General features: G+C 44.3%; 57 protein-coding genes (2 of these 57 cut by a window edge). 25 read left to right on the top strand and 32 right to left on the bottom strand.

Annotated elements, in window-relative coordinates:
• Positions 1–610: the 3' portion of a glutamine synthetase family protein gene (locus QH73_RS19445; RefSeq protein ID WP_236147084.1), read on the top strand. It extends 764 nt beyond the left edge of the window; the window shows 610 of its 1,374 coding nt (coding positions 765–1,374); its start codon lies off the left edge, out of view; it ends in the stop codon at positions 608–610.
• 127 nt (positions 611–737) lie between these two features.
• Here QH73_RS19445 and QH73_RS19440 read toward each other — a convergent pair whose 3' ends face one another.
• Positions 738–1,421 carry a hypothetical protein gene (locus tag QH73_RS19440; RefSeq protein WP_052290082.1) on the bottom strand — a complete coding sequence of 228 codons (684 nt, stop codon included), beginning with the start codon at positions 1,419–1,421 and terminating at the stop codon, positions 738–740.
• Positions 1,422–1,687: 266 nt separating this feature from the next.
• On the opposite strand from QH73_RS19440, the gene QH73_RS19435 reads away from it, so the two are divergent.
• On the top strand, positions 1,688–2,197 hold the full coding sequence (locus QH73_RS19435) for an allophycocyanin subunit beta (protein WP_039715828.1): 510 nt from the start codon (positions 1,688–1,690) through the stop codon (positions 2,195–2,197).
• Positions 2,198–2,221: 24 nt separating this feature from the next.
• Here the strand turns inward: QH73_RS19435 and QH73_RS19430 are convergent, their stop codons facing one another.
• Together QH73_RS19430 and ubiE are read right to left on the bottom strand one after the other, a co-directional pair.
• Positions 2,222–3,460, bottom strand: a complete 1,239-nt coding sequence (locus tag QH73_RS19430; protein ID WP_039715829.1) for a DUF445 domain-containing protein — start codon at positions 3,458–3,460, stop codon at positions 2,222–2,224.
• A gap of 127 nt (positions 3,461–3,587) precedes the next feature.
• On the bottom strand, positions 3,588–4,274 hold the full coding sequence (gene ubiE / locus QH73_RS19425) for a bifunctional demethylmenaquinone methyltransferase/2-methoxy-6-polyprenyl-1,4-benzoquinol methylase UbiE (RefSeq protein ID WP_039715830.1): 687 nt from the start codon (positions 4,272–4,274) through the stop codon (positions 3,588–3,590).
• Positions 4,275–4,591: 317 nt separating this feature from the next.
• Between ubiE and QH73_RS19420 the strand changes: the two genes are divergently transcribed.
• Complete coding sequence (locus QH73_RS19420) at positions 4,592–5,653, top strand: RuBisCO accumulation factor 1 (protein ID WP_039715831.1); 1,062 nt, start codon at positions 4,592–4,594, stop codon at positions 5,651–5,653.
• 184 nt (positions 5,654–5,837) lie between these two features.
• Here QH73_RS19420 and thrS read toward each other — a convergent pair whose 3' ends face one another.
• Positions 5,838–7,694, bottom strand: coding sequence for a threonine--tRNA ligase (gene thrS / locus QH73_RS19415; RefSeq protein ID WP_052290083.1), 1,857 nt, complete (start codon positions 7,692–7,694; stop codon positions 5,838–5,840).
• Positions 7,695–7,939: 245 nt separating this feature from the next.
• On the opposite strand from thrS, the gene QH73_RS19410 reads away from it, so the two are divergent.
• The 3 genes from QH73_RS19410 to QH73_RS19400 all read left to right on the top strand — a co-directional run bounded on the left by QH73_RS19410 (position 7,940) and on the right by QH73_RS19400 (position 9,933).
• Positions 7,940–8,275, top strand: coding sequence for a DUF2605 domain-containing protein (locus tag QH73_RS19410; protein ID WP_039715832.1), 336 nt, complete (start codon positions 7,940–7,942; stop codon positions 8,273–8,275).
• Positions 8,276–8,465: 190 nt separating this feature from the next.
• The gene (locus tag QH73_RS19405) at positions 8,466–8,792 is read left to right on the top strand and encodes a DUF2973 domain-containing protein (RefSeq protein WP_039715833.1); all 327 of its coding nucleotides are present in this window, start codon (positions 8,466–8,468) and stop codon (positions 8,790–8,792) included.
• Positions 8,793–9,402: 610 nt separating this feature from the next.
• Positions 9,403–9,933, top strand: a complete 531-nt coding sequence (locus QH73_RS19400) for a hypothetical protein (RefSeq protein ID WP_039717527.1) — start codon at positions 9,403–9,405, stop codon at positions 9,931–9,933.
• A 64-nt stretch (positions 9,934–9,997) separates the two neighbouring features.
• Here the strand turns inward: QH73_RS19400 and QH73_RS19395 are convergent, their stop codons facing one another.
• Positions 9,998–10,594 carry a hypothetical protein gene (locus tag QH73_RS19395; protein WP_201278223.1) on the bottom strand — a complete coding sequence of 199 codons (597 nt, stop codon included), beginning with the start codon at positions 10,592–10,594 and terminating at the stop codon, positions 9,998–10,000.
• Between the two features lie 488 nt (positions 10,595–11,082).
• On the opposite strand from QH73_RS19395, the gene QH73_RS19390 reads away from it, so the two are divergent.
• The gene (locus tag QH73_RS19390; RefSeq protein ID WP_039715834.1) at positions 11,083–11,712 is read left to right on the top strand and encodes a DUF1802 family protein; all 630 of its coding nucleotides are present in this window, start codon (positions 11,083–11,085) and stop codon (positions 11,710–11,712) included.
• Here the strand turns inward: QH73_RS19390 and QH73_RS19385 are convergent.
• Together QH73_RS19385 and QH73_RS19380 are read right to left on the bottom strand one after the other, a co-directional pair.
• Positions 11,646–12,713, bottom strand: a complete 1,068-nt coding sequence (locus QH73_RS19385) for a WD40 repeat domain-containing protein (RefSeq protein WP_039717528.1) — start codon at positions 12,711–12,713, stop codon at positions 11,646–11,648. The two genes, QH73_RS19390 and QH73_RS19385, sit on opposite strands and share 67 nt — an antisense overlap.
• Positions 12,714–12,808: 95 nt before the next feature.
• Positions 12,809–13,780, bottom strand: a complete 972-nt coding sequence (locus tag QH73_RS19380; protein ID WP_039715835.1) for a CobW family GTP-binding protein — start codon at positions 13,778–13,780, stop codon at positions 12,809–12,811.
• Between the two features lie 804 nt (positions 13,781–14,584).
• On the opposite strand from QH73_RS19380, the gene QH73_RS19375 reads away from it, so the two are divergent.
• The 3 genes from QH73_RS19375 to QH73_RS19365 are packed head-to-tail and all read left to right on the top strand — an operon-like array spanning position 14,585 to position 17,992.
• Positions 14,585–16,036, top strand: coding sequence for an ATPase domain-containing protein (locus QH73_RS19375; protein ID WP_039715836.1), 1,452 nt, complete (start codon positions 14,585–14,587; stop codon positions 16,034–16,036).
• Positions 16,026–16,397: a response regulator gene (locus QH73_RS19370; RefSeq protein ID WP_039715837.1), complete on the top strand. Its 372-nt coding sequence runs from the start codon at positions 16,026–16,028 to the stop codon at positions 16,395–16,397. The genes QH73_RS19375 and QH73_RS19370 overlap by 11 nt, the downstream gene beginning before the upstream one ends.
• Positions 16,398–16,435: 38 nt before the next feature.
• The gene (locus tag QH73_RS19365) at positions 16,436–17,992 is read left to right on the top strand and encodes a sensor histidine kinase (RefSeq protein WP_039715838.1); all 1,557 of its coding nucleotides are present in this window, start codon (positions 16,436–16,438) and stop codon (positions 17,990–17,992) included.
• Here QH73_RS19365 and QH73_RS19360 read toward each other — a convergent pair.
• Entirely contained in the window at positions 17,989–18,900 is a 912-nt protein-coding gene (locus QH73_RS19360; protein ID WP_039715839.1) for an alpha/beta fold hydrolase, read from the bottom strand. The genes QH73_RS19365 and QH73_RS19360 overlap by 4 nt on opposite strands.
• Before the next feature lie 65 nt (positions 18,901–18,965).
• Between QH73_RS19360 and QH73_RS19355 the strand changes: the two genes are divergently transcribed.
• The gene (locus QH73_RS19355) at positions 18,966–19,205 is read left to right on the top strand and encodes a hypothetical protein (RefSeq protein WP_132867384.1); all 240 of its coding nucleotides are present in this window, start codon (positions 18,966–18,968) and stop codon (positions 19,203–19,205) included.
• 50 nt (positions 19,206–19,255) lie between these two features.
• On the opposite strand, the gene QH73_RS19350 is transcribed toward QH73_RS19355, so the two are convergent.
• Entirely contained in the window at positions 19,256–21,169 is a 1,914-nt protein-coding gene (locus QH73_RS19350) for a thiamine pyrophosphate-binding protein (RefSeq protein ID WP_039715840.1), read from the bottom strand.
• Between QH73_RS19350 and QH73_RS19345 the strand changes: the two genes are divergently transcribed.
• Positions 21,168–21,344: a hypothetical protein gene (locus tag QH73_RS19345; RefSeq protein ID WP_165587739.1), complete on the top strand. Its 177-nt coding sequence runs from the start codon at positions 21,168–21,170 to the stop codon at positions 21,342–21,344. The two genes, QH73_RS19350 and QH73_RS19345, sit on opposite strands and share 2 nt — an antisense overlap.
• 105 nt (positions 21,345–21,449) lie before the next feature.
• On the top strand, positions 21,450–22,214 hold the full coding sequence (locus QH73_RS19340; protein WP_039715841.1) for a DeoR/GlpR family DNA-binding transcription regulator: 765 nt from the start codon (positions 21,450–21,452) through the stop codon (positions 22,212–22,214).
• 128 nt (positions 22,215–22,342) lie between these two features.
• Here QH73_RS19340 and tkt read toward each other — a convergent pair whose 3' ends face one another.
• From tkt to acpP, 4 genes are all read right to left on the bottom strand, one after another.
• Entirely contained in the window at positions 22,343–24,373 is a 2,031-nt protein-coding gene (tkt, locus tag QH73_RS19335) for a transketolase (RefSeq protein WP_039715842.1), read from the bottom strand.
• Between the two features lie 87 nt (positions 24,374–24,460).
• The gene (locus QH73_RS19330) at positions 24,461–24,643 is read right to left on the bottom strand and encodes a hypothetical protein (RefSeq protein ID WP_132867382.1); all 183 of its coding nucleotides are present in this window, start codon (positions 24,641–24,643) and stop codon (positions 24,461–24,463) included.
• Between the two features lie 21 nt (positions 24,644–24,664).
• Positions 24,665–25,915, bottom strand: coding sequence for a beta-ketoacyl-ACP synthase II (gene fabF, locus QH73_RS19325; RefSeq protein WP_039715843.1), 1,251 nt, complete (start codon positions 25,913–25,915; stop codon positions 24,665–24,667).
• Between the two features lie 135 nt (positions 25,916–26,050).
• Positions 26,051–26,302, bottom strand: coding sequence for an acyl carrier protein (gene acpP / locus QH73_RS19320; protein ID WP_015153804.1), 252 nt, complete (start codon positions 26,300–26,302; stop codon positions 26,051–26,053).
• A 395-nt stretch (positions 26,303–26,697) separates the two neighbouring features.
• Here acpP and QH73_RS19315 point away from each other — a divergent pair, with 395 nt between their 5' ends.
• From QH73_RS19315 to glsA, 4 genes are all read left to right on the top strand, one after another.
• Positions 26,698–27,603: a CoB--CoM heterodisulfide reductase iron-sulfur subunit B family protein gene (locus QH73_RS19315; RefSeq protein ID WP_039715844.1), complete on the top strand. Its 906-nt coding sequence runs from the start codon at positions 26,698–26,700 to the stop codon at positions 27,601–27,603.
• Between the two features lie 166 nt (positions 27,604–27,769).
• Complete coding sequence (locus QH73_RS28360; RefSeq protein ID WP_039715845.1) at positions 27,770–28,093, top strand: hypothetical protein; 324 nt, start codon at positions 27,770–27,772, stop codon at positions 28,091–28,093.
• Between the two features lie 74 nt (positions 28,094–28,167).
• Positions 28,168–28,626: a cupin domain-containing protein gene (locus QH73_RS19305; protein ID WP_039715846.1), complete on the top strand. Its 459-nt coding sequence runs from the start codon at positions 28,168–28,170 to the stop codon at positions 28,624–28,626.
• Between the two features lie 50 nt (positions 28,627–28,676).
• Positions 28,677–29,582 carry a glutaminase A gene (glsA, locus tag QH73_RS19300; RefSeq protein ID WP_039715847.1) on the top strand — a complete coding sequence of 302 codons (906 nt, stop codon included), beginning with the start codon at positions 28,677–28,679 and terminating at the stop codon, positions 29,580–29,582.
• Positions 29,583–29,746: 164 nt separating this feature from the next.
• On the opposite strand, the gene xseB is transcribed toward glsA, so the two are convergent.
• The 3 genes from xseB to xseA all read right to left on the bottom strand — a co-directional run bounded on the left by xseB (position 29,747) and on the right by xseA (position 33,513).
• On the bottom strand, positions 29,747–29,995 hold the full coding sequence (gene xseB, locus QH73_RS19295) for an exodeoxyribonuclease VII small subunit (protein ID WP_039715848.1): 249 nt from the start codon (positions 29,993–29,995) through the stop codon (positions 29,747–29,749).
• A 142-nt stretch (positions 29,996–30,137) separates the two neighbouring features.
• Complete coding sequence (locus tag QH73_RS19290) at positions 30,138–32,150, bottom strand: glycoside hydrolase family 55 protein (RefSeq protein ID WP_052290085.1); 2,013 nt, start codon at positions 32,148–32,150, stop codon at positions 30,138–30,140.
• A 124-nt stretch (positions 32,151–32,274) separates the two neighbouring features.
• Complete coding sequence (gene xseA / locus QH73_RS19285; RefSeq protein ID WP_039715849.1) at positions 32,275–33,513, bottom strand: exodeoxyribonuclease VII large subunit; 1,239 nt, start codon at positions 33,511–33,513, stop codon at positions 32,275–32,277.
• A gap of 338 nt (positions 33,514–33,851) precedes the next feature.
• Between xseA and recA the strand changes: the two genes are divergently transcribed.
• Positions 33,852–34,925, top strand: a complete 1,074-nt coding sequence (gene recA, locus QH73_RS19280; protein WP_039715850.1) for a recombinase RecA — start codon at positions 33,852–33,854, stop codon at positions 34,923–34,925.
• Between the two features lie 86 nt (positions 34,926–35,011).
• Here the strand turns inward: recA and gshB are convergent, their stop codons facing one another.
• From gshB to grpE, 8 genes are all read right to left on the bottom strand, one after another.
• On the bottom strand, positions 35,012–35,983 hold the full coding sequence (gene gshB, locus QH73_RS19275; protein ID WP_039715851.1) for a glutathione synthase: 972 nt from the start codon (positions 35,981–35,983) through the stop codon (positions 35,012–35,014).
• A 4-nt stretch (positions 35,984–35,987) separates the two neighbouring features.
• The gene (gene grxC / locus QH73_RS19270; RefSeq protein WP_039715852.1) at positions 35,988–36,260 is read right to left on the bottom strand and encodes a glutaredoxin 3; all 273 of its coding nucleotides are present in this window, start codon (positions 36,258–36,260) and stop codon (positions 35,988–35,990) included.
• Between the two features lie 45 nt (positions 36,261–36,305).
• The gene (gene rsgA, locus QH73_RS19265; RefSeq protein ID WP_039715853.1) at positions 36,306–37,412 is read right to left on the bottom strand and encodes a small ribosomal subunit biogenesis GTPase RsgA; all 1,107 of its coding nucleotides are present in this window, start codon (positions 37,410–37,412) and stop codon (positions 36,306–36,308) included.
• Positions 37,413–37,509: 97 nt separating this feature from the next.
• Positions 37,510–37,761, bottom strand: a complete 252-nt coding sequence (locus QH73_RS19260) for a sulfurtransferase TusA family protein (protein ID WP_039715854.1) — start codon at positions 37,759–37,761, stop codon at positions 37,510–37,512.
• Positions 37,758–38,891, bottom strand: a complete 1,134-nt coding sequence (gene dnaJ / locus QH73_RS19255) for a molecular chaperone DnaJ (RefSeq protein WP_015153790.1) — start codon at positions 38,889–38,891, stop codon at positions 37,758–37,760. The genes QH73_RS19260 and dnaJ overlap by 4 nt, the downstream gene beginning before the upstream one ends.
• 223 nt (positions 38,892–39,114) lie before the next feature.
• On the bottom strand, positions 39,115–41,028 hold the full coding sequence (dnaK, locus tag QH73_RS19250) for a molecular chaperone DnaK (RefSeq protein ID WP_039715855.1): 1,914 nt from the start codon (positions 41,026–41,028) through the stop codon (positions 39,115–39,117).
• Positions 41,006–41,155: a hypothetical protein gene (locus tag QH73_RS19245; RefSeq protein ID WP_165587738.1), complete on the bottom strand. Its 150-nt coding sequence runs from the start codon at positions 41,153–41,155 to the stop codon at positions 41,006–41,008. The genes dnaK and QH73_RS19245 overlap by 23 nt, the downstream gene beginning before the upstream one ends.
• Positions 41,156–41,920, bottom strand: a complete 765-nt coding sequence (gene grpE, locus QH73_RS19240; protein ID WP_039715856.1) for a nucleotide exchange factor GrpE — start codon at positions 41,918–41,920, stop codon at positions 41,156–41,158. It lies immediately after the preceding gene.
• A gap of 326 nt (positions 41,921–42,246) precedes the next feature.
• Here grpE and QH73_RS19235 point away from each other — a divergent pair, with 326 nt between their 5' ends.
• The 4 genes from QH73_RS19235 to QH73_RS19220 all read left to right on the top strand — a co-directional run bounded on the left by QH73_RS19235 (position 42,247) and on the right by QH73_RS19220 (position 47,443).
• A complete protein-coding gene (locus QH73_RS19235) occupies positions 42,247–44,256 on the top strand; it encodes a GspE/PulE family protein (protein WP_039715857.1) in 2,010 nt (669 codons plus the stop codon).
• 105 nt (positions 44,257–44,361) lie between these two features.
• Positions 44,362–45,486, top strand: coding sequence for a type IV pilus twitching motility protein PilT (locus tag QH73_RS19230; RefSeq protein ID WP_039715858.1), 1,125 nt, complete (start codon positions 44,362–44,364; stop codon positions 45,484–45,486).
• Positions 45,487–45,571: 85 nt separating this feature from the next.
• Entirely contained in the window at positions 45,572–46,801 is a 1,230-nt protein-coding gene (locus QH73_RS19225) for a type II secretion system F family protein (protein WP_039715859.1), read from the top strand.
• A 66-nt stretch (positions 46,802–46,867) separates the two neighbouring features.
• Complete coding sequence (locus QH73_RS19220) at positions 46,868–47,443, top strand: hypothetical protein (RefSeq protein WP_039715860.1); 576 nt, start codon at positions 46,868–46,870, stop codon at positions 47,441–47,443.
• Between the two features lie 82 nt (positions 47,444–47,525).
• Here the strand turns inward: QH73_RS19220 and QH73_RS19215 are convergent, their stop codons facing one another.
• Entirely contained in the window at positions 47,526–48,134 is a 609-nt protein-coding gene (locus tag QH73_RS19215) for a GNAT family N-acetyltransferase (protein ID WP_052290086.1), read from the bottom strand.
• A 317-nt stretch (positions 48,135–48,451) separates the two neighbouring features.
• On the opposite strand from QH73_RS19215, the gene uppS reads away from it, so the two are divergent.
• The gene (uppS, locus tag QH73_RS19210) at positions 48,452–49,189 is read left to right on the top strand and encodes an undecaprenyl pyrophosphate synthase (protein WP_039715861.1); all 738 of its coding nucleotides are present in this window, start codon (positions 48,452–48,454) and stop codon (positions 49,187–49,189) included.
• A gap of 68 nt (positions 49,190–49,257) precedes the next feature.
• Here the strand turns inward: uppS and QH73_RS19205 are convergent, their stop codons facing one another.
• Complete coding sequence (locus tag QH73_RS19205; protein ID WP_039715862.1) at positions 49,258–51,387, bottom strand: TonB-dependent receptor plug domain-containing protein; 2,130 nt, start codon at positions 51,385–51,387, stop codon at positions 49,258–49,260.
• A gap of 545 nt (positions 51,388–51,932) precedes the next feature.
• Between QH73_RS19205 and QH73_RS19200 the strand changes: the two genes are divergently transcribed.
• Positions 51,933–52,391: a DUF3574 domain-containing protein gene (locus QH73_RS19200; protein ID WP_039715863.1), complete on the top strand. Its 459-nt coding sequence runs from the start codon at positions 51,933–51,935 to the stop codon at positions 52,389–52,391.
• A gap of 44 nt (positions 52,392–52,435) precedes the next feature.
• Here QH73_RS19200 and QH73_RS19195 read toward each other — a convergent pair whose 3' ends face one another.
• Positions 52,436–52,837, bottom strand: a complete 402-nt coding sequence (locus tag QH73_RS19195) for an ExbD/TolR family protein (RefSeq protein ID WP_039715864.1) — start codon at positions 52,835–52,837, stop codon at positions 52,436–52,438.
• Entirely contained in the window at positions 52,821–53,471 is a 651-nt protein-coding gene (locus QH73_RS19190; protein ID WP_015153778.1) for a MotA/TolQ/ExbB proton channel family protein, read from the bottom strand. Before QH73_RS19190 ends, QH73_RS19195 begins: the two co-directional genes overlap by 17 nt.
• 265 nt (positions 53,472–53,736) lie before the next feature.
• Between QH73_RS19190 and QH73_RS19185 the strand changes: the two genes are divergently transcribed.
• Entirely contained in the window at positions 53,737–54,081 is a 345-nt protein-coding gene (locus tag QH73_RS19185; protein ID WP_039715865.1) for a VOC family protein, read from the top strand.
• On the opposite strand, the gene QH73_RS19180 is transcribed toward QH73_RS19185, so the two are convergent.
• The 4 genes from QH73_RS19180 to hypB all read right to left on the bottom strand — a co-directional run.
• The gene (locus QH73_RS19180; protein WP_039715866.1) at positions 54,078–54,854 is read right to left on the bottom strand and encodes an ABC transporter ATP-binding protein; all 777 of its coding nucleotides are present in this window, start codon (positions 54,852–54,854) and stop codon (positions 54,078–54,080) included. The genes QH73_RS19185 and QH73_RS19180 overlap by 4 nt on opposite strands.
• Positions 54,855–54,958: 104 nt before the next feature.
• The gene (locus tag QH73_RS19175; protein ID WP_039715867.1) at positions 54,959–55,798 is read right to left on the bottom strand and encodes an ABC transporter permease; all 840 of its coding nucleotides are present in this window, start codon (positions 55,796–55,798) and stop codon (positions 54,959–54,961) included.
• A gap of 86 nt (positions 55,799–55,884) precedes the next feature.
• A complete protein-coding gene (locus QH73_RS19170) occupies positions 55,885–56,925 on the bottom strand; it encodes an ABC transporter substrate-binding protein (RefSeq protein ID WP_039715868.1) in 1,041 nt (346 codons plus the stop codon).
• A 252-nt stretch (positions 56,926–57,177) separates the two neighbouring features.
• On the bottom strand, positions 57,178–57,671 hold the 3' portion of the coding sequence (gene hypB / locus QH73_RS19165) for a hydrogenase nickel incorporation protein HypB (RefSeq protein WP_039715869.1). The gene runs 208 nt beyond the window's last position; 494 of the gene's 702 nt are visible here — the last part of the coding sequence; the start codon falls outside the window, past its right edge; the stop codon is at positions 57,178–57,180.

Below are 57,671 nucleotides of genomic sequence, written 5' to 3'. Positions count from 1 at the left end.
TCACCTGCACCTGAGTCTCTGGCAAGATGGTAAAAATCTTATTTCCGAGACTGGGAACGTGCCTGGAATCTCAAAAATTGCCCGTGCTTTTATTGCTGGCATTTTGGAGCATTTACCCGCCTTGATGGCACTGACTACCCCTAGTATCAACTCCTATCGTCGCATTCGCCCTCACTCCTGGAGTGGGGCTTTTCGCGCTTGGGGATACGACAACCGCGAAGCCGCGATCCGAGTCCCTAGCAATCCCGCAAGTCCCAGTCCGACGCAGATTGAAATCAAAACTGTTGATGCTTCTGCCAATCCCTACATCGCTCTAGGCGCAGTCATCACCGCTGGATTGGACGGTGTGCGTCGTCAACTCGAACCAAAAGAGGCGATCGCAGTTGACCCAGGATCTCTACCCCAATCGGAACGAGAAGCGAAGGGAATTGATGCTCTACCAACAAATTTAGGTGAGGCGATCGCGCATCTCCAAACCGATAAAGTTCTCCTCAATGCTTTAGGTAAAGAACTCGCTCAAGCATACATTGCCGTCCGTCTAGCTGAGTGGGAAGCCATGAAAGATTGGACGTTAAAAGAAGAAGTAAAGTTGTTATTGGAAAGATATTAAGTTATTTGTAGGGGCGGGTTTAGCCAGGAAATCTCGTAGTGACGACGTTTTTTTTGCCAAACCCGCCCGTGCGATGGATTTGTAGGGGCGGGTTTATGTAAAAGTAGGGTGGGCAATGCCCACTTTACTAACTTTGAAATATGCTTTTATCAATATTTGAAAAGACTTCGTGCTGAAAATTTTTGGGAATATCTTCTGTAGCAATTTGAGTCGAGCTAAGAATTGATAGAGCTTCTTGCATCAACTCGTTCTGCTCTTGATTAAGCAGGGCTAACTTAGTAGAAATTTCTAATAGCCGCTGGTGTTGCTCGGTATAATTTGTTTGCACGTCTGATGTCGATATGACGCGCATTTGATGCATGTTTCTTCGAGTAGGTTTTAAGGTAAATCGAGCGAATAATTTATGCAGCGATCGCCAACTAGCTCGAATTAAAAAATAGCCCAACTTTAATGGTACTTGTAAAACTGACAAACAGAACCTTTCAAACAAGCGTCCGATAGATTTAATGAAACTCCAAGCGATCGCGAGGAGAAATAACAGTATAATTACACTTATGATGGGGCGATCTATTGCCCAATTCAAAACTTGTAGCGATCGCTCTACGGTTGGATGCGCTTCTAACCAACTCTGAAATAATGTCGCCTGCGTGGAGGCAATCGGTGCGATCGCCTTATCTGCTAGACTGCCAGCAGCATCTTGAGTTGTAGTAGTTATCCGCGCGATCGTATGGCTAAAAGTATCGCCAGCCGTAGCTACCCAATCTTTTGTCCGCTCCAGAATTGAAGTGCCATTTTCTGCTTGAGATCTCATGCTCAACAATCTCCTGCGATCGTGCTACCTCAAGCCTATCTCTGCCAACTCGTTTTGAGCATCTGGCATAAATTTGTAGAGCTACTATGCAACTGCGCGATAGATGATACCAATAATCTCATTATAGTTAGAGCAAAATAGCTAGATCGGATCGTTATGGTAGACTCAATCCTAAGACCCTATTTGTAGAACGATACATAACTCTTTTAGCTTCAGGTTTCCGGCGGAATAGTTGTTTTAATATAAACGTTTCGGAGAGGAATCTAATGCAAGATAAATTAACAAGCGTAGCCAAGAATTGCGATCTAACAGGCAGTTCTTTAAATCGTGAGGTTGTTGAAACTCTGAAAACGTTTCTGGCTGATGGTGAGAAACGGGTACAAGTAGCAGGCGTTATTGGTTCCAATGCAGCTGAGATTGTCAAAACAGCAGTCAGTTTATTATTCCAAGAATACCCAGAGCTAGTTAGTCCAGGTGGCAATGCCTATACAACACGCCGCTACAATATGTACGTGCGAGATATGAACTACTTCTTGCGATATTGTAGCTATGCGATCGTGGCGGGAGATGCTAGCGTCTTAGACGAACGGTTGCTGGCTGGTTTGCGAGATACTTTCAACTCTCTAGGAATTCCTTTAGGTCCCACTGCTCGAAGCATCCAGCTGATGAAAAATATAGTCAAAGAAAAGTTAGTGACGGCTGGAATGATCAACGCTACGTTTGTCGATGAACCATTCGATTACGTCGTGCGTGAGATTAGCGAAACGGAGATTTAGCAAAGTGTGGTGGGCATTGCCCACCTAATGAATTTGTTGGAAAAATAACAATCCGGCTTGAAATAGTCCCACGACAAAACCGAGAACACCACCTAAGTTAACAATTGCCTGTAACTCATTTTTGACAATTCCTTCGATCGCAGCTTCTAAATCGGCGGGAGAGGTAGATTTGACGCGATCGATAATAACCTGGTCGATCGATAAAATTGGAATTGCCTGTGCCACCAAATTTTCTAAATCTTGCTCTAAATAACGCTCCAAAATTAAAGATAACTCTTGACCGATCGCAGTTAGAGAAGAACTGAAAGCAGGAGAGTTACGCAAACGATTGAGCAGCACGCTAGCGGTATTTTCCCAATCAATCGAATCGCTAAATCCTTGAATAAACTCTGGACCGTGAATTTGAGAATAGCCGATCGCGGTTTCCCGAATTGTATTGCGTAATTGCTTTACTGTAGAAACAGGTAAATTTTGCAACGATAAACTTTTCAACCAAACTTTAAGGCGTTCGCGCACTTGAAGCTCTTGAATTAACTCCTTAATCCGCGCATTCGTAACTTCTCTTTCGTCCAAACAAAACGTTCGCAGGCGCGCCAAAGTGTTACGCAAACCAAATAAGTTAGCAACTACCCAATACGTACCGCTCGTTTTTTCACGAAAACTCTCATCAATAATTTGAATCGTGCGATCGGTTAACAGATCGATGACTAACTGCCGAATTGCGTCTGGTGGAAGAACGACTTGCAGCAACCAATCAGCTAACCTCCCCGCTTGCTCGTTGCTGAGTTGAAACTCAAGTAACACTTGGTCGAAAATTTGATTGAGTTGAGTGCCTAAAAACTCTTCTCGTCGCAACAACACCTTAAACAAACGCGGTAAAGATTCCCCAACCAAATCGCGTAAAATTCCCGCCAGAATTTTGGTTGCTCTTTGATCTCTATCAGTACGAACCTGTTCGATCGCCAATCTTAACAGCCATTCTATCCCTCCTCGCACTCGCTCCGGTTGCAGCAATCGCCGCGTCAACTTCTGCAATTCCTCTGGTGTCAGTAGAGAACCCATGATCGTGTCCGAAACCCGCTTTGCCAAGCGTTCTTGGTTGCGAGGAATTAAACCAGGGGTAAAAGGTAATTGTCTTCCGGCAAAATAACGCGCTCGATAGGGACGGAATAGCATTTTAATGGCTAAATCGTTCGTGAAATAGCCAATAATTGCTCCCGCGATCGGCGGACTAACATAAACCCAAAAATGAGACCAATCCATACAACTAGGAGTGAGGAGTGAGGGGTGAGGGATGAGTGAGTGGCGAGTAGTATATGGTGCGGTGCATGTTTTTATGTTTTGACTTCCGACTTCTGACTTCTTACCCTTATCCCCGATCTCTTATCCCTTACCCCTTAGTAACAACCAATATCCCCATCATACCGTTGGCAATTGGGTAGTGAGTGGCTGTTGCAAACCCTACTTCTCGCGAGAGTTGAACTTGTGCTTTACCTGAAGGAAATCGATCTAAACTGGGGCTGATATAGGCATATTCTTCCGTGAGATCGAAGTGACGCGCGGCGGGAACGACGAGATTATCTAAGTACCATTGTTGAAAAGCTCTAAATTGAGAATTTTCCGGGCGATGAAAGTCTAAAATTGCCGCTTTAGCGCCAGGTTTGAGAACTCGATGCAGTTCTTTTAAGCAACAAGGAATATCGATAACGTTACGCAGTCCATAGCCCATCGTTGCAGCATCAAAATAATCATCGGCAAAAGGCAAATTCAATACATCTGCTTTTACCCAAGAAATCGGGGGTTGGGGATACTGGCTTTGGCTGCGTTGTTGGGCGATCGCCAGCAGTTGCGATGAAAAATCCACACCGTATACTCGTCCGTTGGCTCCTACTTGACGGGCGAGGCGCAGCGCTAAATCGCCACTACCACAACATAGATCGACACAGGTATCTCCCAAGCTTGCTTGGCTCCACTTAACTGCCATTTGCTTCCAAATGCGGTGCTGACCTAAACTCAGCAAATCATTTAAGCGATCGTAAACTGGGGCAATGCGATCGAATATCTGTTGAACTTCCATATGAGGGGTGAGGAGTGAGGAGTGAGGAGTGAGGGGATAAGGGAGAGGGGGAAGATAAGGGGGATAAGGGGAACAAAATTCAAAATTCAAAATTGGGACAAGGGAGACAAGGAGGACAAGAGGGAGTAGACAAGAGGGAGTAAAAGCTAGTTACTATCCTCTAAATTAGGATAAAGCTGGTTCTGACTAGGCAAACATTGACACTGCAAGAAATTTTAAATAGGTCAATCTAATAAAACTCTTACATATATAATCAAACAACGGATAATAAACGTTTTGTTTCCTCGCTCCTCACTCCTCGCTCCTCACTCCTCATCATGACTGAATCGCCCTCCAACCAACTTGACATCGAAGCCATGCTGACATCCCTGCGGCAAAAACGAGGTAGTTGGGTGGAATGGGGTCAAGCGATCGCCCAGTTGCAAAAAGCAGGGCAAACACCGCAGCAGATCTTTGAAGCGACGGGATTTGAACCTGTGCAACAAAATCAGGTGATTGTAGGCGCACAAGTTTATACTTCTTTAGAGAAAACAAATGCTTCTGAGGCAGTGCGATCGCGCTTTACTCAAAAAGGCAGCGATATTTTGTACGAACTGCGATTGCTCAATAATGCAGAACGAGTCGCAGCAGCAGAATTTATCTTAGCTCACAACTTGGATGCGGATATGGCTAAGGAAGTGGCGCGGGATATGAAAGAATTTTCTCGCCTGCGTAGCTTACCCGAAGGATTTGCCGATCGTCCAGGGGATGCAATTGCTTATCAGTGTTGGCGACTGGCACGACAAAAATCAGATTTACAAGAGCGATCGCGATTAATTGCTAAGGGGCTAAGGTTTGCCGATTCGGATACGGCAAGACAAAAAATCGAACAGTTGCTTGTCGATTTTACCGTCGTTCCCAAGCGTCCGGCTCCGACCATACCTTTTTATCGTCCAGATTCTGAAGATCATTTACCGCGATTGATTCCAGTTGTTGGGGAAATGCCCTTAAAATCGGCTGAAGTTCAAGCTGTACCCATAGTAGAAGCAGTAGAGCCATTTCAGATTGTCAAGTTTGCTGGGGAACAGGCTTGGGTTGCCTTACCAGGTTGGCAAACAGTCCGCAGTGCTGAAGATCCGATCGCAATTTTGTGTCAAAGCGATCGCCTCCCCAATCAATCAGCTACAGCATCGGAACCAGTTCTAGTCATTGCCGACCGTCACGTTAGAGAATGGGATGTGAATAGTTATTTTGTCTATGATGGCTCTGGGGAAGTTGACTTTGGTTGGTTTGAAACTCAACCAGATGTCAAGTTACTGGGAAAAATTGTCGTTGTCGTGCGTCCCAAGCACATTATTGATGAAGAATTAACCAAAGATTCTTGGCAAATCGACGAGTAAAGAGTTACGCGCTTGAAGTTGCAGATCTCGATCCCCCCTAGCCCCCCTTAGAAAGGGGGGAATTTAAAGCCCCCTTTTTAAGGCGGAAAGGGAAGGAATTTAAAGCCCCCTTTTTAAGGGGGTTGGGGGATCGAGGCTGACGGTGTGTCGTTACCGCTTTTTATTGGGGGCGTAATACTCAGGATTAGAAATTAGCGTAGTTGGCGATCGCCTTTTGCATCCTTTCCAACACCTCAGCCACAGGAATCGTGCCGAGATCTGCCGATGGTTTACCAGCAGTACGAACGCGGAGACTCAAGCTATCGGACTCCACTTCTTTCGCCCCTACAACCGCCATGACGGGGATTTTTGCCTTTTCAGCATTGCGGATCATTTTCGGCAAGCGATCGCCGCTAGTATCGACTTCTACACGCATGTTGAGCGATCGCATCTTGTCTGCAACTTCTTTAGCAAACATCAATTGGGCATCGCTGACGGGCATTAATCGAGCTTGAATGGGCGCTAGCCACAAGGGAAAGTCTCCCGCATACTCTTCAATTAAAATTCCAATTAACCGTTCTAACGAGCCAAATGGAGCGCGGTGAATCATCACTGGGCGCTGGCGCGTACCATCCTCTGCAACATATTCTAAATTGAAGCGCTCGGGTAAGTTGTAATCAACCTGTACCGTACCTAATTGCCATTCCCTTTCCAAAGCATCTTGGAAAATAAAATCGAGTTTGGGACCGTAGAATGCTGCTTCCCCAATTCCTTCAAAGTGGTTCATTTCTAACTTTTCTACAGCGCGGCGAATTGCTCCTTCAGCTTTTGACCACGCCTCGTCAGAACCAATGTACTTATCCGAAGCCGGGTCGCGGAAACTCAGTCTTGCTTTGAAATTTTTCAGTTGCAATTTGTTAAATACCGACAGAATCAAATCCACCACATTAAGAAATTCGCTGTCGAGTTGTTCTGGAGTCACGAATAGGTGAGAATCATCTACCGTAAAGCCACGTACCCGCGTCAAACCTCCTAATTCGCCCGATTGTTCGTAACGGTATACAGTCCCAAACTCTGCCAAGCGCATCGGTAATTCGCGATAAGAACGTAATTCGCTCTTGTAAATTTGAATGTGAAACGGGCAGTTCATCGGCTTGAGAACGAAACCTAATTCGTGGGCTGCTGCTTCCTCATTCTCTGCCATCAATGGAAACATATCCTCTTTATATTTCTGCCAGTGACCGGAAGTTTTGAATAAATCGACTCTGGCAATGTGAGGCGATACAACAGGAAGATAACCGCGTTTGAGCTGTTCTTGTTTGAGAAAGTCTTCTAAAAGACTGCGTAACAGCGTCCCTTTGGGAGTCCACAGGGGTAAACCCGGTCCCACCTCATCGCTAAAGATAAATAGTCCTAGTTCCTTACCCAACCGGCGATGGTCGCGTCTGAGGGCTTCTTCCTTGCGGCGCTTGTACTCAGCTAATTGTTGTTCTGATTCCCAAGCCGTGCCGTAAATTCGTTGTAGCTGCGCCTTGGTTTCATCACCGCGCCAGTATGCCCCAGCAACGCTTTCTAACTCAATTGCTTTGGGTTGCAACTCTGCCGTGTTGGTGAGATGGGGACCAGCACACAAGTCCCACCATTCATCCCCCAAATGGTAGATCGTAATTGGTTCCTGCTTAATATCTGCCAGGATTTCTAGTTTGTACGGCTCTTTAATTGCCTGAATCCGCCGTTCAGCTTCCTCGCGGCTGACTTCTTCCCTAATGACAGGCAATTTACGATTGATAATCTTCACCATCTCTTTCTGGATGGCTTTGAGATCTTTTTCTGTAAACGGTTCGGGATTGTCAAAATCGTAGTAAAATCCATTCTCAATCCAGGGTCCAATAGTCACCTGTGCTTTAGGAAATAACTTTTGCACCGCCATCGCCATGACATGAGAGGTAGTGTGGCGAATCTTCTGCAATGTCTCTGATTCACTGGTGCGAGGGAGATAAATTTTTTCCTGCGGTGCTTGTTCCTGCTGTTCGGGTTGACAATGGGATTCTGAACTAGACATTTTAATTACAAAACTATGTTGATGAGACTGTAAACCAATACTGTTTGCCTTCTATTGTAAGGAGTCAGGAGTCGGGAGTGGTAATTGGTAGTTGGTAGTTGGAGTTGCTCTTTCTCCCTCTGCTCCCTGCTCAGAAGCTCCCAGCTCGTCCCTGCTCCCTGCTCCCAGTTACTTCTAATGACAGAATGTAAAGAATCTTGAACTAAGTTAATATTAGTGGTAGGTTAGTAATCTGCTTTTCATTCATGCTTAATCAAAACTTGCCAGAACCTGAGTTGTTAAAAACCTTACTCCAACCGCTACTTGAAGATTTTAAGTATTGGTTTGGGCGATCGCAAACGTTTTTAGAAAATGAGAAAGTTTCATTTTTAGAACCGCAACAGCAATCTGAATTGTTGGCAAGAGTCAAGCAAGCCCAGCAGGAGGTAAGTACAGCACAGCTCATGTTTCAGGCAACTGGGGGACAAGTGGGCATTGACATGGCAACGCTCGTACCCTGGCATCAATTAGTGACAGAATGTTGGAAAGTGGCAATTCGCTTCCGGTCGGAGCAGGCAACACAGCCAGAGGTAGAATTTTAAAGAATTTTATTTAAATAAAGTGTTTCTTGTAACATACATGCTTGACTGAAATATTCTGAGTAGACGGATTGTCTATCGAAGCAAATTCTGTGATGCTAGAGATAACGGTCAACGCCTTTAGCAAAGCGGTAAAAGTTCGTAAAAACTCGCAAAAAACTGTATAGACTGGCTGGCTTGGAGAAAAAACTCGATGTTACACTTACTTTACATCCTTGCTTTTACTATCCTAGCGTTGATAGCTGTAAGCAATCTAATTCGCAACTTAATTATGTTCAGTTTCGAGCGCGATCGCACGTTTGCCGCACCGCGCTCGCCCGTGCAAAATAGAGGAAATCTTCCCTATATCTCAAATCGCTCCGTACCTCACCCTGAATTACTAGACGCAGCTGGCAACCCTATCGGAGAACCGCTGTTAGTCATGCGGTCCATTGATGTTGAAGATGCCCGCGCCCAATTAGACGCACTCTATGAGGCTTCTCCTGGTTGTAGTAGCGAAAGCAAGGAGGAAGAAGCATAATTTGAATCTACTCTGTCTGCTTTACATCAAGTAAAAACTTTTTAACTACAAACTTTAACTACATACATCAACTCCTATTTATTCAGGGCAAAGTCCTCCGTGATAAATGGAGTTTTTTTATGGTCATTGAGGAGTGAGGAGTGAGGAGTGAGGAGTGAGGAGCGGTCAGTTTTGACTTCTGTACGGGCGGGTTTATCAAACAATTTTGAATAGGGCAAATATTTTCAGTGAACACGCCCCTACAACTTTTGACTTTCTACGCGATCGCAGACATTTTGCATAAGAAATATTTTTATCCTTAATTTTGATACATGAAATAATTTGAGGAATTAAATATTTGTACTGAATTTCAATCGTAGCTCGGACACCTTAATATATCTTAACTTCAAGATTGAAATCTCAAAGAAATTAGCGATAAAGCTTATCATTATATTTCAATTCTTCTCTCGACTACTTTGTTCGATCTAAGTTGTTTTTAGCAAGATATAAAAACGAAAAATAAGCCTAACTCTAAGTAGGTGCAACTGGTAATGTTGCCTGTATGACTGAGTGATGGTGGCTAAACAACAGTTAATAACTATCGAACAAAGCGGATTTAGAGGAGGAGCAGATGGTTTTAGTAAAACATAGATGCACCGTTGGTACATTTACAACTCGTCAGGAAGCAGAACAAGCATTTGCCAAACTATATTGTGCGGGTTTTCCTATTAGTCATATTTCTGTAGCCAGTAAAGATGCCGAATTATTGGCAGATTTAAGAGCGGCAATTGAGAGAACTCAAGCTGGCGCATTCGCAACAGAACAAACAGGAAAATCGCCCTGTGCCATGATTGTCGGTAGCACAGTCGGCGCGATTGGTGGTTGTTTAGCAAGTATTGGTATTTTACTGGTCCCAGGAGTTGCTCCAGCGTTAGCTGTTGGCACGGTAGGAACAACTTTAGCTGCGACTTTATTCGGTACGGGAATTGGATTGGCTTGTGGTGGTGCGATCTCAACCTTAAACTGCGCTGACAGACTGACAGTAAGTATAAATGCAGACAGCGATCGCTCTTTCCCACAAGAGTATTTAGTCATCGTAGAAGGCACGGATGCAGAAGCACGCCGCGCCCAGAGAATTTTGGCAAATGGCGCTAGCGGTTAGGTAGAATTCGGAATTCGGAATTCGGAATTAAATACTTATTGACTAACTGCTAACCGCTAGTGTTTTATCGAGGGGTTGTCTGAGAACCACTTTGAGATGGAGTTTTCTTAGAGCCACTGGGCTTGCTGCTAGGAGTCATCTCCGAATCACTAGAACTATCAGGGCTAGTCATGCTACCGCTACCTGGAGTGGTGCTGCTTCCTGGAGTCATCGTATCGCTACCAGAGTTAGAAGGGGTGGTAGTGCCATTGGAATCAGAACCAGTACCAGGATAAGTGGTAGTACCTGGAGTGGTACTGCTGCCTGGAGTGGTGCTGCTACCGGGAGTGGTGCTGCCTGGAGTGGTGCTGCCTGGGTAAGTGGTAGTACCGGGAGTGGTGCTGCTACCGGGAGTGGTGCTGCTGCCTGGAGTGGTGCTGCTGCCTGGAGTGGTGCTGCTGCCTGGAGTGGTGCTACTACCTGGTGACATTTCTGTACCAGTAGAAGAACCACTGCCACTACTAGGGCTAGAAGTAGACTGAGCTAAAAACTGTCTGGTATTTCCATCAGAGGAATTAGGTAGAGCAAACGCTGGTAAACCGAGTAAAGCGCTAGCACCAGCAATTCCAAGTAAGCTAAAAAGTTTTGTATTCAAGCTTTTCTTAGTTATATTTCCGCTCATTTTTATTTCCTCACTTGCTGTGGTGTTACAGTCAATAACTTTGTAACTGTCTTGGCAATACTAACAAAGAAATTTCAGTGCTGACGACGATAATTATGATTTCAAATCAGCCAATTTGCTTAAATACTTAAGTAAGAAAATCATCGAAAAACGTTGCTGTGTTTGATTTAGTTGCCAATTGTTTTAAAAATTACTTCAAAGTTATATAGTAGTTTTATTTAGTTGTACTATCGATCGCCACTTGCCTTGGTCAAACCATTACTGGGATGGAGATTGAGAGAAGTACTATGCTGTTGTACAACAAAAAAAAGACCGCATTATTGAATGCGATCGCAAGTCATGAGAATACTTAATTAGACCATTTTTTCAGGAACTTATCGTCACTTAACCTAGTCGAACTATTGTTTAGCAAATTATTGTTTGAATCGATGGCAGCGACACATTAGAAGTGGTAATTATTAGAGAGGGGAAATTATAGAGATTTACCGATGTTACTAACCACAATCCATGCACTCAAGGAATGGGCGGTTGCTGTTAAGGCGATCGAACGGGGCGAAACAATCTTGCTATTGCGTAAAGGTGGTATCCGTGAAAGTGGCGGACGGTTTCAAGTCGATCGCGACGAGGTTCTACTTTACCCCACTTACGAACACCAACAGCCCGAATTACTCAAGCCTGAGTATGCTGCGCAAGTGACCCCGGTAGCATCTGGTTGGCATCCTGAGACAATTCGGATAGGTGGTTGGGCAAAGATTACTGATATTGTGCCAGTGTTAGACGAGACAATTGTGAATGCTTTGCTACCGTTTCATGTTTGGAACGAAAAATTTATTCGCGATCGCCTCAAATGGAAACCCCGTCAACCCGTGTATGTCTTACTTTTGCGGGCTTATAAGTTACCACAAGTACATCAAATTTCCTATCGTACAGAATATGGCGGTTGCAGATCGTGGATCGATTTAAATGAAGCGATCGATCTTGAGGCTGCTACACCAGTTTTAGATGATGTCACCTACGAGCAAAAAGTTTCAGAAATTCGGAATGAGATCGACTATTTACCGCGACTGAATCCAGTTCCTCGCGAAGCTTTTGACCACAACAACAATTCCCCTGTTTGACTCCCTGCTGCTAATTTTTGCCCTTGGGGATGCCACGCTAGACAAGATAACCCATCAGTTGCATCGTCGATTATCTGGGCGACACGTTTAGCTTTTTGCCACAAACACAGCCAACCATCAGCCGCCGCCGAAGCGAGAAGCAGACTACCAGGTTGAAAGGCGATCGCCTGTACGACATCTGTATGTCGTTGCAACAATCTACTATCCCAGCCTAAATTTTCATCCTCTAATTTTTCCCATACCACAATCCCTTCAACGCTGGCAGAAGCTAGTAATGGTGCGTCTTGTTGCAACTTAATACTTGACCAAGCTAGATGACGAATCTTACCAGGAAAGCCCCGCATTACCCAAGGATGGGGATTGCCCCATTCTAAAACTGTAATCGTCCGATCCATGTTACCAGACGCAATGTATTTGCCATCAGGTGACCAAGCGATCGCCAGACTTGCCGATGGTATATCGATAATATACGGATCGTCATCCCAATCTGTTGCATCCCAAACCTTTGCCCCCTGATATCCCGCGATCGCCAAATTCTGTCCATCTGGATGCCAGTCTATTCCTAATACAGAAGAATTCTCAAAATGTAGGGTGACAACAATCTCCTCTGTATTTGCATCCCACACTTGGACGTAACGCCCCAAGCTAAAGGCTAGTTGGTTATTTTTGGGATTCCAAGCCAACTTATCTACCCAAGCAGGAGCATTTTCCAAAGTGGCAATTAATTGGCGATCGCGCCAGCGCCGAATTCTGACTCGTCCATCCTGTCCTCCTGTAGCTAAAAATTGCCCGTCGTGAGAGAAGGCGAGACAATCCACTGACGTACCGCTATTTGTCTGTAGAGGAACCAGTGTTTCCCCATCCCACAGTGTCACCCCTCCCGCCGCATCGCTAGCAACGATTTGACCGTCACTCGACCAAGCGATCGCGGTGACGTAATCCTCCAGAGTTGTACGTGTCTGGAGTTCGAGTAATTGGTTGCTAGTTGTGGGGAATTTCATCATTTAGGAAATTGGTAATTGATAGCTGGTAGTTGTTAGTTGACAGTTGACAGTTGACGATAATTATTCTCCCTTGTCCCCCTTCCCCGACTCCCTTAAATCAAACAAGCCCGAAAATCTTCTTTCAGCTTGTCTGCATCTAAATTGCGACCAATAAATACTAATTCGTTTTTTCTTTCGTCGTCAGATTTCCAGGGGCGATCGCGCGTTCCGTCAAATAGCATATGTACCCCTTGAAATACGTAGCGGTGGTCGTCTCCCGCAATATTGAGAATTCCTTTCATGCGGAAGATATCAGGTCCCTGCGTTTGTAACAAGTAGGATAGCCAATCGTTCAACTTTTGCATATCGAGAGTCCCTGGTTCGACAATGGCAATGGAACCTACAGTTTCATCGTGTTCGTGGGCATCTTCACCCAAAAAGTTTGGATCGATCTCTAGGGCGCGTTTGAGATCGAAGGCTTGCACGCCTAAGAGTGCATCCATACCCAATTCTGAGTTACGGGTGTGGTAGATTTTGGCGATCGCGTTCATGCCGCGAATTCGCCGTTCCAATTCTGCTAACTCTGTTTCTGAGACTAGATCGATCTTATTGAGCAATATCACGTCGGCAAAAGCAATCTGTTCTTGGGCTTCATCTGCTTCCCAATGCTGCCAAATGTGCTTGGCATCTACCACTGTCACGACTGCATCTAAAGATAGCTGGGTTTGCATATCTTCATCAACAAAAAATGTCTGAATCACGGGCGCAGGATCGGCTAACCCGGTGGTTTCAATTACCAAATGGTCAAATTTATCGCGCCGCCGCATTAAATTACCAATAATCCGAATTAAGTCACCGCGCACGGTACAGCAGATGCAACCATTGTTCATCTCAAAGATTTCTTCGTCTGCATCAATCACCAATTGGTTATCGATTCCGACTTCCCCAAACTCATTGACAATTACAGCTACTTTCTTACCGTGTTCGTAGGTCAGAATGCGATTGAGTAGGGTTGTCTTACCCGATCCGAGATAGCCCGTCAGTACGGTAACGGGGACTACGTTATCTGCTGCTGTAGTTACCATAGCTCAATTTGTTTACCTTACATAATTTAGAATGATAACCATTCTTATACAATTTTGCAGCCTGACGCGCACTACAATTTGCGCCATAATGACTGGAGCGCGTAGCAGCCTGCGCTACAGTGACTTAAAATTAAATTTGGGCAGGCAAGCTAAATCTCTCTAACAGATAGAGACAGGGAAACAATTTTATCATAGGGTAGGTATTGCCCACCATTAACTCAAATTCATAAATAGCAACATATGATGAATTGTGAAATCGGTTTCCCTTGTAGAGGCGTTACATGTAACGTCTCTACAAGGGAAATGTTTGCAAATCAATTAGGTTCGCTATAGAACTCAGAGCGATAATTGTTTTCAAACAACAATCAACAAAGATAAGATTCAAAAAACTATTCTAGGACTTGAAATCAAACAATAAATATAATTTTGCTCCAAGTCTTGCAAACAATTAATTAAGTCAATCGTTAACTTACATATTGTTCGATCGCCAAAAAGATTAAATCCTCTTAAATCAAAGATAGTTTCATTATCCGGTGGGCAATGCCCACCCTACGCTCCTATCTTCTTCTTCAGTAAATGATGAAATTTGGTTACTATTTTTCTTCTTTATCTTAAAGTATTTCGTGCAATAGTCACAAATCTCCATCTCAAGCAAGATTGACAATACAATTGAAATCCAAGATTTTATTGTTGGTAATTAATTATAAAGTTCAAACTCTCAAAAAACGGATTAAGATCGTAACCTGGAAAATCAAATTTAAAAAATGCAGAACATGATTGGTACTGATTTGAAGGACTTGAGCGATGAGTGAACGCATGTCCACAGGCATTTCGGGATTAGACGAAGTGCTGCATGGTGGATTAATTCCAGTTCGAGCTTATCTGGTGCGAGGAGGATCGGGCGCGGGCAAGACAACACTTGGACTCAGTTTTTTGGTTGAAGGCGTTGCTAGCGGTGAAAAGCCGCTATATATAACTTTAGGGGAACCCGCAGAGCAAATTCGCACAAATGCCGAGCGTATAGGTTTTGATACCCAAGGAATTACCTTCCTCGACCTCAGCCCAACATCAGACTTTTTTAGCCAAGTCCAGACTTACGATATTTTCTCGGCGGCGGAAGTCGAACGAGAACCGATGACGCAACAAATTGTAGAGCAGGTGCGATCGCTGCAACCGCAGCGGGTGTTTTTAGATGCAATGACTCAATTTCGCTATTTATCTAGCGATACATTTCAGTTCCGCAAACAAGTGTTGTCGTTTTTGCGGTTTTTATTAGAGAAAGGCGCAACAGTACTATTTTCCTCTGAAGATGGCGGCTCCGCACCAGATGACGATTTGCAGTTTATGAGCGATGGGGTAGTCCATCTTCACCAAAGCTTGGAAGGACGTAACATTAGCGTCACTAAGTTTCGCGGTTCTGACTTTCGACCTGGTTTACATTTCATGCGCTTGACTGACAGAGGTATGGAAGTTTTTCCGCGCCTCCAGCCTGAAGTCCATAAGCGAGAATTTGAGTTAGAGATGATTCCTTCGGGAGTACCAGACTTAGACGAACTAATGTGTGGTGGGATAGAGCGGGGAACGGTAACGTTGTTGACGGGACCTACTGGAGTAGGAAAGACGACAATCGGACTCCAATTTATGAAAGAAGCCGCAGGACGGGGAGAACGATCGGTTGTTTATATGTTCGAGGAACCAATTGATGTCATGCTGCATCGTTGCGAAGCCATCAATATTCCAGTTTATGCCATGATGCAGCGACAAACACTTTCTGTCATCCCGGTCGAACCACTCCTCCACAGTCCCGATGAGTTTGCCAATATGGTGCAGCAGGAAGTAGAGCAGCAAAAGGCTCGGATTGTGATGATTGATAGCGTTTCTGGTTATCGAATTTCCCTGCGCGGTCGGGATGAGGATTTAGTGACTCACTTGCACGCCCTTTGTAAGTATTTGCAGAATATGGGGGTGACGGTGATTTTAGTGAATGAAACCGAAAGCATTACGGGCAACTTCCGGGCAACGGAAATAGGCATCAGCTACATGGCAGATAATATTATTTTTCTGCGTTATTTGGAGATCCAAGGCGAGATCCGCAAGGCAATTGGCGTACTGAAGAAACGGTTGTCTAGTTTTGAAAAAACGCTGCGAGAGCTAGAAATCACTCGTTATGGGATTAAGGTTGGGCAACCTTTAACTCATTTACGTGGCATCCTTAGCGGTACTCCCGATTGGATCGATAAAAACCGTGAGCGATGAAAAGCCTATTATACTGAGTGTAGATCGCAACCGTCGTAATTCAGAATTGTTAGCTCAGTTTTTAGGGAAACAGGGATATCAAGTTCTTAGCGCAGCAAGTCAGGCGGAAATCGAGTCCGTGTTAGAAAATAGCAATAAGATCGAGTTAGTGTTGTTAGATATTTCTGGATTCGATCGCCAAATTTGGTCTTTATGCCAACGGTTGCAAGAGAAAGCCATTCCCTTCATCGCGATCGCAGCGCCTCATCAAGCAGGGATGCAGCAGGCGTGTCTGGCTCGCGGCGCACTCGGCTTGTTAGTCAAACCACTGATTGCTCAAAACCTATTACAGTTAATTCGCAATCTGCTACAGCGAGCGTGATGATTTTACGATTAACTATTAATTATTAATTATTAACTATGGGTCTAATTCTACTGCTGCTCGAACACCAAGAAAATTGTCGTTTGTTATCGGAGTGGCTAGCACCTCGTTATTCGGTCATTCTACCGAAAGTGGCAGCACAGGTAACTGAGCCAGCAGATTTAGATTCGCAACGCTTTGACCTATGTATCCTTGATGCTAGAGCCTTAGATCGTTTTTGGGAATGGGTACAAGCGAAAAGAACTGCCGAAAAACCAGTTTTTTTACCCTTTTTGCTGGTAACTGCGCGTCAGGATGTAGGATACGCGACTCGGCATTTATGGCAAAGTATCGACGACTTAATTTCTAAACCGATTGAAAAAATAGAGTTACAGGCACGGGTAGAAATTTTACTGCGATCGCGGCAACTTTCACTGCAACTCCAAACTGCAAATCAGCAACTTCAGCAACAAATAGTTGCTCGTCAGCAAGCCGAGGCGGGAGAAGAACGAGCGATCGCCGCCCAGCACCAAAGTGAAATCCAGTTTCAGCGTTTAATTAACTCTAATTTAATTGGGGCGATCGCTGCCGATCTAGAGGGGAACATTACAGATGCCAATGATGCTTTTTTAGCAATGGTCGGTTATACCCGCGAAGACTTAGAGCAGGGAAAGATCCGTTGGGATGATATGACTCCACCAGAGTATCGCGATCGCGATCGCGATTCGATCGAGCAGTTAAGAAATACGGGTGTTTGTAATGCTTTTGAGAAAGAGTATATTCGAGCTGATGGCAGTCGGGTTCCGGTACTAATTGGAGTTACTGTGGTAGAACGCTCTCCCCGTTTAAATTGTGTTGCTTTTGTCCTCGACATTACCCAACACAAGCAAGCAGAAGCAGAAATACGTAATGCGTTAGAAAAAGAACGCGAATTGAACGAATTGAAATCTCGGTTTGTTTCAATGGTTTCGCATGAGTTTCGCAACCCACTGAATTTGATTTCTGGTACAGCTCAATTGCTGGTTCGCAGCAGTAATAAACTATCCGAGCCGAAAAAACAAGAATTGCTCCAACGTCAGCAAGCCGCAGTCGATCGGTTGATCGAACTGTTAGATGATGTACTTACGCTCGGTTGCGCCGAAGTTGGCAAATTAGAGTTTAATCCAATTGAGCTGGAGTTAGAAACATTTTGCCGTCAGTTGGTAGCAGAAATGCAGCTGACAGCCAAAGAAGAACACGCGATCGCATTTGTGTCTCAAGGCGAGTGTTTTACCGCTAAGGCGGATAAAAAGCTGTTGCAGCAAATTTTGACCAATTTACTCTCGAATGCGATCAAATACTCACCTCAAGGCGGAACCGTTAGCCTCGAACTGATCTGTGAAGCAAACAAGGCAGTTTTTCGGGTGAAAGACAAAGGTATCGGGATTCCTACTCAAGATCGGCAAAGGCTGTTTGAATCCTTTCATCGCGCTAGTAATGTTGGTGGTATTCCTGGTACTGGATTGGGACTAGCAGTCGTCAAGCAAGCGGTAGAATTGCACCAAGGCGCGATCGCGGTTGAGAGTGAAGTGGGAGTTGGTACTACATTTACAGTCACTCTGCCGATGGATCGCTAGAGTAGAAAAGGCAAAACGATCTCTGCTAGTTCGGCGGCATACTCTTCATACAAACCCAGCGAACCTGGTAGTGTCTTTGTCTGGACTCCTGGTAAAGTTGCCAAAGCTTCCATTTCTGCCCGCGACTTGGGTGGAGACTGTTCCCCAATAACGACTAACACGGGTATAGATCCTTGAAACCAATTGAGAAAATCTTCTCGTTGTTGCACCGGATCTAAATTCCCAGTCACGAAAGCAGCTGGAGCAAATCGCGCCCCTGGTTGCTGGGTAATTTCCCATTTTTGTTGAATGAAATCGTCTGTCAGCTTTGTCTTGTCTGCATAGACGTGACTGCCGTACATGTAGCGCAAAAAGCCAGGTGTGGTATTCACCTTATACAAAGCCTGACCGAGAACGGGCGATCGCACGGCTTGTCTAACCGTCCCAGCGACTTGTTTGTTCACACCCATTGTTGTTAAGGGACCTCGCCAAGTAGGTGCAACTAAGACAATTTTAGAGAAAGCTTGCGGTTGAGTCGCTGCAAGTTGCATGGCGTAACCAGCAGCATGACCAGCAGCGATAACGATAATCGGAGTTTCAAACGTGCTATTAACAAAATCTTTCAACAATTGCTGATATAACTCAGGACGATAATCGAGGGGAAGGCGAGACGAAGCACCAAAACCCAACCAATCGATCGCTACAGCTTGAAAATGCGGAGATAATAACTTTGCCAGTTGCGCCATTTCTCCTCTAGTAGAAACGGTGCTAAAGGCAGGTAAGAGTAGAACGGGCGTTCCTTGTCCCAGAGTTTCGTAGACCAACTTGAGGGATTGTCCTTGCCAAGACCAGGGAAATTCGCGCACTTCCCCACCCATAACACTAGCTGGTTGAGTAGAGGCTAGATCGGTCGATTGGGTAACAGTCATAAGACAGAATACTAAAAATTATTCTCAACACCTCCATTCTATCGGGAGTCGTAGGGGCGGGTTTTTTGAGGTGTCCTGTACGAGAACCAATAATTCTGTGGATAAACCCGCCCGTACAGGAGTCGGGAGTCGGAAATGAGGAGCGATCGCATTTTTACATTTCAGCAAATTGTGAAGATCTCGTAGGGGCGGGTTCACCCAAAATAATTGTCATCAACAGAGATGCTTGGCAAACCCGCCCTCACCCAACCGAGTACACCAAATTCATTTCCAATGGATCGAATCCATCGGGGCGGGTTTGTTAAGAACTCGGTAAAAAACAGAGATTGTCGGTGAACCCGCCCCTACGGTACGATTATTTCGCCAATTCCTTGACCTTATTCATAATCCCTACCGGGTCGATTCCCTGGTGGGGGTACTGTTCCCACAAACCGCCACAACCTTCATGGTATGTGCCGAGGTGAGCGTATTTCGGAGTATAACCGCGCTCTAACAACCAAGAACCGAAACGGCTACCCAAACCAGTACGACGGTTGAAGGCTTCCGCAACTACAACGAAGGAAGTTTTACCGATTTTTGCCATCGTCTCCTCATCGACGACATTCAGCGTGGCTTTGTTGATTAAACCCACATCTATTCCTTCCTGCTTCAGACGCTCTACAGCATCAAGGGAACGGTACAACGCATCGCCAAAGCTGACAATATAACCCGCAGTTCCTTCCCGCACGACTTCATCTTTACCAGGGACGAATTTGTAGTTGCTGCCAAACAAGTCGTTGCCGTTACCGTCAAGAATGTTAGGAACTTTGGAACGGGTGGAGAAGATAAAACGCAAACCAGGATCGGCAAATACCGATTCTACGCAAGCTTTCATCTGATTGGCATCAGCGGGGAAGTATAGTCTTGTTTCATAACCGTCATCCAAACCGTTGTCGGCAAACATGTTGTTGATGCCGAAATGACAGGTATTATCTGCCATGTCATCCACACCTGCATGGGAGAAGTGACAAAGGACGTTGGAATAATTCAACCGCGCCATCGTAATTTCAGAAATACACATTTCTAAGAAGGCGCTGAATGTGGCAAAAATTCCTTGCTTGCCTTTTTCCATGCCAAATCCAGCCGCAGCGGAGAAGTTACCGCGCTCCATAATCCCAGAAGGAATGAAGATTTCGGGGTAAGCATCGTGAATTTTCTTCAGACCGCAGGAGCCTTCTAGGTCGCTATCGATGACCATAACTTTTTCCTTGCGTTCCGTCTCGCTCATTCGACTGAGAACTTCTACCATTGCTTCGCCAAATACGTTGCGGTTAGCGCCTAATTTGTCTCCAGAACCGAGGAAAGTGTAACTATCTTTGGGTTTTTGGATGCTCTTGATATGTTCGACAGCCGCCGTTTGTCCGCGAGATTCGAGATATTTCAGTGCCAAGTCTACCGAAATTACGTCATGACCGTGGGTAGAGCCTTCTAAGCCTTCAATTCCAGGACACATAGGACGCTTGTTAATCACCGCGATCGCACCTGGTGTAGTTACAGCTTCGCACAGACGACGGTACAAATCATCAATATCTTCCCCGTCTCCCTCAAGTACTTTCAATCCATGACCTTGTAAGGTTTTGGCAACGCTGAAACCAGGCAAATATTTAGAAGGATGTCCGGCGATCGTTACGTCATTATCGTCGATAATTAGCTTCACATTGAGGTGTTGGGCGATCGCTAACCGTGCTGCTTCCGCGTCATTGCCTTCTTGCTGCGAACCGTCCGAACCCAGACAAAATACTGCTTTGCCAGGATTTGCCATTGCCACACCGTTGACGTAGGGCCACATATGTCCCAGTCGTCCCGAACTAAACTGCACGCCAGGAGTTAATCCCAATTCGGGGTGTCCTGGTAGTTTAGAATTTGCTTCGCGATATTTCAGCAGTTGTTCGGCTGGTAATTCACCGCGCAAGGCTGCCATTAAATATTGAGTCCCAACTCGATGTCCCGCTTCATCAAAGAAAATTGGCACGAATTTATCTGGCGCTCCCCGAAAGAAGGCATCAAGAATCATCACTTCTGGTACGGTGTCGTAGGGTCCACCTGTATGTCCGCCAACTCCTTTAGCTGCTCCAGTTGCCGTAAATAAAACGATCGCATCGCGGCAAAGTTGAATGTTTGCTTTTAAAGTTTCTCGCTGTTCGTTCGTGAGGACGGGGTTGCTTGGATCGAGTTTCAGAGGTTTGTACGCACCGAGATCGATGGGGAATTTAGTAGCGGTGATAGTCATGGTTGATGTTTTAGTTACGAATGGACGGGTCAATAACGCGAGAAACTGTAACGGGCAAACGCGATCGGTCGCTTCTACCAGCAAACCAGCCTGTGGAAATCGAGTCAATCGGCTCTTGTTCCTACGCCAGCGCAGTCAAGATCGATACACTTCAAACGTGCATAAGTATGCTTGAATTCAGTTATAAGCACTTAATAACATGCAAAAACCTGCATGTTTATGAGTTTATACTTATAAGGGTGCAATTTCAAGATCGAAAACGCAATTTTAGGCAGCGATTATGTTGACCGCAGAGAGACGGCAATACATCTTAGATATCCTGCGCCGCGATAAGAAGGTGCTGTCATCGGAACTCAGTACGGCGTTGAATGTTTCTGAGGATACGATTCGTCGGGATTTGCGGGAATTGGCAGAGTCGGGTTTGTTGCAACGGGTGCATGGTGGGGCGCTTTTGGCTTCTCCCGCGATCGCGAGTTATGCCGATCGCCAAAAACAAGCACCGAAAGAAAAAGAGGCGATCGCCCGTGCTGCGGCAAAATTAGTTTGTGCGGGGCAAGTAGTAATTTTAGATGGGGGTACGACAACGCTTCAAGTAGCTTGTCATTTACCGCTAGATTTACAAGCAACGGTTGTGACGAATAGCCCGCCGATTGCTGTGGCTTTGGCAGACCATCCCTATATTGAAGTTGTCATGTTGGGCGGACAACTTTATAAAAAAGCCATAGTTAATGTTGGTGCGGCTACCGTTGAGGAATTACGGATGATTCGTGCCGATTTGTGCATGTTAGGGGTGTGTAGTTTGCATCCAGAAATTGGCATTAGCGTCACGAATTTGAATGAGGCATACATCAAACGCGCCATGATTGCGAGGGCGGCGGAGGTGGTGGGATTGGCGACAGCAGCGAAGTTAGATACGGCTGCGCCTTATGTGGTGGAATCGATTCACGCTCTGACTTATTTGGTGACTGCGCCAACGGTATCGGATCGGGTGTTGGCTGCTTATCAGGATTTGGGGTTGGCGATCGTGCGTGAGGAGTCAGAGTAAGTCAAAAGTTAAAAGTTAAAAGTCAAAAAGTCTAGAGTTGATAGTGACAAAAAAAGGGGTTCGCGTCGGAACCCCATCAATATCACAATCTGTAGGGGCGCACAGCTGTGCGCCCTGACAACAGGCAGTTAGTTCAACAAAGATTTAGCCTTTGCCAATACGTTATCGACGGTAAAGCCAAACTTCTCCATGCAAACGTTGCCAGGAGCAGAAGAACCATATTGATCGATGCCGATCGCGATTCCTTCGGAACCAACATAGCGACACCAGCCAAAAGTAACGGCTGCTTCTACGGAAACCCGCTTTTTCACGGCTTTGGGGAGAACGGATTCTTTGTATTCTGGAGTTTGTTCTTCAAATATTTCCCAGCAAGGCATGGAAACGACTCGTACTTTCTTGCCTTCACCGCGCAATTGCTCGGCTGCTTTGACGCAAAGTTGAGTTTCGCTACCCGTGCCGATGAAGATGATGTCGGGCGTCCCATCACTGTCGGATAGAATGTAAGCGCCTTTGGTCACGCCTTCAATCGAGCTACCAGCTAGGTTGGGTAAGGCTTGGCGAGTTAAGGCGAGTACGGAAGGACGTACTTTGCTATCGGGTCTTTTGCCTTTAGCTGCTTCGATCGCGACTTTGTAAGCTCCCGAAGTTTCGTTCCCATCAGCTGGACGAATCACGTACAGATCGGGTATGACTCGCAAAGCCGCCATGTGTTCCACTGGTTGGTGGGTGGGACCATCTTCACCTAGCGCGATCGAGTCGTGAGTCATGACGTAGATTACTCCCGCTTCCGACAATGCCGAAAGCCGAATCGCCGCCCGCATGTAGTCGGTGAAGACTAAGAATGTTGCACAGTAGGGAATTAGCCCCGATCCATCTAGCGCCAAACCGTTGCAAATCGAACCCATACCGTGTTCGCGCACGCCAAAGCGGATGTAGCGGTTTTGGTATTGTCCTTTTTGGAAGTCGCCCGAATTCTTGAGTAGGGTATTGTTAGAAGGAGCCAAGTCAGCAGAACCACCGATTAACTCTGGCAATACTTCGGCGATCGCATTTAAGCAATTACCGGAATGAACGCGGGTAGCAATGCCTTTATCTTCTGGCTTGTAGGTGGGCAGCACTGAATCCCAGTTTGGGGGTAGTTCGGCTTCGTGCATCCGTTCTAGGGTGCGAGCTTCGTCGGGATATTGCTGTTTGTAGCGATCGAACAGTTGATTCCACTCTTGTTCTGTTTTTGCGCCGCGCTCGATCGCTTTGCGCCAGTGGTTGAGTGCATCTTCTGGCACTTCAAACGGCGGGTGATTCCAACCTAAATGTTCGCGGGTGGCTTTAACTTCATCTTCGCCTAAAGCTTCGCCGTGAGCGTGGCGAGTATCGGCTTTCTTGGGCGATCCGTAACCAATGGTTGTCCGCACCTTGATTAGAGAAGGCTTATCGGTGACGGCTTTTGCTGCTTCTATGGCTTTTTGAATTTCGTCCAGATTTGTGTTACCGTCTTCTACTACCTGGACATGCCAGTTGTAGGCTTCAAACCGCTTCCCAACATCTTCTGTAAAAGCTAGGTCGGTAGAACCGTCAATCGAAATGTGATTGTCGTCATACAAAGCAATTAACTTACCCAGTCCCAAGTGTCCGGCTAAAGAACAAGCTTCGCCAGAAACACCTTCCATGTTGCAACCGTCACCCAAGATGACATAGGTGTAGTGGTCGATGATGGGGAAATCGGGTTTGTTGAATGTGGCTGCTAGGTGAGCCTCAGCCATTGCAATTCCCACACCGTTCGCGATTCCTTGTCCCAATGGTCCAGTGGTAATCTCTACCCCAGGATTCATGAAGTTTTCTGGATGACCAGGGGTTTTCGATTCCCATTGACGGAATTGCTTGAGGTCATCTAAGGTTAAATCTTCATATCCAGTTAAATAGAGCAGGGCATACAGCAACATACTGCCATGTCCCGCCGACAGCAAAAAGCGATCGCGATTCAACCAAGCCGGATTTTTGGGATTAAACCGCATGAAGCGATCCCAAAGCACGAATGCCATCGGAGCAGCACCCATCGGCAGCCCAGGATGACCCGACTTTGCCTTTTCTACGGCATCAATTGCCAGAAAGCGGATCGCATTAATACAAAGTTCTTCAAGGGATTGGGTTGCAACAGCCATAGTTTCTAGTTTGTTAACGACAGTTCAGCTCGCAGTTGGGGCTTAATACTTAAAATGCTAAATGCTTGGCATCGCCCTCGGCACGCATTAGCGATCGTCCCATACTTCGAGATCGCCGTGCAAGCCTTTTTTGAGTGGTGAGGAGTGAGGAGTGAGGAGCGAGGGAATAAGTGGTACGTGGTAAGTTAATTGTGAATTGTGAATTGCCAATCGTGAATTGGTATTTGCTCCCTCAGCCCCCTCAGCTTTCTTCTTTCCCTCACTACTCACTCCTCGCTCCTTTCTACTCCCCTAGACATATTTTTTAAATGCCAAGGTAACGTTGTGTCCGCCAAAGCCGAAGGAGTTGGATAGGGCGACGTTGACGTTATGGGCGCGACTTTGATTGGGAATGTAATCTAAATCGCATTCTGGATCGGGGTTTTCCAAATTGATTGTAGGCGGAACCCAATCGTGGGCGATCGCCATGACTGTCGCAACTGCTTCAATGCCTCCCGAACCGCCGAGTAAATGACCCGTCATTGACTTGGTGGAACTGATGGCAACTTTATAAGCTGCTTCACCCAAAGCCGTTTTAATTGCTGCTGTTTCGCTCGGATCGTTGACTGGGGTACTCGTACCGTGAGCGTTGATATAGTTTACTTGCTCTGGCTTAATTCCACCATCTTTGAGACACAGAGCGATCGCCCTGGCTGCGCCTTCACCTTGAGGGGCAATTCCCGTCATGTGGTAAGCGTCGCAAGTCATGCCATAGCCGACAATTTCTGCATAAATTTTGGCTTTCCGACTCAGGGCGTGTCCTAATTCTTCCAGCAATAAAATTCCCGACCCTTCTCCCATCACAAAACCATCGCGATCGCGATCGAACGGACGGCTGGCGTGGGTTGGATCGTCGTTGCGGAAAGATAGCGCCCGCATCGAGGCAAATCCCGCTACCGATAGGGGTGTAACAGCGGCTTCCGTACCACCACAAATCATCGCTTGGGCGTATCCGTGCTGGATCAGTCGAAATGCCTCGCCAATTGCGTTAGAACCCGCAGCACAAGCTGTTACGGGGCAAGAGTTCGGTCCTTTTGCCCCGACGTGAATTGCCGTTAACCCCGCCGCCATATTCGCGATCATCATGGGAACCATGAAAGGGCTACAGCGATCGGGTCCGCGATTGAGATAAATGGTTTGCTGTTCTTCTAAAACTTTAATCCCACCAATCCCCGTACCGAGCATGACACCGACTTGTTCGGCATTTAACTCGTTAATCGTAAACTGGGCATCGGCGATCGCTTGTAAACTAGCAGCAACGCCAAACTGCGCAAAGCGATCCATTCGTTTTGCGTCTTTGCCATCCATGTATTGCTGCGGGTCGAAACCTTTTACCTCTCCCGCAATCCGGCATCTATGCTGTGATGGATCGAATAATGTAATCGTACTAATGCCATTGCGACCGCTTTGCAATCCTTCCCAGAACTCAACTGGATTATTGCCAATTGGCGTAATCGCACCAACACCAGTTACCACAACCCGTTTTTTTTCCAAATCTGTCATAGCTCAATTCTCAGCCAGCTTCCTCACCTATGAAGAAGTATGAAGTGTAATGGTTGACTGTTAACCGTTGACCGTTAACAGTCAACTGTCAACCGTCAACTGCAATCCTTCAGCTTTTATCCTCTAGCTTTCCGCTTATGCAGATGTAGCAACTTTATTGTTGATGTAGTCCACAGCTTCTTGTACTGTGGTGATCTGTTCGGCTGCTTCATCAGGAATTTCAATATCAAATTCTTCTTCTAGAGCCATTACCAGCTCTACTGTGTCCAGAGAATCGGCATTGAGATCGTTGGCAAAATGAGCCGAGGGCGTGACCTTACTGGCTTCAACACTCAGTTGCTCGGTGACGATTTTCTTTACTTTTTCAAAAATTTCCGTTTCGCTCATACGATGACTGTCCTTAACCAGTTGCTAGACCTTGAACTTAGGCAAAATGCTTTTGAGCATATTCATCTTATCGAAAAGCGCGATCGTATATCTCTCCAGATGGTCTATTTTCTTTTTGTCCTTCAATTAGGGGCGAGGGGTGTTAGCGAAGCGGGACGAAGTCCGGAGTGAGGAGTGAGGGAGAAAGGCAAGCGAGATCTGTATTTTCAGGCTTTAGATCTAAATAATTTTTGGAAAAATTACGGCTGTGGTCTGTTCCTGTTATGAACAAGCTATACAGGTTAACGTAGAAACCTGGTGGAAACACTAGTAATAAACTTGCGACTATCAAAGCGTTAGCTTAGAGTTATATTCTTCTTACCCCTGACTCCTAAACCCTATTGACTGTATTTACCATGTCATCTACAGCTTTAAAATACGCATATTACCCTGGTTGTGTCGCTCAGGGTGCTTGTCGGGAATTGCACCTATCAACTCAAGCGCTAACTCAAGCTTTAGGAATTGAACTAATAGAGCTAAAAAAAGCCGCTTGCTGCGGTTCTGGTACGTTTAAAGAAGATTCTCAACTGCTAGAAGATACTGTTAATGCCAGGAATATTGCTTTAGCAGAAGAATTAAACTTACCTCTTTTAACTCATTGCAGCACTTGTCAGGGTGTCATCGCTCACGTTGACGATCGCCTTAAAGAATCTCAACAAAACGACCCGGCTTATCTCGAGAAAGTCAACGGTTTTCTCCAAAAAGAAGGCTGTTCTCCCTATCGTGGCAATACGGAAGTCAAGCATTTACTTTACGCGCTGGTAACGGATTATGGTTTTGAGGCAATTCGTCAGAAAGTTACAAAATCTCTCAGTGGTTTAAAATGTGCGGCTTTCTATGGTTGTTACCTGTTGCGCGCCCGTAAAACCATGCCTTACGACGATCCATTTAATCCTCAAGCGATGGAAAATATGTTTGAGGCAGTGGGAGCAACGCCAGTATATTATCGCGGACGTACGCAATGTTGCGGTTGGCCTCTTTCTAGTTACGCCACCGAACAATCATTTAAAATGGCAGGAATGCACATACAAGATGCGATCGCCTCTGGTGCAGATTGTATGGTTACGCCTTGTCCTTTATGCCATCTCAATCTCGATTCTCGTCAGCCAGAAGTTGAGAAAGTTATCGGAAGAAAACTCGGTTTGCCAGTCTTACATTTTCCACAATTAATTGCTTTGGCGTTAGGAGTTGCACCGAAACAATTAGGATTAGAACGACATATTGTTTCTACCCGTCCGGTGTTGGAAAAATTGGGATTGTGATCCTTGGATAAAAGAGGGTGGGTTTGTGAATATCCTGATGTAAAAGAGGGCGGGTTTGTGAAGATTTTCATTTTTACCAAATATTGTCGATAAACCCGCCCCTACAGCATTATGGACAAAATTATGTATTTTGACTTTTGAATTTTAATTTTTGACTTTTTCATCAATGGCAATTGATTTTTATAAATATCATGCTTTAGGCAACGATTATATTGTTATCGATCCAAACACGTCTAATTTTCACCTCAATCAGAAAGCGATTCAACTAATTTGCGATCGCAATTTTGGTATTGGTTCTGATGGTATTTTGTATGGTCCTATTCTTAAAGCAGAAAAGATCGAACTAAAAATCTTTAATCCCGATGGTAAAGTACATATGCCAGGAGAAAAAATTGATATTGAGATAAAAGACGATCGCATTTTTATGACTGGTAGCGTGTCGGCTGTGGCTAAGGGTAAATTTGTTGAGGATTTTTTGAGATGTTTCTAAGAGGTTTTTGTTTAATTTTGATCGCAGATGAACGCAGATAGATACTTTTAAATTACTAAGATCTGGATAAAGAAATGTTGATTAATCCTGAAAATATACCGGAGAAGACGGGAACTAATTATCCTGATGAGTTTAAATCGGTTGTAGCAGGACGTTATCGAAAGCGATTGGGTGATGCAGCAGGATTGAAAAATTTTGGTGTAAATTTAACTCGATTGATGCCTGGAAGTCATTCTGCTTTAAGGCACTGGCACACAAAGCAAGATGAATTTATTTATATTGTGTCAGGGGAATTGGTTTTAGTTACTAACGAAGGTGAGGAAATTTTAACCGCTGGGATGTCAGCAGGTTTTCCGGCTGGAGTCGCCAATGGACATCATTTAATTAATCGTTCAGATGCAGATGCGGTATATTTAGAAATTGGCGATCGCACTCCTAACGATGAAGCTGATTATCCTGATGTCGATCTAATAGCTAAATCGAATCCTGAAGGTTACGTTTTCACTCACAAAGATGGAAGCTTTTACAATTAAGAATTGTAGAGAAATACCAATTACCAATTACCAACTACCAACTACCACATTTGAATTCTTTAACTCCAGCACAACTAGAAACTTGGGTAATGCAAGCAAAAATGCATACTCAAGAAGGAAAACTACCTAACTACATTCCTCTATTAGCCCAAGCTAATCCAAATTGGCTAGCAGTGCAAATTCAAACTGTGACGGGACAAAACTACAACGCAGGCGATATTCATTGCACTTTCCCGTTAATGAGTGTTGTCAAGCCCTTTATTTTGCTATTTTTGTTACAGCAATTAGGCGCAGAAATAGTATTTTCTCATGTAGGAATGAAACCATCCGATCTGCCTTTTAATTCTCTCACACAACTGATAGCAGATAAAGGATTTCCTCGTAATCCGACGATCAACAGTGGTGCGATCGCACTTTGTTCTCTTCTACCTGGTATAAATGCATTTTCTCGCTGTGAAAATCTACGTTTGTGGCTGAATCAAACCGCAGGTTGTCAGCTAGTTTTAGATAACCAAATGCTCGATTCTGTGCGTTCTTTACCTAACGATCGCAACTTAGCTATAACTCGATTATTAACTAAATCTGGCAATATTCACTCGCCAGAAACTACTCTAGATGCATACAATCATGTTTGCTGTTTAGCGGGTACGGTAGCTGACTTAGCACGGATAGGAATGTTACTCGTACAAGCTCATGACGCGATCGCGCCCCAAAACTGTCGTATAGTAAATGCAATTATGACGACTTGTGGCTTATATCAAGCTTCGGCGCGTTTTGCTGTCGAAGTAGGCTTACCGACGAAATCGGGGGTTAGTGGGGCAATTTTATCAATTGTACCGACTCAAGGTGCGATCGCGTGTTACAGTCCTGGTTTAGACGAAACAGGTAATTCCAAAGCTAGTATATTTCTAATCCAGCAACTCGCTCAAAATTTGAATTTGAGTATATTTGGCTAACGTTTAAAGATATAATTTTATGTCACGCAAAGCCGCACCAGCCGTACTCGAAGAGTTGCCGCAGGCTAGGCGAAGCGTTCACGAAGTGTAGCGCAGCGTTAGCGTTAGACGCAAAGCAACTTTTTGTAGAGTAGGCACAAAGAAGAACGCAAAAAACTGTTTAGTTACATTTCATTATTCAAAGTTTCAATTAGTAAATCGACTTGTTGCTGTCGCTGGTGTAAAAATTTTTCACACTGTTTTAACTGCTCTACAGCTTGAGTAAATTGCTCGAACACCTCTTCCAATTCCAACTCACCTGCTTCAATACGAGAGATAATTGACTCGACTTCTGCTACGGCTAATTCATATTTCCAAGCATCAGGTAAAGGTGAAGCGTTTGATTTAGTTTTGGAATTGAAATTACGAGACATATCAAAAAAATTTGCGAATAAGAGAGTTTGCTAAACGAACTTTTATTTTACATATTAGTAAGCTTACTTCAATAATAGTATAGGTGGGCAATGCCCACCCTACTACTTTTGACTTTTGACTTTTGACTTTTGACTTTTCTCACTATTTATAGCCTACAAACAAAGGCATTCTACCAGAAAAATCCTTACTTAGTAGTTGGCGCTTCACACCATTACGAGTTTCTTCTACTTGAATCTCATAATTTTTGTTTTCACCATAAGCACTGACAGAATAAATCAATGATTGACTAGAGTTATTGCTGATGAATGCAGCGTCCTGCTTTTCTTTAGCAGTAAAGTCATGTACTGGATAAATCAAAGTTCCCAAAACTTCCGTTATACCACCTTTAGTAGTATTAATTACTGAACCTTTACCTTCAGTTTTCAGTCCTAAAATCCAGAGTGTCCCGCCTTTATTCTCAATTTTAGTACGTGCTGCATCTAAAGTTTCAACATTTAACTGTCTCGCCCAAACTTGATGGGGATAGTTAATTCGCAAACTCACTCCTACATCTTCTAAAAATACCTTGCCAGATTTTGGAAAGTCTTTGTATTCGTAACCGCCATGTTTGACGACAACAGTACGTGGCGAAGCGTGTTCTACTGACACTCCATAGCCAAATTGTTCGATAATTAGTGGTTTATCGCTATTTTGCTCGACACGAAATACAATTCCACCACCATTGACAACAGACGAAAAACCAACAATACGTCGAACTGATGCAGGGATATTGAAAACTTTTTTATCGTGAGAGAAGTATGCACCAAAAGGAAAATAAATAGTCGATTTACCCGAATTTAATGCATCCTGTAAAGTATCAGTTTCTCCATACCATTGAGGAGAAAAAGCTATCCAATTAGCTAGATTTTTATCTTCAAAAGTTGGTGTTTCTTCAATTAGTAAATTGAGCGATCGCTTTGGGCTATCAAATAAATTATAAACTTTGTCAGAAACGTATTCACTGATACTTGTACCAGGAACCATATTTTCTTTGTGATGAATTGCCGATTTATAACCGCTAGTATTGATGTTTCTAGCATATAGATAACCGTTGTTTTCAATAGCACTGATGTTTGCCGCACCACCTTGAAAATTACCATCTACAACAATTATCATCCCTGCTTGTGCTTGATTTTGAATTACTGGTACAGAATTGATACTTTGCAGTTTGCGAATTGCTAAAGTGTTGCCATCATTTAGAATACCTGCTACTTTTTGCTGTTGAAGTGTAATTCGCTCGAATGTAGGACCATATTCTAAGTTCTTAGTAACAATGCCGTAATCAAAGCCGTGAATTTGAACATCTTTAATTAAACAAGGTCCAGCCCATTGCCTCGACATATCTAAACCAACTTTTCCTCGTCCGTCACCAGAGCGAATTGAGACATTCCACAAAGAACCAAAATTATTAGAAATATAGTCAATGCCGATCGCACCTGGATTATTTTTTCCCGTATCTACTGTTAAATCTGTAATATTTTGGCGAAATGACATATTACCATCTATAGTCCGTATCGCTGGTTTAGGAGCATTGCGATCGCCAAAACTTTTCGTCTTGTCTTTGAGTTTAATAATACTAATTCCTGCCCCTTGTCCCTGTAAATTTATGCAGCATCCTTTCCAAGTTAAGGTATTACTTATTAAGTAAGTTCCAGCCGGAAAATACAGAGCTTTTGGCTTGCCAAAATAATCTTGTTCTTCGTCGCGTTCGTCATCTAAAGCTTTTTGAATTGCTGCTGTATCATCTGTAACACCATCGCCTTTTGCACCATATTGAGTTTTAACGTTAGCTGAGATAAAATCGCTCGGAAAAACTTTTTGGATTGGATTGCGATCGATTGCATTACTAGTAAAGATAATTGGTTTGATGGTATTAGTAGTTTCTACAAGTGTTGATTTAATAGAGTTGGTAGTCGCTCCAGGTGATGCAGAAATAGATGGTACTGACGAATCGGTTTTAGGGATATTAGAGCTAGCTATGTCTGCCGATCGCGAAAGTGTTATTTCTGTAAACTTTAGAGCTAATTGTGGTACTAGAAAAATTGCCCCTAAAGCTACCCATATAAATAAAATTAACAACCAAATAAATTTACGTAATTTTGCGGAAATTCTCATATAAAACTTCTTCCTCAGCGAACGAAATTCGTGACGACAATAACTAAGCCCATCTGCACGGACTCACCATACTGTAGAAAGTTTTAACCTGTGTCAGTGGCTTTTGTCTGTAGTACTAAGAAGTTTAGATTTCAGATTGATAATTCTCGATAACTTTAACTTTGATTTTTCCTTGACTGAGCTGAATTAATAACTCTTGTCCTGGGGCTAACTGAGCAGCCGAACGAGCGATCGCACCGTTTTCTTGCCGAACTACAGCGTAACCCCGTTTCAACACCGCATGAGGATCGAGGCTAGCAAGTTTCTGTGCTAATAAATGACAGTGTTGCCGTGCTTTTTGCGATCGCTGTTGAGTCACCTGAATTAACTGTTGCTTTTTCCAATTTAAAAACTCAATCTCGCGCTGAATTTCTCGGTCTAAACGCAAACGCCCCAACCGACTGCTGAGAGAATAGTAGCGATCGCCTGCTACATTTAATTGTTGCTGTACAACTGCCTGTAACGTCTCTATCCTCTGCCGATGCTCGGCATACACAACCGCTAAATCTGGGACGACGAGTTCCGCTGCTGCTGTAGGAGTATGGGCGCACGCATCAGCCACCAAGTCTGTTAAAGTCTCGTCCCGCTGATGCCCGATTCCGGTAATCACGGGCATAGAACACTCAGCTACTGCCCGCACGACTCTCTCATCGTTAAAACAAGCCAACTCCTCCACTGCGCCCCCACCACGGGTAAGTACCAACACTTCCGCCCGTCCGTCTCGTTCCACGCGATCGATCGCCTTGACTATAGATGTCGGCGCTTGCTCTCCTTGCACGGTAGCAGGCGAAAACAGAACGGATAAACCAGGATAGCAGCGTTTGAGCGTTTTTTGAATGTCACCCCAAGCCGCAGCCGTCGGTGAGGTCACAACTGCGATCGCTTGAGGATGAGCTGGCAGAGTTCTCTTGCGTTCTAAATCGAATAAACCTTCTGCCTCCAGGCGATCGCGTAACTGCCGCAGTCTCAACGCCAGCAACCCCTCTCCCGCTGGTAAAGCCTGCCACACTGTCAGTTGGTATTGTCCCCGTTGAGGATACAGGCGAATACTACCCAAAACTACGATTTGCTCCCCTTGCACTGGTATTTGTGCTAAGCGCGACAACTGACTATTCCATACCACACACTTAATCTCAGCATTTGTCTCTGGATCTTGCAGCGTCAAAAACACACCTTTAGGATGGCGGTTAAGACTTGAAACTTCTCCCACCACCCACACTTGCCGCAGCACTTCATCATGTTCCAGCAATAATTGAATATATGAGGTTAGACCAGCCACCGAGATGACAGCCTCTTCTAGTTGGGACTCGAAAGTATAGGACATGGGGATAAGGAAGACAAGGAGGACAGAAGATCTCTGCTTCGCGAATGCGTCTACTCTACGAGAAGCCGCTCTTCGAGCGTCTATGCGCGACCAAAATCATATCCATGCAAGCAGCCAAGAGAAGACACCAAAATCAAGAGAGAACAACCGAAAGATTGCCCAAAAATGAGATAAAACCCATAAAACAGCGATTAATCGCTAATTCCGAATTCCGAATTCCGAATTCCGAATTCTTACATATGCTATGCTGTGCTGGATAAATCTACTAAAATAGTATATCTGCACTAGTTAAAACTAGTTAAGTAAAAGTTTTTACACCTCCTATCCTAGAGGCGCGAATGGCTATTAACAATGATGTTGCTGGCAAGCAAAAAGCCCTGAATCTAGTCCTGAATCAAATCGAACGCAATTTCGGCAAAGGGGCGATCGTGCGCTTGGGAGATGCGACCCGAATGCGCGTGGAAACTATTTCTAGCGGTTCGTTGACGCTGGACTTGGCTCTAGGCGGCGGTTTACCAAAAGGGCGGGTAATTGAAATCTACGGTCCAGAGAGTTCTGGTAAAACGACAGTAGCACTGCACGCGATCGCAGAAGTGCAAAAAGCAGGTGGGATTGCTGCCTTTGTAGACGCAGAACATGCCCTCGACCCGACCTACGCAGCGGCTTTGGGTGTAGATATTGAGAATCTCCTCGTTTCCCAGCCAGATACAGGCGAAGCAGGTTTAGAAATTGTCGATCAATTAGTGCGATCGGCTGCGGTTGATATTGTAATTGTAGATTCCGTCGCTGCACTCGTTCCTCGTGCCGAGATCGAAGGCGAAATGGGAGATACCCACGTCGGATTGCAAGCGCGTTTGATGAGCCAAGCTTTAAGAAAAATCACGGGTAACATCGGTAAATCTGGTTGTACCGTAATTTTCCTCAACCAGCTACGCCAAAAAATTGGCGTAACCTATGGCAACCCAGAGACGACAACTGGAGGTAATGCCCTTAAGTTCTACGCTTCCGTGCGGTTAGATATTCGTCGAATTCAAACTTTGAAAAAGGGAACGGAAGAATTTGGTAACCGCGTCAAAGTTAAAGTTGCTAAAAACAAAGTTGCGCCTCCATTTCGGATCGCCGAGTTTGATATTATCTTCGGCAAAGGCATTTCTACGTTAGGTTGTATGGTAGACATTGCCGAAGAAACAGGCGTAATTGTGCGCAAAGGTGCGTGGTATAGCTACAAAGGCGAGAACATTGCCCAAGGTCGTGACAATACGATTAAGTACTTGGAAGAGAATACTGAGGTCGCTCAGGAAATTCAGAAGCTCGTCAGAGAAAAACTCGATATGGGTGCTGTTGTCTCAGCTAACTCCGTGAAAGCTCACGAAGAAGATGAAGACGAAGAAATGGAAGCTGACGACGAGTAGTACTTAGTTGATACCTAACAAACGTAGAGACGTTACATGTAACGTCTCTACATTTCTACGTGCGTCACGCCTTTACGCTTCCCGTTTCAGCCTTTTACCTTTTCCAACCATTTCATCACTGTTTCTCCTAGACGAATTCCATCGAGTCTATCGATTTCTCTGATCCCTGTTGGGCTAGTGACATTGACTTCAGTTAAATAACCACCGATAACGTCAATTCCAACAAAATATAAGCCGTTTTGTCTTAGGCTAGCGGCTAAATCCTTACAGATCTGATATTCTCTGTCCGTAATTTCGGTTTTGGCTACCGTACCGCCAGCTGCCATGTTATTACGAAAGTCGTCGCTGGTGGAAATTCGATTCACAGCTCCAATGGGTTCGCCATTGAGTAGAATAATCCGCTTGTCTCCTTCTTTCGCAGCAGGGATAAATTCTTGCACCATCACGGGCATTTTGCCTTGGTAAGTGCTAATTTCTACAATTGAGTTGAAATTGCGATCGCCCTCTTCCAGATAGATAATTCCCTCACCTGCTTTGAGTCCCAGTGGTTTGAGAATCGCTGCCCCTTTTGCTGCTAAAAATTGGCGAATCACTTTTTTATCCGCACTCACAATCGTCTCTGGCATCAAATCGGTAAATTGCAGGGCAAACATTTTTTCATTTGCTGCCCTCAACCCTTGGGGATTATTCACGACTAAAGTTTTGCTCTGGTCGATGAAGTCGAGAATGTAAGTAGCGTAGAGGTAGGGAATATCTACAGGCGGATCTGTCCGCATGAACACAGCATCAAAATTTTCTAAAGGCATCCAGGTGCGATCGCTCAAATCGTACCAAACCAATTCCGCTACCCAACGCCCGTCTACCAATTGCACTGGTTTCAGTTGTAACCGTTCTAAAACAGCCCATGCCTTCCCTTCAGCTACCCCCAAGCGGCTAGCTTCAGTTATCCACACTTCATGTCCCAAAGCTTGCGCTGCTTCCATCAAAGCAACGCTCGTATCGTGACCTGGATCGAGTTTATGGATCGGGTCGATAATAAAAACTAGTTTTAAACTCAATGGCTTACGCTCCTTGAGCCGAGGTTAGCAGCGGATCGAGCTTACCTTGGAAATCCAGATCGTAGATGTCGTCGCATCCCCCAATGTGGCGATCGTCGATAAAGATTTGGGGTACGGAACGGCGACCGCTTGCTCTCTGTGCCATCTGTTTGCGAGCAGCTTCATCGCCATCAATACTGTATTCGATAAAATCAACGCCTTTTTTGGCAAGAAGTTGTTTGGCACGAATGCAAAATGGGCAGGATCTCCAAGTGTAGATTTCGACTTTAGGAGCCATACAAATCTCCAATTTTTTAGGTTAACATTTTTTAAATTTTAGACCCTATTCCTCTGCTTCTCGATACAACTCCTGGAGAGATTGCTGTTGCGTCCGGCGAGACTGGCGGCGATATTTTTTCGTTTCTAGTTTGGGTTCGTACTGACTTTTACCCCGTTTGGTTTTCAGCTTCACATTTGATTCGGGATTGGCTTGACGAGCCAGTTGTTCTCGATCGGCGATCGCCTCCTCTAACAACCCCAAATAGTGCTGGTAACGTTCCCAGTCGCCCCGCACGACACAATTCGGCTCGTCGCGGTGCAAGCAATCGCTAAACTGACAACTAGCAACAGCTAAGCGTTGTTTTGCTTCTGGAAAATAGCTAGCTAACTCTTCTGGAGTACAGTCAAGATCGGGTTGATTAAAGCCAGGAGTATCGGCTAGCAATCCCCTTGTAGGTAATTCAAACAGTTCGACGTGCCGCGTTGTGTGGCGACCCCGCAACAGCTTCCCTGATACTTCTCCAACTCGCAACCCCGCTTCTGGGATTAGCATGTTGATTAAACTCGATTTTCCTACACCAGAGGGTCCAGCAATGACGGTTATTTTCGCTTGCAGACGCTGGCTCACTCGATCGACTCCAACTCCTTGATGGACGCTGATAAATAAAGGTTGATAGCCCCAGTGATTTAGGCGATCGCGCCAATTATGAATCTGCTGGGTTGACAGCAAATCGCTTTTATTCAAGCACAGACAAATTTCTAACCCCGTAGACTCTGCCTTGACTAAAAACTTACTCAATTGATACGGGTCGAGGTCTGGTTCCGCCAGGGCAAATACGAGTAAAATTTGCTGCGCGTTCGCGATCGCCGGACGATCGAGCTGACTTTGACGGGGTAAGACTTCCCCAATTGCTCCTCGACCACCAGCCCAATCCGGTTCTTCTATGACAACGCGATCGCCAACCATGACTTGCTGTCCTAGCTTTTTCAACCGCGCCCGCCGCGTACACAAGAGAGCTGAGGGAGCTGAGGGAGCTGAGGGAGTAGTTAATTCTGAACCTGGAGCATCTAACCTTACCCAGTAGTAGTTTGCTTGTACTGCTACTACCGTACCCACTAGAGGTGAAGTGTCCTCTATGAGTTGAATTTCAGAATTGTGCAAATCATTCATGCATGACTAACAAACTCTCAAGCTTAGAAAACTAGCAAATAGCCAAGATCGTTGAAAATAATTCCGAATTCCGAATTCCGAATTCCGAATTCCGAATTCATTTCACAGGATGCCTCACCTGAAGCACGAAAAACCCGTCGCGTTCTTCAATTTGCTCGATCTGATATCCTGCCATTGTCAAACTATCCGGCACTTGCTCGATTGGTTCGCCTGGGTCTAGCCAGACTTCCAGCAAGCTACCTGGAGTCATTTTTTCCAATCGTAGCTTAGTGCGAACGAAGTTAATCGGGCAGGGAGTACCGCGTAGATCGAGTTGAGCATCGGCAGATGACAAAAATGATTGATTCATTTGTGGAACAGATTTCCCAAAAATCCTTCTATACCACCTTTTCCAGTGCGATCGCCTCGAATTTTAGCTAACTTTTCCAGCAATTCTCGTTCTTCGGGGGTAATGCGGGTGGGAATATCGATTGAGATTGTGATGAGGTGATCGCCTCGGCTGACGGGATTACCCAAGCGCGGCACGCCGTGATTTTCTAAAGTCATCACAGTATTTGGTTGAGTACCAGCAGGCACGATCAATTCAGTCGGACCATCTACTGTATTAACTTCTATGCGGCTGCCTAAAATTGCTTGCAAGTAGCTGAGTTTAATTTCTGATAGAACGTTAATCCCGTCGCGGCGAAATTCTGCGTCTTCGTTGACAAAGATGTAAACGTATAAATCTCCTGGCGGACCGTTGCGATCGCCTGCATCACCTTCCCCAGAAATGCGCAAGCGCGTACCGTTGTCAACCCCAGCTGGAATGGTAATTTTTAACTTCTTCGTTACTTGCCTAGCGCCTTTCCCGTCGCAAGCTTCGCACTTGTCTTCAATCATCTGTCCCGTACCGTTACAAGTGGGACAAGTAGAAACCTGCGTAAAACTACCAAAGGGAGTGCGGGTAACGCGCCTTACCTGACCCGAGCCGCTACAAGTCGTACAAGTACGCGGTCGCGTTCCAGGCTTTGCACCAGAACCGCTACAAACTTCACAAGTTTCTAGGTGAGAAATGCGAATTTCTTTCTCTCCGCCAAAGACCGCTTCTCTAAAATCTAACTTCAAATCTAGCCGCAGGTCGTCGCCACGGACTGGTCCGCTCCGCCGCCGCGTCCCACCTTGAGCGCCCGCACCACCAAAACCGCTAAAGAAGCTTTCAAATATGTCAGCAAAACCGCCAATATCGCCAAAGTCCTGAAAACCAGCTGCCCCAGCACCAGCTGCGACACCAGCTTCGCCAAAGCGATCGTATCGCGCCCGCATTTCCGGTTCCGATAACACTTCGTAAGCTCGGTTGATTTCTTTGAACCGCTCCTCAGCTCCAGTTTCTTTATTCACATCGGGGTGATATTTCCGAGCGAGGCGACGATAGGCGTGTTTGATTTCTTCTTTATCCGCACTGCGGGAAACACCCAGAATTTCGTAATAGTCACGAGCCATAGAGCGCTGCTGGTTTAGTGGTTAGAAGAGGGATGAGTCTGTACGCTGTCCTGCGGCGATCGCGTTTCAGCTTAGTTACAAAAGTTCCATAATCACTGTAGACAAATCACCGTACTTTCAACAAGGTGGCAAAACCGATCCTTTTCAGTTATTAGTGGCTAGTGGCTGGTGACTAGAAAAGAGTCTAGCTACTAGCCACTAGCCACTCAAAAATAACAAATAACTACTCCTCAATTGCTTCGTAGTCTACTGCATACGTACTATCGTCGCCAAAGGAAGAAGTGAAGGTGTCGTCCATACCTGATGAAGTAAAAGAGCTACTGCGATGAGCTTGTTCGTAAACGCTGGCTCCAAGAGCAAATAAGTTTTGCTGGAAGTCTTGCAGCCTTTGCTCGATCGCTTCAACAGTGGAAGCTGGGTCAGCAAAGGCTGTTTTGAGTGCGGCAACTTTTTCATCTGCCTGAGCTTTAAACTCTTCAGTAATTAGCTCTTTATTATCTCTTAGCGTCACAAAATAACTTTGTAGCAAGTGTTCTGCTTGGTTTTTCAGTTCGATCAGTTCCAAGCGTTTTCGATCTTGCTCGGCAAACATTTCTGCTTCTTGGCGCATCCGTTCTACTTCACTCGCGCTCAAGCCACCTGTGTTAGTAATCCGCAGGATTTGCTCTCTGCCAGTGCCTTTATCTGATGCTGCCACTTTTAAGATCCCGTTGACATCAATCTCAAAGGCAACTTCAATTTGGGGCGTGCCTCTAGGAGCAGGAGGAATTCCAGTCAGTACAAAACTTCCCAAAGTTTTGTTGTCCCGTGCCATAGCTCTTTCTCCCTGAAGAACTTTGATTTCTACAGAGGTTTGTCCGTCGGTAGCAGTCGAGAAAATTTGCGCTTTACTGGTGGGAATGGTTGTATTGCGTTCGATAATTTTTGTAAAGACTTCCCCTAAAGTCTCAATTCCAAGAGAAAGCGGAGTTACGTCCAGTAGCAAGACATCTTCTACTTCGCCCCCCAACACTCCACCCTGGATTGCCGCACCTAGTGCAACAGCCTCATCGGGATTGACCGATCGCTCGGCTGTTCTGCCACCAAAAAAGTTTTGCACGGCATTTTGTACGGCAGGAATGCGGGTGGAACCACCCACAAGCACGATCTTATCGATATCTGGGGGGCGTAAACCGCAGTCTTTGAGGGCTTGCACCATCGGTTCGATCGTGGCTTGGATCAGAGGCAAGACCAACTCTTCAAACTTGGCGCGGCTTAGCTCTTGTTCTAAGTGTTTTGGTCCGGTAGCATCAGCCGTGATAAAAGGTAAATTAATTGTCGTGCTGCCAAGGGTAGACAGTTCGATTTTGGCTTTTTCTGCTGCTTCTCGTAGCCTCTGGAGTGCCATGCGATCGGCAGTCAGGTCTACACCTTCATTGTCTAGAAAGCACGAAATCATCCAGCGCACGATACAGTTATCAAAATCGTCGCCGCCAAGTTGATTGTTGCCAGAGGTGGCTTTAACTTCAAATACCCCATCTCCTAATTGCAGAATAGAAACGTCAAAAGTACCCCCGCCTAAGTCGAAGACGAGAATTGTTTGGTCTCGGTCTTGCTTATCCAAGCCGTAAGCTAAAGCGGCGGCTGTCGGTTCGTTGATAATACGTAAAACCTCCAATCCCGCGATCGTTCCAGCGTCTTTGGTTGCCTGCCGCTGGGCATCGGTAAAATAGGCTGGTACGGTAATTACTGCTTGGTCTACGCTTTCTCCCAAAAAATTTTCTGCATCCTGCTTGAGCTTTTGCAGGATCATGGCAGAAATTTCTTGGGGAGTGTAGGTGCGATCGCGAATTTGGACATCTACAGTGTCATCGCGTCCTCTAACGGATTTGTAGGGGACGCGCTGACGTTCTGCTTGAGTTTCGTTCCAACGCCGCCCGATAAACCGCTTGATACTGTAAACAGTGTTTTCGGCATTCGTGACGGCTTGACGCTTTGCCAACTGACCGATCAAGCGATCGCTGGCTTTACCAAAGCCAACCACGCTGGGAGTTGTTCGTCCACCTTCTGAATTGGGGATCACCAATGGTTGACCGCCCTCTAAAATGGCAACACAACTGTTCGTTGTTCCTAAGTCAATCCCAATAACTTTTCCCATATTCAGCAGTAAGGTGGCGTTTATTGATGTAGCGTCGTCCCAGATCGCGATCGGCGCAGTAAATTGGCTCTACGATATATTTCCCAGAATTTGTCTCAATGCATTCACTCCCAAGATATTTTTTCACTCAACTTTCTGTCACTTCGGATGGAGGTTCTGCTACTACTGTTTCTGACGGTGTTTCTTCTGGGGCAGTAGCTACTTTTACCAAAGCATGGCGCAACACGCGATCGCCTAAGTAGTAACCCCTGACCAATTCTTCAATCACCGTGCCTTCAGGGTACTCGCTTGTTGGTTCTCTCATGACCGCTTCATGTAGGTTCGGGTCAAACTCTTTGCCTTCAGGTCGCATTGCCGAAACACCCAGCCGCTTGAGACAATCTACCAGTTGCTTGTATACTCCCTGATAACTTTTGTGAAGATTCATTTCAGCATCGGTTTGCGGTTTGAGCTGCGCTCTTGCCCGCTCGAAATTATCTACCACAGGTAGAATTTCTTGTAGAGTATTCTGTTTAATCTTTTGCTCTAAGTCTTCTTTGTCTTTGAGCGTGCGTTTGCGAAAATTTTCAAAATCTGCACCCATGCGCATGTATTGAGTGGTACGCTCCTCCAAGCTAGCTTTGAGTGACTCGATCTCCCGCTCCTTTTCTAACAAAGCAGCTCGATTATCGGCTTCAGGCGCGGTGGAGGTGGTGTCAGGCTTTTCTACTTCAACTGAGTTCTCGTTCGATGCCACATTAGCATCTACTTCTGGAGCGTTTGCCTGTGTTTCAAATTCTCCGAATGCATTTGAGTTCATTGTTTTGGCTGTTACCTCGTTCGTCGTTTGCTGTGTTTGCTGTTGTGGTTCTTGGTTAGCTGCGTTTTCCGTCTGCTTTTCTTCGTCAATCATTATGTCCCAATCCTAAATCCTAACAACTGTGCGGCTGTGGAAGAGGTTACAGATATACAGATATATGGTTTACTCCAGCCACTAGCCTTGAGCTTGTGCGCAAACTTATCTCTTCTAGGATGCAATAATTGCAGGCGCAGTTGCACGGGGAGTCAGTTATCAGCGAAGAAAGGGAGCAGGGAGTAGGGAGCAGGGAGAATGTCTTATGACTTATGACTTACGACTTACGACTTCTTTCACTGCCTCTCGCCTCTGTAATATTTCTCTTGAGATTTGGGAACACTCTATTTGGGAATACTTGATTATGCAAAATTTTAGTAGCGATTATGTCTTACTCCTCTTCAATGCAGCGACGTGCCTTAATTGTCAAAAATGACTTGTCTCCTTTTGGCAACAAAGTAGTTGAGACTGGGTATGTCAGTAAAGAGCAGATGAAGCAGGCTTTGAGCGAAAGTCGCTCGACCGGGCGATCGCTACCGGAGATTTTAGAAGCTATAACTGGACGACAACTACCACCAGATTTAATTAGACAGTATAAAAAACAACAGCTATTCGAGCTAAAAATTCTCTACGGTGTAGAGTTTCTCGATCCAGAAATCAATCAGATTGGCACTAGTCAAGTTGGTGAGTTGATCGATACTTTAATCCCGATTGATATTTGTCGTCGCTATCGGCTGCTACCTATATCAAAAAGTGATGAGCCTCCGTCCGTTTTGATAGCAATGGTCGATCCAGATAATTTGGATGCCCAAGATAATTTAAACCGTATTCTTCGCCCCCGCGATATTGGATTGCAAAGGACGGTCATTACACTAGAAGACTTCCAAGAACTTCTTTCTAAATATTTAGATGAAAATGTAGAAAAACAAAAACAGCAGGCAGATACTCAGAGAAATAATGCTAATGCCGTTGATTTCACCGTAGATTTAGACGGACTTGATTTACAGGATGCACCAGAGGAGGGTGACGCAGATTTAGGTGCATCTCTTAAAGATGCAGATGCAGCTCCTGTAATTGCCCTAGTGAATAAAATTCTGATCAAAGCGTTACAAGAAAAAGTTTCAGATATTCACATTGAACCCCAAGAAGAGTACTTGCGCGTCCGATTTCGTAGAGATGGAGTATTGCGGCAGGCTTTTGACCCCCTACCCAAACAAATCGTTCCTGCGGTGACAGCTCGATTTAAAATTATTGCTGAATTAGATATTGCCGAACGACGCGCACCCCAAGATGGTCGCATCCGCCGCGTCTTTGAAGGACGAAAAGTAGATTTTCGCGTCAACACCCTACCCAGTCGTTACGGGGAAAAAGTTGTTTTGCGAATTTTGGATAACTCATCAACCCAACTTGGGTTAGACAAATTAATTAGCGATACAGAGAGTCTGCAAATTGTGAGGGACTTGGCAAGTCGTCCATTTGGACTGCTTTTGGTTACGGGTCCGACGGGAAGCGGTAAATCGACTACCCTGTACTCAATTTTGGCAGAACGCAACGATCCAGGGGTAAATATCAGCACGGCTGAAGACCCAATTGAGTATTCTCTACCAGGAATTACCCAAGTTCAGGTGATTCGAGAAAAAGGAATGGATTTTGCTTCGATTTTGCGGGCTTTTCTACGACAAGACCCAGACGTAATTCTAGTTGGTGAAACACGGGACAAGGAAACGGCAAAAACCGCTATTGAGGCAGCACTAACGGGACACTTGGTATTGACAACTCTACACACTAATGATGCTGCTGGGGCAATTTCTCGTTTAGACGAAATGGGTGTAGAACCATTCATGGTGTCCGGTGCGCTGCTAGGGGTTGTGGCTCAACGTTTGATGCGGCGCGTCTGCTCTGATTGTCGCATTCCTTATACTCCCAGTGCTGATGAGTTAGCTCGGTTTGGGCTGGCGAGTTCTAAAGATGTCGAACTAACGCTTTACAAAGCTAAATCTTTGGAGCCAGAAGAAATTCAAGACGCTAAAGCTAAAAATCAACTTTGCTCTAAATGCGGTGGTGTTGGATATAAAGGGCGTTGTGGTGTATATGAAGTTATGCGCGTCACAGAACGACTACAAAACTTAATTACTGAAGGAGCGCCCAGCGAACGGATTAAAGAAGCAGCCGTAGAAGAGGGCATGAAAACGTTGTTAGCTTATAGTCTGGAGTTAGTTATGCAAGGTAACACGACTTTGGAAGAAGTAGAGCGCGTCACTTTTACTGATTCTGGTTTGGAAGCGGAACTGAAAGCAAAACGTAAAAGTTCGCTAGAGTGCAAAACTTGTCATGCAGAATTACAACCAGAGTGGTTTGAGTGTCCTTATTGTATGACTCCACGATTTAGTGACTAGACAATCGGTGATGGGCAAGTCAAAAGTTAAAAGTCAAAAGTCAAAACGAACAACCAACAATTACCAATTACAAATTACAAATATAACTTTCAAGGAGATTAACTCATGGAATTAATGATTGAAGACTTAATGGAAGAAGTTATTAACTCGGGTGGTTCGGACTTACACATTTCAGCAGGTTTACCACCATACATCCGTATCAGTGGAAAGTTGACTCCAACGGAACACGAACCACTCACAGCAGAACAGTGTCAAAGGCTAATTTTTAGTATGTTAAATAATACCCAGCGTAAAACTCTAGAACAAAACTGGGAACTAGACTGTTCTTACGGAATTAAGGGACTAGCTCGCTTTCGTGTCAACGTATATAAAGACCGAGGTACGTATGCCACTTGTTTGCGAGCGCTAGCATCCAAAATTCCTAGCATGGAAACTTTAAATTTGCCGAATATTGTGCGGGAAATTTCAGAAAAACCACGAGGATTAGTCTTGGTAACAGGACCAACTGGGTCGGGGAAGTCTACTACCCTAGCATCCATGATTAATAATATTAATACAACGCGAGCAGAACACATTATCACAGTTGAAGATCCGATTGAATTTGTCTACGAACCAATCAAGAGTGTGATTCATCAGCGTCAAGTTGGAGAAGATACAAAAAGTTTTGCTAATGCGCTCAGGGCAGCTTTACGGGAAGATCCAGATGTAATTCTGGTAGGTGAAATGCGTGACTTAGAAACAATTCAGTTAGCGATTTCGGCAGCAGAAACAGGACACTTAGTATTTGGTACGCTACACACGAGTTCTGCGGCTCAAACTGTTGACCGGATGGTAGATGTATTCCCTCCAGAACAACAGCAACAAATTCGAGTTCAGTTATCTAACTCACTTGTGGCAGTCTTCAGTCAAACTCTCGTATCTAAAAAGAACCCTAAACCAGGCGAATACGGTCGAGTTATGGCTCAGGAAATTATGATTGTTACCCCTGCTATCTCTAACTTAATTCGTGAAGGAAAAACAGCTCAAATTTACTCGGCAATTCAAACTGGAGGAAATTTGAGTATGCAAACTTTGGAAAAAGTTTTAGCAGATCAGTACAAAACTGGTCTAATTTCGTTTGAAGCAGCAATGTCTAAAACATCTAAACCGGATGAATTACAGCGTTTGATTGGTAATACTCCAGGAGGTGGCGCAAAAGCTGGTATGAGAGCAGGTGCTGCTATGCATTAAATAATTCTTAGGAAATCATCTGTAGAGGCACATAGATTATGTCTCTACAACTTCTATATTCTCTATCTCATAAAAGATCTGAAATATGCCTACATTTGTTGCTCGCGTTCGTGACGCGAAAGGAAACGCTAAAAAAGAAAAAGTGGTTGCTGACACAATAGCAGCAGCACGTTCTAGCTTGCGATCGAAAGGTCTTTTTATTCAAGAACTCAAACAAGCAGAAGAATTTAAGTTGAGTGGTAATCTCAGCTTAGATCCTCTGATGGCAGCTCTAGCAAAGGTATCTGTTAAAGATAAAGCTGTATTTTCTCGTCAATTTGCTGCCCTGATTAATGCAGGTGTAGCAATTGTAAGAAGCCTGGGTGTAATGGCAGAACAATGTACTAACCCAAAACTGAAAGGAGCTTTAATAGACATTAGTTCTGATGTACAGCAGGGGATGAACTTGTCTGAGGCAATGCGGAAACATCCAGGTTGTTTCGATTATATGTACGTCAGTATGGTACAAGCTGGAGAAGTTGGTGGTGTTCTTGATGAAGTCATGAACCGATTATCTAAGTTATTAGAAGACCGCGCTCGACTGCAAAATCAGATTAAATCTGCTTTAACCTACCCAATTGCAGTTGGAATTATAGCCGTACTGATTTTTCTTGGTATGACTATATTTCTCATACCTATTTTTGCTGATATTTTTAAGCAATTAGGAGTAGAATTACCAGAACTGACAAAATTCATGTTGTGGATCAGTGCAGTTCTAAGAAGTCCAAGTGCAATAATTCCCGTAGTAGTTTTTATTGGTGGTAGTTTTGTTTATCGACAATATTACAAAACTCGATTAGGTCGGGAAACCATTGACCGAATTTCTCTGAAAGTTCCATTATTCGGTGACTTAATTCAAAAATCATCTGTAGCTCTTTTTAGTCGTACTTTTGGTGCTTTAACTCGTTCGGGAGTGCCGATTTTAACTGCTCTAGAAATTGTTCGCGACACAGCTGGTAATCAAATTATTGCCAATGCTGTAGATGCAGCTCGTAAAGAGATTCAACAAGGAGGAATGATTAGTTTAGCGCTACAAAAAGAACGAGTTTTTCCCGTCATGGCAATTCAGATGATTAGTATTGGTGAAGAAACTGGTGAATTAGATAGTATGTTAATGAAAGTTGCTGATTTCTATGAAGATGAAGTCGAGCAAGCTGTTAAAGCTCTCACTAGTATTATTGAGCCAATTATGATTGTAGTTTTAGGTGGTATGGTTGGGGGAATTCTTCTTTCGATGTACCTACCTATGTTCAAGGTATTTGAAAAATTGGGTTAAGTAAATTGTTAGTAGTTAGTGGTTAACTCGTTCAACCATTAACTATTAACTATTAATGAAATAATTATGACTATTAAAAAATCTTGTTATGAAGAATGTTTAGCAGAGTATAGCGATCGCGCAGCAGCGATCGCCTTATTGAAGCAGCATCGTCCTTATTTAGAAATGCTTCCAAGTTTACGCCGCCCTCATGAAAGTGTAATTCCAATTCCTTTACCTATAATTCGGCTGCGACATTCAACATCAACCAGTAAAGAACGCAATACAATCAAAGCTACAGAAACGACTTTGTTACCCTGCGATCTTGCTTTTCTCATGTGCGATCCAGAGTGGAAAATTAAAACTGGAGTAGAAATTTTTCTATTTATTTATCGTCCCAATGAAGATTTTTCCGATTTCTTAGGACGCTGGCGACAAACGCAAGTGTTATTGGATAAAGAATACGAGTGGATTATGCCTCTTCCTTATCAACACATTTTTAGTGAAGGAGCTAATAGCATTTTTCCACTATTTATCATTTTTCCTGAAACTCCAGAACGCATTAAACGGGGTTTACAAGGAGCTAGTTTACCTTTTATCGATCGCCTTCCAACTTCAGTAGAGGATATAGAAGAGGCATTTCCTGAAAATTTGGCTAGATGAAAGGAAATAGTAACGAAAACAGATAAAAGTAGGGACGCACAGCTGTGCGCCCCTACAAATGTATTGTAATTAAATGCGATCGCTATCGAGGTAATAACCATTGCATCATCTTTGCGATCGCGACTAATACGATTAGACCAACTAAACATAATTGTACAATTTGCCAACAAATTGCTGTTTGTCGAGAAGGCAATCGCTGTTGGCTAATTGTTGCCACTAATTGCTTTTGCATATCAACACAAGGAACCCACTCTCTACGAGCAACCATCATTTGGGTGGGATGTAGAATTTGATAGCCGCAAGCTCGATAAAAAGGTACAGCCGTAACGGAAGCTTTCACAAATAACCATTGCCATCGCCGAAATATAGCTTCTCGTTCAATCGCCTGTAACAAACGCCTACCAATACCTTGTCGCGTCCATTTTGGATGGACGTACATTGCACTTATCGTACCCTGCATCAAAGCCGAAAACCCTACAATCTCTTCGCCATACTCTGCTACTAAGACAACATCACCCCACGATTTTGTCCCATACACTTTTTTATCTTCTAGCAAAGCTTGAATTTGTGCCGGGTTATAATCAGCCGTACAAAGTTGCTGAATTGACTGACTATGCAACTGGATGATTCGATCGCGATCGCTAGTACGAGCCTGACGAATAGATATTTCTACTGAGGATGTTTCTTGCATTTAGATTCATGCATTCAAATTTGTGCGTCTAAAAGTGTGGTATTGCATTACCCTTGGTAGTCTTATTTCTCCCCTCTACTGCGTGGCGATCGCGGTTATGTATTTAGTCGCTTAGTCGTACATTTGAGTTCCGACTTTTCCGAATTTTCCGACTTTTGAATAGATAAACTTGCCGACTTTAACCGACTGAAAACTAGTTCTTTGACTTTTAAGCTATGAGAAACAGAGCCGAGATCTTCTCCTTGATTCTCAAGCTCGTATCAGTAGGTGTGTCTACTTTTTCTTGTCTTTGCGTAACATTTTTATCTATAAATTCCATGCAATATAAACTACCTATCGATTTAGATTCTCAAAACTTACCCAAACACGTTGCTGTAATTATGGATGGTAACGGACGCTGGGCTACCAAAAAAGGATTACCGCGTCTTGCTGGGCATCGCCAAGGAGCAAAAGTTTTAAAAGAACTACTTCGCTGCTGTAAAGATTGGGGAATCGAAGCACTAACAGTTTACGCTTTTTCGACCGAGAATTGGCGACGACCTATACAAGAAGTCGATTTTCTCATGTTACTGTTTGAGCGACTATTACAACGCGAATTAGCTCAAATACAAAAAGAAGGAGTACGAATTTCCTTTATTGGAGATTTGTCAGTATTACCTCAGTCTTTGCAAAGAGAAATAGAACGTGCGATCGCACACACAATTAATAACACAGCCATTCACTTTACTGTGGCTGTAAATTACGGTAGTCGCAAAGAGATCGCTCAAGTTTGTCGGCAAATTGCTTTACAGATTCAACAACAAAAGATTGAAATTGAAGAAATTAGTGAAGATTTGATTGAAAAATATCTTTACACTACTGGAACTTCTCATCCAGATTTATTGATTCGTACTAGTGGAGAAATGCGATTGAGTAATTTTTTATTGTGGCAAATGGCATATACAGAAATGTATTTTACAGATATTTTGTGGCCCGACTTCGATCGCACTGCCTTTCATCACGCTTTACTCGCTTATCAAAACCGCGATCGTCGTTTTGGTCAGATTGCTTCCTAATTTTTGAGCGGTGGGCGTTGCTAAGTCTACTTTACAAGACAAGGCGGGCGTTGCCCACCCTACAAGAATTAGAAATTAGAAGAAATGCCAACTCGATAAGTTAAACCAGGCTGGTAAATTCGATTGGCTTTTTCGTAGGCGCGATCGCCTAAGTTTTCTAGATAAACTGTTAATCCCAAGTTTCTTGTGATTGGAATTCGCGCCCCTAAATCTAGACTCAACCAAGAGGGAGAAAAATCGGTATTACTATCACCTGGGTTATTAAAAAAAGCTCGTCGCGCTCCACTATAATAGCTAGCAAATAAATTAACCTCCCATCCTCCCGACTGATATCCTAAACCAATTTGACCGACAGAATAGGGGACTAAACCTAGTTGTAATCCTTCTTCAATTCCTGACTTAATTTTTGCATCGGTATAAGTATAGTTGAGAAAAGTTGACCACTGCGGATTAATTTGCCATTTTAATGCTGCTTCTAAACCGTTAGTATTAACTAATCCAATGTTCGTCCAGCGACCTGCTTGAATGCCCAAGCGATCTGTTAAGCTACTACCGAAATACGTAAACTGTCCGGTTAAATTCTCGGCAAATTTGACATCAACTCCTGCTGTCCATGAAGAACCTACTTCTGGTTCAAGATCTGGGTTTGGCAACCAATTATGTACCGTGTCATAAACGTATAATTGATCGATACCAGGATCGCGCTGTACTGATGCCCAACTTCCCCGTAAAGCTACCCCTGGACTCATTGCCCATCGTAACCCAACACTAGGATTTAAATAACTACCAAACTCGCTAGTAAAATTCTGCCTCAATCCTAGATCGGCTTGAAAATTATTGGTAATTTTCCAGGTGTTTAAAGCAAATAATGCAGTTTGAAATCTTTCTCTTTCTTCTTCTTCATTTAAGTTGACTCTATTCGGAGCCGTACTTAAAACATCACCATTCAAAAAGTCATTTTTGACATCTATGCCCCAGCGCAAATTATTACTAGTGTTAATTTTCCAATCGTGTTCTAACCTTGCGGTTACAGCTTGAGAATTGAGCGTTCCCGTACGATAAAAAATGTTTTGTGTAGGACCGTAGGTATTGAAATAATCTTGATTGTAGGCGACTGTCGCTCTAAGAACAGAGTCTTTTCCATTGCCTAGCAAAGTTTTCCAAGATAAACCAATGTTAAAAACATCGTGGTCTAAACGATCTCTTTGTAGGGGAAAACCAAAGTACAATAAGCCGCGACGACTGCTAATTTTGTAAGCATCTAAACTGAGAGTGTTACGAGAATTTAGATCGAGACTGAGACTACCAAAGTAGTTACTCGTCGCAGTATCACCATTAAATAAACGTCCATCTGAATCTCGATTTGCTGCTCCTTCAGGGACGCGATAATTGTTCTCAGCATCGTATTGTTCAAAACCAAGGCTATATTTTAAATTACCACCACTGCTACCATAACTTATGCGATAGTTATCTTGGTCATAAGAACCGTACTCTACTAAACCGTTTAGCTGGGGAATCTCTGAGCCTTGCTTAGTAACAATATTGACAACTCCGCCAAACGCTTGCGAACCATATAAAGTAGAACTCGTACCGCTCGATAATTCTACTCGTTCGATAGATTCTACAGGAATACTATTCAGATCGGTAGCGCCGTGGTAGGTGTTAATATTAGATCCAATTGGTCTACCATTGAGTAAGAAAACTGACTGATTGATCGAGCTTCCTCGATAATATGTTCCCGTATGAATATCTGCACCAAAACCTGCATCATTAATTGCAAATCCTGGTAGATTGCGTAAAATTTCTGCGACGCTATTCGGACGTTGTTTTTCAATTTCTTCTTTAGGAATGATGTAGACGGGACTTGATGTTTCAGAAATTGTCTCTCTTTTCCCTTCAACCTCGATATAAAGTTCGTCAGTGTCTTCAATAGCAGATTCTTCTACTTCAGAAGATATTGATTGTGCCACATCTATTGTTGATGATGGTTTTTGTGTTAACCAAATAGCATCTGTAGAAAATTTTTCTCTTTGGCTCAAGCGGGGTAGTTTTGGTTGTGAATTTCTTCTCGCTTGATGCAATTTTAATTTTAAAGCGATCGCATTATTTTTACTGTTTTCTAGTTCATTTGCTAGTGCAGCAGAGCCTATGGTTAAACTTAACAATACCGTAGGCAATAACAAAAATTTCAGTCCCATCTTCTATTAGTTATCACTTCCCAGTTATCAGTTATCAGGTGTATTTTTACGACTTACAATTCACTTTCCTTTCCAATTTGCACGCTTATAGATTGTTTGGTTTCATTTGTGTCCGTGTACGATCGCATATAGATAAATCGCTGGATGCAGATGCACGCAAACATACACGCAGACTTTATATTTAGCCGCGTGGTTGAAACATTCCTCTAATTTGCTTGTTATTTTTACGGACAAAGTGCGTTTGCACTTATACCAATCATGGCGATCGCAGTTGCGTTTAGTCAAAAGACAAGCTGTCAAACTTTATCAGTTATCAGTTATCAGTTATCAGTTATCAGTTATTTCTTGCTTGCTATATTAGTTGTAAAAAATCCGAATAGTAAATTTGTACGTGTCAACGATCGAGAATAAATAAAAGCTAACTTTTGTAATACGATATTACAAAAAATTTATATATATCTAAAACTAAAGGTGTACGTCTGAAGTAATAGTTAGCAGCCATTCCAAACAGACCGTCGTATTAAGTCAACAAATTGAGGATAGAAATGAATATTACCTTACTCACCAGACGCAAAATTCTAGGTGCGTTTTTTCTGTCTGGCTTGTTATTAACAGGTTCAGTTAACTACATACATCAAGTTAGCGCTCAAACTCCGGCAGCAGAAACTACTGCCAACAGCGAAGCATACGTCAGAGATGAGTTGTATTTTGGGCGATCGCAACCAGGGGGAGGAGAAGTCACAGAAGAACAATGGCAAAAGTTTGTAGATACTGAAGTGACACCTCGTTTTCCCGATGGATTAACGGTAATAGATGCTTACGGTCAGTTTCTTAACAGTGCTGGAATTCTAGCTAGAGAAGATTCTAAAGTTTTAATATTGCTCTATGTCAGTACTCCAGAACGAGAAAGATCCATTCAGGAAATTATTGACGCTTATAAGTCAAAATTTCAACAAGAATCGGTCTTGCGCGTTACAGATGTACCCGCACGGGTAAGTTTTTAATCGGCGATCGGTGTAGAGACGTTACATGTAACGTCTCTACATTGTTATTCCCTCTGCGTGGCGATCGCCAGTCTTGCGTTTGGTAGTTGCCTCACCACATCCATCACGGAGACAACTTGTCCGTGGTTGACTGATTTATCGGCATTGACTATTACAAGTGCCTCTTGGTTTGGCTGTGCTAGCTGCCGTATTTCTCCACTGAGTGCTTGGAGTTGAGTCGGTTTGCGGTTGACGGCGAGTTGACCTTTGGCATCAATTGTGACTGTAATCGGTGCTTTTGGCTGCGCTTGAGCTGATTTTGACTGAGGTAAATTGACCGATAGCCCCTCAGAACGAGTGAGAAATAAGGTTGACATGATAAAAAATGTCAAAATCGCGAAGATCACGTCAATCATCGGCACGATATTAATCTGTGCTTGAATTTCTGGCTCATCTTGCAGACGCATAGGTTTCTCCCCGTTCGTAAAGACGACGATAGAGTAGTTCTAGCTGACCGCCATACTCTTGAATTGATGCCATTTGCCGCACGTACAATCCTCGAAATGTATTGGCAAATAGAAGCGTAAAGATAGCGACTACCAAGCCGGAAGCCGTTGAAACTAGCGCTTCGCTGATCCCACCCGTGACTCCAGCGGTTTGGCTAGCCCCAACGTTGGCAATGTTGAGGGACGCGAAGGAGGCAATCAAACCCAAAACCGTACCGAGTAGACCTAATAAGGGTGCAATGCTAATGATTGTCTCAAAGATAGTGTTAAATCGTTTCAAGACAGGAATCTCTGCTTGTGCTTCACTTTCTAGAGCAAGGCGAAACTCTTCAGGTGTGGGGCGTTCGAGTTCTAAGGCAGCGAGAAATATGCGTGCCATAGGCAAGTCGGCATTTTGCTTCAGCCTTTCGATCGCGGTGACGACATTTTCCAAGCGGTAGAGGTTTAATACCTCACGGATGACGCGACGCTGGCGCTTATTTATCCGCACCCAAAAAATTGCCCGCTCGATAATTAGGGCGATCGCTAGTATAGAAAATCCGAGCAGGGGCCACATAACCACGCCGCCTGCGGTGAACAGTCTGTTGAATAGCATGTATTGTCTCTGCAATTACAAGTAGTTTGTTGCTAAAGATTCCTATCTACTGCAAGTCATTACAGTATTTTATCGGGTAGAGTTGCAAAAATAGATCGAGTCTAGCGGAGGAAAAGTAAATCTTTATTATTGGCGATCGGGGAGTCGGGAATAGGGAGTAGGGAGCTGAGGGAGCAACTAACAATTACCAACTACCAATTACCAACTACCAATCCTTGAATATAGTGCAAGATCGATAAGGAACTAACTTTGTCGAGGAGATTTCATGACAGCACAGTTTAAGCACGTCATGCTGATGGTGACAGACGTTTTAGCAACGGTGAAGTTTTATCAAGAAGGACTGGGACTAAAAGTAAAAATGGCAAGTCCTGGTTGGGCAGAATTGGATGCTGATGGCACGACGATCGCGCTCCATGCTGCGGAGAGTCAAGCGCAAACGGGGAATTCTCCGATTTTGAGCTTCCATGTAGACGATGTTTATGGGGCGATCGCCAATCTAGAAAATATGGGGGCTAAACTCGAAGGGCGCGTCCGAGAACCTTCTTTTGGCAAAGTTGCTGCTATGCGGACTCCTGACGGACATTTGCTCAGTTTACTTCAACCCGCCTAAGAAGACACTGCCAGAGCTTCCTGTGAGTGTCCCCGGAGCAGATCCATCAATTCGTCGCAGTAGTCGTGGAATATAGAATGACGCTTGACGGTGTGGGTGCGTTCGGGGAGTTTAATTGAAATTTCTTTTCTGACCGTACCAGGACGAGCGCCGAGAGCGTAGATCCGATTTGAGAGAAATACAGCTTCTTCCACATCGTGGGTGATCGTGAAAATGGTGATGTTGGTACGCTGCCACAGATCCAGCATGAATTCATGCATAGACTCTTTAGTGTGAATATCCAAAGCACCAAAAGGTTCGTCCATCAATAATACTTTAGGCTCTGAGGCGAGAGCGCGGGCGATCGCTACCCGTTGTTTCATTCCACCAGATAACTCCTTGGGCAAGGATTTAGCAAACTTAGTCAGTCCAACTACGCTCAAATAGTAACTAGCTTTTTCCCGTCGTTCCCGCTTGGAAAATCCCTGAAGTTTGAGTCCAAATTCAGCATTTTCCTGTACGTTCATCCAAGGATAAAGCGTGTAGTGCTGAAACACCATGCCCCGATCTGGTCCTGGTCCTTGAACGCGCACGCCATCGATTTTCACTTCTCCCGCTGTTGGTAAATCGAGTCCGGCAATCTGGCGCAGTAGAGTAGACTTACCCGAACCCGATGCACCCACAGCACAGATAAATTCACCCCGCTCGATCGACATATTAATGTCTTTGAGGACAACTAACGTTCCCGATTTTGTCTCGAAATTTTTATGGAGTTTGGTGATTTGTAGATACATGGTAGTTGGTAATTGGTAGTTGGTTGACGGTAAACGTGGCGCTACACTGCGTGAAGACAGTTGACAGTTGACGGTTGACTGATAACTGATAACTGATAACTGATTTATCTCTTCTGACTTGCCCACTTACAAGAAACACGTAAGAGCCATTGGAACAAGAGGTCAAAAGTGAGTCCGATGATTCCAATAACGATTAAGCCAACAAAGATTTCATCGGTTTTGAGAAATCGACCGGCGACGCTGATTCTGCGTCCTAAACCTTCGGTTGCAGCAATTAGTTCTGAGACAATGACTAATTGCCATGCGGCTGCTAGGTTAATTCGACAAGCATCAATGATTCCTGGCAAAACGTGGGGAAAAATAACTTGAGTCAATGTCTGCCAGCGATCGCCACCCAAAGTATAGGTGGCTTCGATCAAGTCTTTTGGTACAAACTTGACCGTATCCATCACCATTAAAGAATTGAAGAAAAACACGCCGATGAAAATCAAAGTGATTTTCGGCTCTTCTCCAATTCCTAAATAGAGAATGAGTAATGGAATAAAAGCAGGCGCAGGCATATAGCGCATCAAACCAAATAATGGTTCTAATAAAGCGCGAATACTGGCAAAACTGCCCATCAACACCCCAACTGGAATCGACAACACGACTGCTAACAAAAACCCTACACCCACTCGCCAGAGGCTCGCTACAGTATCCTTCAGCAGTTCGCGAGTCCTCCACAATCGCCCAAATGCTTCGAGTACCCTAGCAGGCGAGGGCAGAAACTTGGGATCTACGCTACCAAATGTTGTCACTAGCCACCAAATCAGCAAGGGCAAGCCGATAGAAGTTGCTACTAGTAAGGCATTTAATGGTCTGGGAATATCTTCAGCCAACCGCCAAAAAACCGTCTGGCTAAGCGTTTTTGGATTAGATGGGGGACGAATCGAGCCTGTATTCATAATTGAGGGACTAGGGGAAGAAGTCGTAAGTCGTAAGTCGTAAGTCAGAATTAACCGATCTCTAGTCACTGATAACTGATAACTGTTCACTGTTTCTCAGCGTATGCTTTGACAAAGCGATCGTCGAAGAGTTTAGTTAGGTCTGGTTTTTGTTTGGCTAAGCCGACTTCTTCAAGAAATTTAGTCATTTCTCCGGCTGCATACATCAGCGAAGTCATGTTGTTACCTGGTTGAAAGGCTTTGAGGTTTTCTTCCAAGGTGAATATCTTGGTTCCTTTGGCGTATTCCTCGTACTCTGCAACGCTAACTCCTGCCCGTTTTGCCATAATTTCTGTTGCTTTGGCTGGTTCTTTTTGCATGTAATCAAGGGTGGCAAACCAGGAATCGACCATTGCTTGCACTTTTTCGGGACTTTCTGCTAGAAACTGACGGCTGACGACTAGATGGTCGGGAATTGCTCCAGGAAATTCTTTGGAACTAAAGAGTTCTTTACTACCAGGACGCTTTAAGGCTTGAGTGGTAAATGGTGCAAACACGGCAACTGCATCTACTTGTCCACCAACAAAAGCGGCTGCGGCTTGTCCTGTTTCTAAGGGGACAAATTGGATGTCTTCTGGCTTCATGCCTGCTTTTTTCATTCCTAATAACAATAGGAAATGATCTACAGCGCCTTCTTCTGCGGCAACTTTTTTGCCTTTCAAATCGGCAATTGTATTGATGCCTTCACGAACGATGACTTTATCGTTGCCTGTAGAGTTGTCGTTGACTAGTATGACGACTTTATCTGCACCACCTGACACGGCACTGATTGTATCGTTAAGAGTCTGGCTGTTAGCATTAATTTGTTCGGTTGTTAGAGCATTAATCGATTCTAAATAGCCGTCAAACCATTTCAAATTGACTGAAGCTTGGTTTGCTTCAAAGAGTTTTTGCTCTTGGGTAACTTGCCAAGGAAGCCAACCAGGCCACGCACTAAATCCCAAGCTAGCAGCGTTAGGAGCAGCATTACCAGAAGCAGCAACATCAGTGGTAGTTGTAATATAAACTGCGGGATTAGTGCAACCTGCTGCGATCGCTAGACTAATGACAAACAGAAAAATTGATTGAATTATCGATCGCAGTTTCATTGCTTTTTCTACTAAAAAGTGTATTCACTGACGCGATCTTTCAGCTAAAAATCTTACAATCTAATACGCTTTAGACTAACGGAGTAAGCCCTTTTTTATCCGTTACTTTTGCTACACTTTTTAGAGAATTTGAAACTTTTAATTATTTCATATTTTTCCAAAAGAATTAGATATTTGCAGTAGGTTATTCGGCATACTTAATATATGCCAAAATTTCTATTTTTAGATTTAGAAACTAATGTTTTCTCTTTTCTAACCTCTGATTCTACTGACCTCTAGCTCTTTTTTAGCAATTTGCGATCGCACCCAGTCAAACCATACTGCTAAACCCTCTCCCGTCTTCGCCGATACGGGAATAATCTTCACGTTTGGGTTAATTTGACGTACATTTGCCACTATTGTGTCAATGTTCATATCTAAATGGATTGCTAAATCGATTTTGGTAATGAGCAAGCAATCAGCTTCGCGAAACATGACTGGATATTTCAGCGGTTTATCTTCTCCTTCCGTAACACTTAGGAGAGCAACTTTGGCGTGTTCGCCTACTTCAAATTCAGCCGGACAAACTAAATTTCCAACATTTTCTACTAGGACTAAATCGAGATCGGCGGGATTGTATTGATGTTCTAATTGATGAATGCCACCTGCCACCATTTTTGAATCTAAATGGCAAGCACGTCCAGTATTAATTGCGATAACAGGTACATTGTATTGACGCAGGCGATCGGCATCTAATTCAGTAGTCA

Source organism: Scytonema millei VB511283 (assembly GCF_000817735.3).
In the GTDB taxonomy this organism is placed as follows: Bacteria; Cyanobacteriota; Cyanobacteriia; order Cyanobacteriales; family Chroococcidiopsidaceae; genus Chroococcidiopsis; species Chroococcidiopsis millei_B.
Note: the sequence above shows the minus strand (reverse complement) of the source record. Positions and strands in the feature narration are given on the sequence as shown.

Coding starts and splice junctions, on each gene's coding strand:
- QH73_RS19440 (WP_052290082.1), bottom strand. CDS start 1,421: ATGAGATCTCAAGCAGAAAATGGCACTTCAATTCTGGAGCGGACAAAA.
- QH73_RS19435 (WP_039715828.1), top strand. CDS start 1,688: ATGCAAGATAAATTAACAAGCGTAGCCAAGAATTGCGATCTAACAGGC.
- QH73_RS19430 (WP_039715829.1), bottom strand. CDS start 3,460: ATGGATTGGTCTCATTTTTGGGTTTATGTTAGTCCGCCGATCGCGGGA.
- ubiE (WP_039715830.1), bottom strand. CDS start 4,274: ATGGAAGTTCAACAGATATTCGATCGCATTGCCCCAGTTTACGATCGC.
- QH73_RS19420 (WP_039715831.1), top strand. CDS start 4,592: ATGACTGAATCGCCCTCCAACCAACTTGACATCGAAGCCATGCTGACA.
- thrS (WP_052290083.1), bottom strand. CDS start 7,694: ATGTCTAGTTCAGAATCCCATTGTCAACCCGAACAGCAGGAACAAGCA.
- QH73_RS19410 (WP_039715832.1), top strand. CDS start 7,940: ATGCTTAATCAAAACTTGCCAGAACCTGAGTTGTTAAAAACCTTACTC.
- QH73_RS19405 (WP_039715833.1), top strand. CDS start 8,466: ATGTTACACTTACTTTACATCCTTGCTTTTACTATCCTAGCGTTGATA.
- QH73_RS19400 (WP_039717527.1), top strand. CDS start 9,403: ATGGTTTTAGTAAAACATAGATGCACCGTTGGTACATTTACAACTCGT.
- QH73_RS19395 (WP_201278223.1), bottom strand. CDS start 10,594: ATGAGCGGAAATATAACTAAGAAAAGCTTGAATACAAAACTTTTTAGC.
- QH73_RS19390 (WP_039715834.1), top strand. CDS start 11,083: ATGTTACTAACCACAATCCATGCACTCAAGGAATGGGCGGTTGCTGTT.
- QH73_RS19385 (WP_039717528.1), bottom strand. CDS start 12,713: ATGAAATTCCCCACAACTAGCAACCAATTACTCGAACTCCAGACACGT.
- QH73_RS19380 (WP_039715835.1), bottom strand. CDS start 13,780: ATGGTAACTACAGCAGCAGATAACGTAGTCCCCGTTACCGTACTGACG.
- QH73_RS19375 (WP_039715836.1), top strand. CDS start 14,585: ATGAGTGAACGCATGTCCACAGGCATTTCGGGATTAGACGAAGTGCTG.
- QH73_RS19365 (WP_039715838.1), top strand. CDS start 16,436: ATGGGTCTAATTCTACTGCTGCTCGAACACCAAGAAAATTGTCGTTTG.
- QH73_RS19360 (WP_039715839.1), bottom strand. CDS start 18,900: ATGACTGTTACCCAATCGACCGATCTAGCCTCTACTCAACCAGCTAGT.
- QH73_RS19345 (WP_165587739.1), top strand. CDS start 21,168: ATGGTTGATGTTTTAGTTACGAATGGACGGGTCAATAACGCGAGAAAC.
- QH73_RS19350 (WP_039715840.1), bottom strand. CDS start 21,169: ATGACTATCACCGCTACTAAATTCCCCATCGATCTCGGTGCGTACAAA.
- QH73_RS19340 (WP_039715841.1), top strand. CDS start 21,450: ATGTTGACCGCAGAGAGACGGCAATACATCTTAGATATCCTGCGCCGC.
- tkt (WP_039715842.1), bottom strand. CDS start 24,373: ATGGCTGTTGCAACCCAATCCCTTGAAGAACTTTGTATTAATGCGATC.
- fabF (WP_039715843.1), bottom strand. CDS start 25,915: ATGACAGATTTGGAAAAAAAACGGGTTGTGGTAACTGGTGTTGGTGCG.
- acpP (WP_015153804.1), bottom strand. CDS start 26,302: ATGAGCGAAACGGAAATTTTTGAAAAAGTAAAGAAAATCGTCACCGAG.
- QH73_RS19315 (WP_039715844.1), top strand. CDS start 26,698: ATGTCATCTACAGCTTTAAAATACGCATATTACCCTGGTTGTGTCGCT.
- QH73_RS28360 (WP_039715845.1), top strand. CDS start 27,770: ATGGCAATTGATTTTTATAAATATCATGCTTTAGGCAACGATTATATT.
- QH73_RS19305 (WP_039715846.1), top strand. CDS start 28,168: ATGTTGATTAATCCTGAAAATATACCGGAGAAGACGGGAACTAATTAT.
- xseB (WP_039715848.1), bottom strand. CDS start 29,995: ATGTCTCGTAATTTCAATTCCAAAACTAAATCAAACGCTTCACCTTTA.
- QH73_RS19290 (WP_052290085.1), bottom strand. CDS start 32,150: ATGAGAATTTCCGCAAAATTACGTAAATTTATTTGGTTGTTAATTTTA.
- xseA (WP_039715849.1), bottom strand. CDS start 33,513: ATGTCCTATACTTTCGAGTCCCAACTAGAAGAGGCTGTCATCTCGGTG.
- recA (WP_039715850.1), top strand. CDS start 33,852: ATGGCTATTAACAATGATGTTGCTGGCAAGCAAAAAGCCCTGAATCTA.
- grxC (WP_039715852.1), bottom strand. CDS start 36,260: ATGGCTCCTAAAGTCGAAATCTACACTTGGAGATCCTGCCCATTTTGC.
- rsgA (WP_039715853.1), bottom strand. CDS start 37,412: ATGAATGATTTGCACAATTCTGAAATTCAACTCATAGAGGACACTTCA.
- QH73_RS19260 (WP_039715854.1), bottom strand. CDS start 37,761: ATGAATCAATCATTTTTGTCATCTGCCGATGCTCAACTCGATCTACGC.
- dnaJ (WP_015153790.1), bottom strand. CDS start 38,891: ATGGCTCGTGACTATTACGAAATTCTGGGTGTTTCCCGCAGTGCGGAT.
- dnaK (WP_039715855.1), bottom strand. CDS start 41,028: ATGGGAAAAGTTATTGGGATTGACTTAGGAACAACGAACAGTTGTGTT.
- grpE (WP_039715856.1), bottom strand. CDS start 41,920: ATGATTGACGAAGAAAAGCAGACGGAAAACGCAGCTAACCAAGAACCA.
- QH73_RS19235 (WP_039715857.1), top strand. CDS start 42,247: ATGTCTTACTCCTCTTCAATGCAGCGACGTGCCTTAATTGTCAAAAAT.
- QH73_RS19230 (WP_039715858.1), top strand. CDS start 44,362: ATGGAATTAATGATTGAAGACTTAATGGAAGAAGTTATTAACTCGGGT.
- QH73_RS19225 (WP_039715859.1), top strand. CDS start 45,572: ATGCCTACATTTGTTGCTCGCGTTCGTGACGCGAAAGGAAACGCTAAA.
- QH73_RS19220 (WP_039715860.1), top strand. CDS start 46,868: ATGACTATTAAAAAATCTTGTTATGAAGAATGTTTAGCAGAGTATAGC.
- QH73_RS19215 (WP_052290086.1), bottom strand. CDS start 48,134: ATGCAAGAAACATCCTCAGTAGAAATATCTATTCGTCAGGCTCGTACT.
- uppS (WP_039715861.1), top strand. CDS start 48,452: ATGCAATATAAACTACCTATCGATTTAGATTCTCAAAACTTACCCAAA.
- QH73_RS19205 (WP_039715862.1), bottom strand. CDS start 51,387: ATGGGACTGAAATTTTTGTTATTGCCTACGGTATTGTTAAGTTTAACC.
- QH73_RS19200 (WP_039715863.1), top strand. CDS start 51,933: ATGAATATTACCTTACTCACCAGACGCAAAATTCTAGGTGCGTTTTTT.
- QH73_RS19195 (WP_039715864.1), bottom strand. CDS start 52,837: ATGCGTCTGCAAGATGAGCCAGAAATTCAAGCACAGATTAATATCGTG.
- QH73_RS19190 (WP_015153778.1), bottom strand. CDS start 53,471: ATGCTATTCAACAGACTGTTCACCGCAGGCGGCGTGGTTATGTGGCCC.
- QH73_RS19185 (WP_039715865.1), top strand. CDS start 53,737: ATGACAGCACAGTTTAAGCACGTCATGCTGATGGTGACAGACGTTTTA.
- QH73_RS19180 (WP_039715866.1), bottom strand. CDS start 54,854: ATGTATCTACAAATCACCAAACTCCATAAAAATTTCGAGACAAAATCG.
- QH73_RS19175 (WP_039715867.1), bottom strand. CDS start 55,798: ATGAATACAGGCTCGATTCGTCCCCCATCTAATCCAAAAACGCTTAGC.
- QH73_RS19170 (WP_039715868.1), bottom strand. CDS start 56,925: ATGAAACTGCGATCGATAATTCAATCAATTTTTCTGTTTGTCATTAGT.